Origin of the sequence: Enterococcus sp. DIV0183 (genome assembly GCF_050541505.1) — a bacterium.
GTDB lineage: Bacteria > Bacillota > Bacilli > Lactobacillales > Enterococcaceae > Enterococcus > Enterococcus faecalis.
On sequence record NZ_CP172932.1, the window covers coordinates 1,574,559 to 1,632,229 of the forward strand.

The window sequence follows — 57,671 nt, forward strand, 5'->3', positions numbered from 1 at the left end:
AATTTACTTAAGAAATTCCATTTCAATTCTTTTCTAAAAAAGGTAAGATGGACACAACAAATGTTTCAGTTTCCATGCCCATTTACTTTAAAGTTCAGCGTTATCTACTAAGTATGAAGAATGTCAAAGAAAGGTTAGGTACTCCCAATGAAAATCAACTATTTAGGTACGGGTGCAGCAGAACGGATTCCAGGAATTTTTTGTAATTGTAAATTATGTAAGTACGCTCGAGAGAAAAAAGGACGAGAAATTCGTACACAAACTCAATTAATTATTGATGATGTCCTGCTGATTGATTTTCCAGGGGATTCTTATTTACACCTGTTGCAGTACGACTTGTGTTTTGCAGACTTTGACTCTTTACTAATCTCTCATTGGCATTCCGATCATTTTTACGGCGAGGATTTGGCTTATCGAATGTCTGGTTATGCATTAGATATTCCCAATCGTTTAACTGTTTACGGAAATGAAGCAGTTAAGACGTTTTATCAGCGCGCCTTTGATTTAGAAGGTCGCCAAGACGATACCCGATTACAGTATCAGATTATTCAGCCCTACAAATGTTTTACTATTGCGAACTATACGATTTATCCCCTTCCTGCACAACATGGAAATTTCAGTGAAGATTGTTTTATTTTCGTTATTGACGATGGTAAAGATGCTTTTTTATCCACCCATGATACAGGTTACTTTACGTCAGAAATGTTTGAATATCTTGAAAAGAGCCACTTACTTCTTAGTATTGTTTCTTTAGATTGTACTAGTCAAACAAACGAAACTGGCAATAGTCATATGAATTGGGAAGAAAATTTAAAATTAATTGCAGAATTAAAAGAAAGAAAACTCGTCACAGATAAAACGATTTACGTTGCCAACCATTTTTCTCACAATGGCGGCTTGTCTTATGCGGAGATGGCGGCTTTATCTCAAAAGCATGAAATCATTACGAGTTATGATGGGTTAGAAATACTAACTTAATCGGATTATTTGCCTTCTTTTCAGCACTATTATATGCTTTTAACCGATAATTACAAGGTACTTTTATCGTAACTTACACTATCTTAAAAAACAAAAATACTCGAGATTTCCTGTGATTCTGGAAATTCCGAGTATTTTTATGATTCTTTACGCTGCTAGCACAGCGGATAAACGTTTATTTTCTTCTTCATTCACTCGATTGACAATAAAGTTATAATTCACTTCATTTAGTCTTTGACCATGATTTCCTGTTTGCTTAATACCGCCATTGGAATGAACACCAACTACTTCAAACTGAGCATTATAGATTGGTGAACCAGATTGACCACCTGTTGTATCGATATCATAAAATAGTAATGGATTTTCTAAGTCTGTAAAGTTAGATGTAAACAAATCATTTTCATGAGACCATTGCGTGTGGTTTTTCTCACCTGGATAGCCTGATATTGTTACATGGGTATCTGAAGATTCAAACTTTTTCAAAACAAATGGCGTTAAAATTTCTCCCAACTCTGGGCCATCCGGACGATCATTTTGTTTGCCGACAGTCACGACCGCAATATCCGCATTCGGGGAAAAAGCTACATCAATCACTTTGAATTTGCCAAATGGTGTCGCACTGCCATCTCGACCTGGATAAAACCAAGCATCATCTTTGGCATTCGGATTTAATACTTTGGCATTCTTAAAACTTTCAGCCACATGATTATTGGTGACAATTGTATTAGTTCCAACAACAAAGCCTGTTCCTAAAGAAATATAGCTTGGTTTACTGGCAGGGGAAATGATTCTTCCGATTGACGCAAAAGGCGCTTCGGTTGTATCTGCCACTTCTTGTCTTCTGTCCTCAGGGTCCAGTAACGATCTTTTTTGTCGTGAATGACTTTCGGCAGGAACGATATACTCTTCTGCATTTGCAGACAAGCTAAAACCGGCGATCAAAGTTACTAAAATCAGAAACAAAAAACCAGCACTAATTTTTCGTATGGAGAACTTTTTCATAAGATTATGCCACTCCTTATCCATTTTTATTTAATTGGGGAATTTTTTTCATTCATTGACCAGAACAGATTCACTTGGTTGGTTTACCTGAATGTCCTCTTTAGCTCCGATTCCAGCAGAGTTAAAGGCTGCTGACACCACTGAAGCTGCTTCATCGCCATATTGAACTTTTGCAGCAGCAAGCATCGCATCACGAGCATCACTGAATTGTGCTTTAGGTGTTAAGTAATTTACTAACGAGCTGTAGAAAATAGTCTGTGCTTTTTCAATGCCTAAGTTCTGGATAATGGTGTAACCAATCCGATTAATAATTCCACTATTATAATGAACACCGCCTTGATCATAATAAGGCGTTCCTTTATACCGTGCTCGATCGTCGTATTGAGCCATGGTTTCTGGTTGTCCGTGTTTACTTGGCGTTTGTAAATTTCGAATACCTGTTTTTCGGTCAACACTCTGAGTATCCGCACCAATTTCTGGATTAGATGCACCCGAAATAATATAACCCATCAAATCAGAATAAGATTCATTCAACGCACCTGATTGTCCTAAATATTCTAAACCGGCAGTATGTTCCGTTACACCATGTGTCATTTCATGACCAACTACATCTAAAGAGGAAGCATACGTTTTTCCTGTTGGTGTACTTGTTTCACCATAACGCATTGCTTTTCCATCCCAAAAAGCATTGTCATAAGCATCTGGATGTTGTTCATCAACAACTGACAAGATGGGCATCCCTCGATCATCAATACTGTGTCGTTGGAAATGATCTTCATAATATGTTTTCACAAATTTTCCATGCGTATAGGCGTCAACAGCATTCTGATTTAATGCTGCTAGTGATGGCGCTTGAATAATAGAATAATTATTTTTGCCATCAACTACTGCATGGTAAACCCCTGTGTTATCCGTTCCGTGTAAAGCAATTCCCGTATTGCTTTTTTCAACTGGTACATTAAACGCTACTTGAAAAGAGTTTTTTAACGTTACTTCGCTACCGACATGTTCCGTTAAATCTTGTTTTTCCATAATTGTTCCATCTGTAGCGTTCACTTTATAAACCAATGATACGGGGTCACCAGTTGGTGAAGAAGTTACTCTGACTTTATAAAATAATTGCCCTTCATTATTTACACGTTTGTCAATAGCTAAAAAGACAAGATCTTTATTTTCTGGATTATCAGAAGCAATAATTTTTTTAACTCCTTCTTCACCGATTGCATCAACCGATTGAATTTTCACTACTTGATCAACTGGATTTCCTGTAACACTTGTTACTGCACCATTTTTATCTAAATGAATAATCACATTATCCGAATCAACAGTAACGCCTTCCGTTTGCTTTTCTAACTTAAGATGCTTCATCCCCCACGCATCTTCTTTTCGATCTACAACCGTATATTGTTCAGCAGCTGCCTCAGAAATTGCCTCCTTTTCCAACTTCGATAAAACTGTTGAAACTTCACTTTCTGAATAAACTTGTTCTTCTGCTGCTACAAAAAGTGAAGAAAATAGACATGAACTTCCAACAAAGATGCCTGTACCTAAAATGTATAAAATTTTATTTCCCTTCATCAAACGATTAACTCCTTCCCCAGTTTCCTTTTATTTCTTTTCCCAACAAAAGTATTGCTTTATCCTCCCTAATCTTTCCCGTTAAACGACCGCCCCTTTCCCTGCGTAAATATTTGTTGCTATTTTCATTATAGACAACTACCTAACCGGCACTATCTAAATTCCTTAATCAGCCGACATTTTTCCCTGTATTGCCCCTCATAACTCAATACCATAGCAAAAAAGTTGTTAACAAATTCATTCGTTAACAACTTTTTTACTGTTATGATTTTTTTCAATAATTAAATGTTGAGTGACCGCTCCTTCATTGAAGGACGTTTGCAAATCAAATTGATCTGAAAAATCAACAATTTCTTTTACATATAACAATCCCCAACCGTGCTCTTCTGGGTTACTTTTAGAACTAAATTTGGTTTTCTTCATAACCTTAAAATCAAATTCGGCTTGGACACTATTTGTTATCACAAACTCTTGTGTTTCATTTTTATTGAAAATTGAGATAGCGAACATTTTCAATTCTGATTTTGCACTGTTTTCAATCGCGTTATCTAATAGAATAGCCAACAAACGAATCACAACCACTAAGTCGATTGATGTATCAAGAATAAATACTTCTGGCACATCAACAATCACTTTTAGTTTTGCTTGCTTTGCGGTATTAATTTTCATACTTATGAGTGCCTTAAGTTCCATATTTTTCAAACGATTTAACTTCATAAGTTCAAATTCTTCATTATCAATAATTTTTTTGGTTGGTGCAATCGTTTCTTCATAAATTCTTTTGATTTCCAGAATATCTTCGTATGAAATAGCAATTTGTAAACTATACAATAAATTTTTATAATCATGACGAAACATCGCTAGCTCTTCGTTAATGGATTCTATTTTTTCAGTATAAATCGTTAAATTATTCAATAATTGAGTGTTGATACGTTGTTCTTCCAAATAAGCTTCAATGACTAAGCCAATCAGAATTAAAAATAAACCTACACTTATTAATAACTCCAATTTAGAACTATTTACCGTGACAAATCCTCGCATAAAGTCAGGTGAAATCTCTGGCGAAATCAAAAACACAAAAAGTAACAACAGAATCAACAATAAAAGTAAACAACCAAAAAAAATTCGGCTATTTTCTAACACACGATTTAATCTTAAAAAAACACTATTGGGAATTTTTAAAGCAATCCAGATATTTATAAGCAACAGAATAACATTTGAGGCAATCCATAATAATTTATTTTGATAAATCTGTTGAAAAAAAACACTTAAAATCGTTTGCTCCGTGTAATTGATAAACGAAACCATAAGCAATGTAAAAACAGACAAAAATATCGCTTTAAAAATTGAGAACCTCTTTTTGTGAATGAGTAAAAATCCTGTAAAAATAACGACTGTCAGCGCATAAATCAACCAAGAGTAGCCCAACATTAATGCCGCAAACGAACAAAGATTAATGACAATAAGCAATGAAAGTAACGGTATTTTACATTCAATCTTGATCAATGTTACTCGTAAAAAGACAAAAACGATAAAGCTAGATACAAGCAAAACGTTAGTAGCTAATAACAACAAAATCATTTTTCAATATTCTTTTTAGGTTTTTCAGTTTGTCCCATCCATTGTCCAAATATATTGGGCGAATTTTGATTTAATCTTGGCTTAGTTCCCACACCATCACTAACTTTTGCAACTCTTTTTTCAATAACATTTTTAATTATTTTTTTACCAAATTTCATAAAAACACTTCCTTCAATTAAATTTTTTGTTACAGGGAGTATCATCAGACCTTGGATGACGAGACCGTAGAGTATTACTGAAGCAATCTTTTCTTTGACAAACAGACTACATAAAATAAGTAAACACACCCTTATAAGGCTTTGCTTTTTGAGCACGTTTAAATCAGATGGCTGAACAGGTTCTATTGCTGTTCCTTGTGGCGCATACCAATAAAATAATACAACTAAGAGGCAAATCAATAGAATTTTATAAATAAACGGTAAGCTCACAGAAGAATTTTTCAATACAAATGGTATGGCGACATAGATAACAATGCTTTCTAGACGACAGAGCCATTTAGTTTTTGCATGCCAGCCACCTGCGACAGGCCGTAAAAAAATCAGTACGACGTATACAATAAAGGTTTCGCTTAACGTCCCAAATAAAACTGATAAAATCAGAATCATCAGAAAATTAAATAAGCCAGAAAAATAAACGGTTAGATAATACTTTGTCCATTGTGTTTTTCCTGATTGATCTTCCTGATCCATATCCATAATATTTTTTAGAATCCAATCGATTAGCATATCGCCCTCCTCTTCAAGTATTGCACTAAATTATAACGAATATAGCGACTAATAGATAGATAATTCCTTAATTAGTCATTATCCCTCCCTAAGTAAGAAATAGTGCCTTGACCTGAGTATAATATCTTCTTGAGACTGGTACTTCCGTTCCGTCTCTCATAGTTAAAAGATGCGTTTTATAATTTAATTTTGACGCATATTTTTTATTGATGATGATTGATTGATGGACTCTAATCAAATCTGGATGCAGTTGTTCAATTTTTGATAACGTTCCATAAAATTCTCTTTTAAAATTTTTACCAACCATTGACACACGATGATCGTATTCCGTTTGAAAGAAATAAATATCATTAATATCCATTTTTATAGAAGACGCTTTTAAGTTAATGATAATATATTCACTTTTTGTCTTTATATTTTCTTTTTGTTGAATATATGCGTCGACACATGTTTCAACTTCTTTTCGGAAATCTAGAAAATCCACGTTCTTTTGAATAAATTGAAGAGCTGAAACCATATATTTGTAGGAAGTTAAAACTAATTCTGTGTGAGTAGAAATAAATACAATCAGACTTTCACTGTCTGTTTTTCTAATTTCTTTAGCAACCTCAAATCCTGCCTGGATATGATTGTTCATTTGAATATCTAGGAAAAAGATATTTAGTTGGGCGTCCTGGTGTGCCACTTGTAATAATTCATCTGAACGTGAAAATAAATGGATTGTTTCATTATAAATATTTCTTGAATGTAGGATATTTGTTACCAATGCTTCTAACGCTTTTGCTTGAATAATTTGGTCTTCTAATATATAAATAGCCATTTGTTCACTCATCCCTTTCTCAAGAAGATATAAAATTACACAACAAAAGACAAATGATTATAATGTTCAATCAATTTATACACCAATAAAAGAGATAAAAAATTGATTGTCTGTTAGTATATTCACATAAATTTAGTATAGCGATTTCAGTAGTTTCCTGCAAACAAAAACATAAAATAACAAAGCATCAAGAAAGAGTACTTTGGACTATTCATCTTTTTCTAACGAATCATGAGGACTATTGTCTCTTCGTTGATGAAAAACAAAGAATCAACCGCCAAACTGTTCTTGTCATTTTATACATGACAAAATCAATTCATTGGTCGATTCTGGTTATTTTAATTTGTTAGTTCACACATGGATTATTGTGCTAATTTTTTACTTAAACATCCACACTTCTTCCTGTTGAATGAGTCGATTAAGCGCCAATGTAGGTCACGCCACTACTATAAGCAATTGCATTAGGTAAGACACGATACGAAATCGTTTGATCATTGATGACATTGCTTTCAGAAATAATGATTCCATCAGAAGTGACCGCTTCAACAAAAGCAACATGTCCATATTGATTATCTGCGCCAGCAACTCCTGGTTGGAAACTAATCGCACGACCAGCTTTAGGCAATGAACTAACTTGATAGCCTAATGCACGTCCTTTTCTTCCCCAGTCACTGCCATTTCCCATAAATTCATCCACAGAAGTGCCCAACTGTTTGAAACGATTATAGACATACCACGTACATTGGCCCACGGGATAGCTACCACTTCGATTATAATTGATCCCATCATAGACTGGAAAATGCATTTGTTGCTGTTCCGCTTCCGACAGCTCATTTTTAGATTGGATAATCAAACTGTCCACTGTTTTTGGTAAATCAAATTGCGTTAAGTTATAAACCGCAATTAACGAATTTAATTTATTATCGTATTGCTTGTCTGTTGCATATTTACCTGTTAAAAAACGCGTTGCTTGAAGGTAGTTTTTGGCTTCCGAACGCCACGCTGGTTTATAAAAATCTTGATTTCCGTCAATCCCTTGTCGGAGTAATTGAACATAATCTTGCAGTGAGTCATTATAGCCACCGTAATCGCGAAACCCAGCGGAAATTGTATAAAGTTGGCCCCTCTGATCAGCCTCTTTTGTTGAAAAGCTGACACTATTTCCTTGGAACGAACCTTTCACGCCAAAGAGATTATAATAAGGTTCTTTGGCTAGTTGACTTTCGCCAGAGCCACTTTCTAAAATAGCCTGAGCTATCATCACTGATGCAAAAACATCGTATTTTTCGCCAAGTTCTCTGGCAGTCTCACCAATTTTTTTAATAAACGCTGTGGTTTGTTCTGACTTCTGCATTTCAAATGACGCACCATATGTTGCTAAAACTTCTTTGCCATACTCCGTTAATGTGAACTCCTTAAAAGGATTAGTCACTACCAAGCGTTTTTCCTCTTTTGAGTCTGGTTGTTGTTTGGCAGTATAGATATTCTCTAACTGAGCGATTACTTCTGGTTCCTCCTTAGAATCCGCTTCCGCTGCGGCAATTAAATATTTTCCTTGGCCAAGATAAACACCATTTTGAAGCGTTTTTCCTTCAGCTGTTTGCCAAAAAATCAGATCACCAGGTTCTGCCTCCTCTATAGAACGAACTTTACCAAATGTCATTTGTTCTTGCGGTGTACTGCCAATGTCTATTTTAAATAATTGTTGGTAAATTTTTTGGGCAAGGAAACTACTGGTCAATGCTTGCTCCGTCAAATTAAATTCTTTTTTTGTTTTCCCAATGTGTCTTAATGCTTCAGCCACCACGACTGCCCGTTTCTTTTCGCCAAAAGACGACAACAGTGGAAGTTCGTAGCCTTTTAAATTTGAAGAAGCGATTTCATCTACTTTGAGGGACGGATTTAACGATACAGCCTGATTTTCTTCAACAACGTTATTGGTGGCTTCAGGAACTTGAATAGGTTCTTCAGGTTCTTGCTTGGTCACAGGAACTTGTGGTGGTTGCGATTGTTCAACAGGCTGCGTGATTTCTGATGATACCGTTGGCTCTGTAGGTTCTTTTTTTGTTTCAGAACTAGTATTTGTGGTTGTCGTTTCTGTCGTTGACTGACTCGTTGATTCGGTAGTCGTATCGGTAAAACTACTTGATTCAGATGACGAACTACTAGTGGACGTTGTCGATGTAGCAACAGTTGTTTCGGTTACTTTTTCTTCCGAAGTAATTGTCGTTTCCGAGGACAAAGCTGTTTGTAGCGAGCTACTTGGTAATTCTGCAGCCAACGTAACAACTGGAGCGACTTCCAAACTCAGAAGAACGAGAATACTTGTTAAAACAAGTAGTTGATTCTTGATTTTCTTTCTTTTCATTCGTAAAAATCCTCTCCTATTACTTACTTGCGCATTTGCACACTGTTTTTGTACAAATGCGCCTTGTAAGTTAATGATACGCTAATTTTGGTCTTTTTTATTTTTGAAGAATAATTTTCCTAAACCAATACTTACTATCAATAGAAAACCACTGATTGACCAGATTGGCGAAACAACTTCATTTGCTTTTGGCAAAGTACCAGAAGTGGTGGTTTTTGTTGTCGTTCCACCTGTTGCTGTGCCCTTTCCTGGGCTGGTTACACCACCAGTCCCGCTAACCGTGCCATGATTTACATTGTTGCCTGTAGAGTTGCTACTGATTGGCTCTTCTGCCATTGCTTCAATGGCTTGTGCTAAAATACTTAAACATTTGTCCACAGCTTCTTGCGTCGCACTTGGGTCCTCAACAAGTGCTTTTGCTTGTTTAATTGCTTCAGCTAAAGCTTCTTGCGATGCTTTTGTAAATTGTTTTCCTGCTTTAGGTTTCAATGTTTCTGCTTTTTGAAGCAGTTCTTTCAACTTTGTTTTATCCGTTTGAAGGACTTGTTCCTCTAAACTATCCAAAGCAGTTTTTACATTTTTTTCAGCAGTATCAATTTGTTCTTGCCGAGCATTTTTATCAGCTAAAATCCCTTCCGCTTGGTCAATTGCTTCAGTTAAGCGCGCTTTAGACTCGCTGGTAAATTCTTTTCCGGCAGATGGTTTGATTGCTTTTGCTTTGGCTATCATTTCCTCTAAGGCTTTTTTATCTGTAACTAACACTTCTTCTTGTAACCCATCGATGGCACTAGTTAATTCAGCAACCGCTTCCTCAATCATTTTTTGATTAGCTGCTGGGTTTTTCAATGTGTTTTTAGCTGCTAAAAGCGCTTTTTGTAAATCTTGTAACGAGGAGGCAGTAAATTGGTGCCCTTCACTTGGAGTGACTTGCTGCGCTCGTTTGACAACTTCTTGTAATTGGTCTTTATTTACAAGTGGTACTTCTTTTAATTGAGCCATTGCAGTTTCCAATGCGTTTAGAGCCTCAGAGACTTCTTCTTTTGTCGCCGTTTCTTTCGCTACGATTGCTTCAGCCGCTTGAATTGCTTCTTGCAATTGTTTTTCTGTTTCTTTTGTAAATTGGTATCCTTCTTCCGGCTTTCTTCCTCGGGCTTGAGCGATTTGCTCTTTTAAGGTTTCCTTATCAACGGCGACGGGTTGTTCTTTTAATTGTGCAATTGCTTCACGCAATGTTTTAGTCGCTTGGTCTATTTCTTCTTGAGTAACTTTTTCTTGAGCAAATACTTTTTGAGCTGCTGCTAATGACTCTTCGAGAACTTTTTTAGTTTCTTCGGTGAATTCTTGCCCATCACTTGGTTTCTTCGCTAGCCCCTCTTGAATTGCTTTTTCTAAATCAGCTTTATTCGCTACATCAGGCATTTTTTCCAACTGACTTGCAGCCTTTTCTAGGTTTTCCGCGGCAGCAGAAACGTCTGTCTGTGTGGCTTGTTCATTGGCTAGAACAGCTACTGCCTCATCTAAGATTGGTTTAAAGATTGCCCAAGTTTCAGGCGTATATTCTTTTTCGACACGTGCTTGATTTAGCGTAATTAGCGCTTGTAATAACTCTTTATCTACTAGCTCTGTGGGCTTCACTGTTACAGAAAAATCTGAAAGTGTGGCTTGTTGGAATCCTTGGCCTACTAATAAGCCTTGACTCATATCAAATTGTAATGGCTGCTCAACAGTTGTCGCACGTTTTACGCGAGTTGTTTCTTTTAATTTAACTTTAAAGGTAACTAAGTCCATTGAACCATTTAACAATTGTTTATTTCCTTGATTACTAAGAACTAAATATAGATTCTCCACATCATTTGAATGTTTCCGATATTTAGAATAATTTTCCATTTGTTTTGTATTATTCGTGGTTGCAGGCTGACCGACAAGTTCAAATTTGCTAGAATCAAAGGACATTTTTGTGCTTAACGCATTAATGTTTTTTAAGTCTTGACCTTTAAGTGTAAAGGTTAATGTATCGCCAGGAAGATAGGTATCCTTGCCATTTTCATTAACCACAGCAAGGGATAAACCGCCCGCAATTTCTTCGACATCAGGTATCTCAATTCCGCCATCTAATTGTCGTAAAACATAACTGATATCATAAGCATCAATTACCCCATTTTTATTTAAATCGCCTTTTTCAACATAGCCATTAAAGTCACTGTCCACAGATTCTAAGCCTGTATAGTTTCGATAACTCATTGCATCATTTTCATCAATCGTTCCATCGTTAGTAATGTCTCCATGTAAGATTCCTTCTGTTCCTGGTTGTTTGTAAAAGAGCATCTCACGACCAGAGCCAAAATTACCCACCGATTTTAATACCTTCATTTCAACAAAACGATACGCTTGGTCCTTCGTTTCAATGGTTTTTGTCAAAGCATCTTGCTTCCAGTTAATAGGTTCTGAAAACTCTGTCCAATTAGCTCCATCTTTCGACGTCCGATACTGGAGCTGCAAAATATTTCCGTTGCCGGCATTGTCTCTTGGCAAGTATTCAATTTTATCCATTTGATACTCCGCACCAAGATCAAATTTTAAAGACAAGAAATTTCCATCACTTGGATTAGCGATGCCGGTTGACCAGTTCGTATGCCAACCTGTACTCAAATCTTTATCTGTTAATTTCTTCAATTCTGCGCCTGGTTGTTCTGGTAAATTACTTGTTGCTTTGACTTGATTAATTGTTTCTTTATAGGGATCATCTTGTGTTTTTCCTTTAATCGGTTCACTCCATTCAGAGACCCCGTTTTTTCCAACAGCTCGAACTCGAAAAGTATGTTCGCTTAGGAAGGAAAATCCATCAAATGTTGCTGTATTCGTTTGAATATTTCCGAAAACAGTCCCGTCACGCTCTACTTCATAACTTGTTGCCTCAGTTACTTGATCCCATTGAAGAGTCAAAGAAGATGGCGTTGTTTTTTCTTCATTGATTGCGACATTTGCCGGAATAGTTAACTGGTCATCGACCGTTGTATTTCCTCCGTCAACCGTTCCTTTATTAATGAAACCTTTGACAGTTATTTGAACATCTTTGGCGGTCACAGATTGTTTCGCTAGTTTTACTGATAACGCTGATTGGTTCAGTTTTTCTCCTGAAGCTTCAGAAAGATACTGATTCACTTGGAATTCTTTATCAAAATAATATAGATTTGTGCCAGCTAAAAATTCTTCTTTATTAGCTGCTTGTTTCAAGGTTACTTCTGTTCCCCCCACCATTGCTGTTACGCTTTCGGGCGCTTCTGAAGCTAACAAATCAAGCGTGGTGCTTCGTTCATCAACAAAGCCTTTGTAACTTCCTTTTGTCGGTTCGATAGTAACGGTCAGATCCCCTTTTTCGTTTGATTTAGGGCCTTGACTATTTATTTTAGTCGTAGCTGATTGCCCAGCTTCATAACTAGTTGAAATTCCGTCATCTTCATACATATTAAAAGAAGTGGCGCCATTTGGATAAATCAAGAAAGATCGTTGATCTCGTTGGATTTCCTTTGGATTGTTGTTTGGATTCGTCATTGGGATAATACTGCCATCTTTGACGAAAACGGGCACCTTCCACAGCGGTGTTTTTACTCCATTTAAGACACGGCCACCTTGATATTTTTCGCCTGTAAATAAGTCAACCCAGACTTGTTTTTCATCTGGTAAGTAGATTCCATCACGGATTGAATTTCCTGCCTCATCTTGATTGCCATTATAAATTGGGGCAACGAGTAAATTGGGTCCCCACATATATTGGTATTGAGAATCTTTTGTATATGCTGTTCCTTCATTAGGAAATTCTAAAGCCATGGCCCGTACCATTGGTAGTCCATCAACTGATTCCTTGGCAATACTGTAGTTATAAGGCATCATCATTGATTTTAATTTTAGATACGCTCGGTTCAAATCTGTGGCTTCTTGATCAAAAGCAAATGGCGTTTTTGGATTGGAGCCCCAGCCGTCCATATTTAGCTGCACTGGTGTAAAAGTTTTCCATTGGAAATCACGTATGTTGACCTCTTTATTTTTTCCACCAAAAATTCCATCCATATCTGAACCGACATTTGGTTGTCCAGACAACGAAGTCCCGATATATGTTGGGATATGGAAGCGAATATATTCCCATTGACCACCCGTTTGATCGCCTGTCCAGATACCAGCGTGCCGTTGGGTTCCGGCCCAACCATCTAATGAAACAATCATCGGACGAACTGCGCCGTCTGTTTCTTTTACAAAAACATTCGCGGCATCTTCTACACCATTTAAGCCAAAGGAATACCCATACCCGACCCACGCCACGTCAGTTTTGAGAGCTTTAACACCAGCGACACTAACTTCTTTCGCAATATCCCGTTCTCCTTTTTTAGGATTTTTAGGATCCGCTGGATGGAGATTAGATTGGGTCCACAGCCCCACTTCAACACCATTGGCTTGAGCATACTCTGTAAATTCTTTTAAGTTTTGTACATCGCCGTCCAATGAATCTGTTTGGCCATAGCCAGCACCGTAGCCGTCATTTGGCAAGAACCACCCTAACGGCATATCGTTTTTCTTATATCGATCAATAACTGCGCGTGCAGAAAATTGATAATTCTCTTTTTCTCCATTTAAAGATTCTAACGTGCCATTTAAGTTTCCTAAATCGCCTGGTTGGTATTCTTTGTAAAAATTACCATCTTCAAACTTAACTGCTCCCGCGGTTCCTTCTGCTACTTTCACCCAATAGTCCCGATTATACGCGTTTAAATGTGCTTCATAGAACCCGTATTCCGGCATCAAAGCTGGTTTCCCGGTTAATTCATAGTAATCTTTTAAAATACCTGCTGAGGAATCATTAAAGAAATAAAAAGCATCAAAATCTGTTCCTTCGTGCGTTGTTGTGGTTGTTTGTGGATCATGACTTCCAAAATCATAGTTGCCAGGTTTCCATGTATTTCGAACAACGCCATACCCTGCAGTTGACCAATAAAATGGGTTAGGCGATGCTACTCCGCCATCTACCCAATTGTTCGTATTGACAATCTGGATAGCTGTTCCTTTATGCGTAAATCGACCATTTTGAGTTCCTCCGCCAAAATAATTTTCTTGACTACTTTGTTTTAACGTTTGTGTAGCTTTATCATTTTTAAAGGATAGCGGAGCGGTTTCTTCTAAAATAACTTGATTCTTTTTCTTGTCTAGAACCTCCATTAAAGCGCTTTCTTTTTCGAATATAATTTTTAAACCATTATTTTCTAGAATAAATTGGTTTCCTGAATCTGTGACGTTCGTTTGCTCAAAGGCTTGTGTACCATAGTCGGCCATTGTTTTAGCCGTAATTTTCGCAACATGCTTTGGATCATTTGGCGTTGGATATTCTTCAAATTTACCAGTTGGATCTAGATGATAGCGAAAAAGATGGTCGTTTAAAATACTAATTTGTGCTTTTTTTCCAGAAGCATACGTAATGACAAAGTTTTTCTCCGCTTTTTCAATCGACACAATTGCTCCGACTGACGTTGCTGAATCAGCTACGTCTTCTTTTGCTGTTTGCTCTTGCGCATCAACCACTTGAGAATCCATCGTAACAAACGAATGGAACGCCAATACAGACGAACTCACTAATAAAAATGTCAACCAGTGCTTTTTACCGTAAATTTTTTTACCCTGATACTCTTTGTTCATTTTTTCCTCCTTAAAATTGCTCCCCATAGAATAGTTCCGACACAATTACTCGCAAAATCCAAAACCCAACAAAGTTTTATCCAGATGAAAAGTCATAAAAAGTCATAACGATTTTCTTAGTTTACTGAGACTGTTAGAAAGTCAGTTTCAGTAACCCCTTCATAAACACATCCTTTCAATAAATTATTAAATGAAAACAATCTATTTTCATCTTATATAAAAATTTTAGTACAGAATCACAATTTCCCGATGAATGCGTTTTCATTTGTTGACTACCAATTTTTCACTTTTTTAATAACATAATTATCGTATGATGGTTTTTTTGTGTTTGTCAACGGTTAATTATAGCAGCCACCATTAACAAGTATTAACCCTTGATAAACCTGTTAATTCACTTATAATGATGATTTTATTGCGAAAATATCTACATCAGAAAAAGAAAGACTTTTTCAAAAATCTAATACCTGTTACTCAAATTTAGTCTATTTAAAAATAATCAACACCCTCCTGCTCGGCAAGAGGGTGTTGATTACTCGTTTTTTAGTGATTGATTTGACTTGCTGGTGTGAAAAGCAAACTAATGATGATGCCAACTATCAGTACCGCTAGCAATATAAAAATTAACTTTCCAAACCGATGATAGGGATTGATCGAAAGCCCAATTCCATAAACTTTCGGAACCCACAAAGGAGGCGTTGGATTATCTTTTTGATCTTTATAGGCTATCTTTAAAATCTGCCACGCAAAATACAACAATGGTAAAACCATAATTACCCCAACTATACCTAGCCATTTTGCTAATAAGTCACTAGTATGCAAAAGACTGATTGTCAGAATTGGTACAAACAAAAGAATAAAGCTAATTGTGGCTCCCACTTGTGCTTGTTTAAGCAGTCGTCTCTCACGGAGAGTAAGATTCGCAAACATTCTATCCATCCTTTCATGGTTTTCAGATTAAATCAACGAATCACTAAAAAACTAAATTAACTGCGAAAATCAATGACCATTCGCCCGCGAATTTTTCCTTGTTCCATTTCTTCAAAAATAGCATTAATTTCTTCTGGTTGGCGTGTTTGACAAACAGGAACAACTTTTCCTTCTGCACCGAATTGGAAAGCTTCTCTTAAATCTTGACGGGTTCCAACTAACGATCCGACTACGTGAATGCCATCAAGAACAAGACGTGGAATAGATAAATCCATTGTCTCAACAGGCAATCCAACGGCGACAACCGTTCCTCCCGCACGGACTGCATCGACTGCGCCATTAAATGCTGATTTAGCTACCGCAGTGACTACTGCTGCATGGACACCGCCAATTTCTTTTTGAAGTTGTGCAGCAAAATCAGGATCTTTAACTGAATTAATTAAAAGATCAGCACCCATTTCTTTCGCAAAAGCTAACTGATTATCATTCACATCAACAGCTACTACTTTTGCATTAAAGACATGCTTGGCATATTGTAAAGCTAGATTACCTAGCCCACCTAATCCTGAAATCATTAGCCATTGACCTGGACGAATCCCAGATTCTTTTATCGCTTTGTAGGTTGTTACCCCTGCACAAGTAATAGAGGAAGCTGGCTCTGATGCTAAATTTTCTGGCACTTTCACTGCATAACCGTCTGTGACGATGCATTCTTCGGCCATGGCACCATCAACTGTATATCCAGCATTTTTTACTGAACGACAAAGCGTTTCTCGACCAGAAGTACAATATTCGCAATGCCCGCAGCCTTCATAAAACCATGCAACAGATGCACGATCACCAATCTTTAAACTAGTAACGTCTTTTCCAACCTCCGTCACAATCCCAATTCCTTCGTGACCTAAGGTACAACCGCTAACATCGCCAAAATCTGCATTCTTAACGTGTAAATCCGTATGACAGACACCACAGACTTCCATTTTCAACCGCGCTTCATTATCTTTCAATGGACGCGATTCTTTTTCAACAATTTTTGTTGTTTTTCCTTTTGCTGCGACAATTGCTTTATACATGGTTCTTTCCTCCTTGTTTCTTTTGTGAATCATTGAACAATAATAGTATAATACTACTTTCCAAAATAAGGAACACCAATGACTTGCGTAAATTAACGCTAATTTGACAATTTATCCTTGCTAGACAGCTATTCTTCCCTTATGTCATAGATAATTCATACTGGCATGATTTTTTCTGCATAATTGTCAACTATTTTAAAGGCAGGTTTTACAACCTCATTTTTCCCTTCTTTTTTCCCAAGATATAGCAGACGGTACCTAAAATAACTAGAATTAAAAAGGCCATGAGGTACTTAAGCCAGTGAAGGTTTTTGACTTTATGATCAACAGAACGCTTATTATACTGATCAGCTTGCTTTTTGTTTATCGTGAAATCTTTTGAGAACGTCCAGCTCCCCTCATGGTTTTTCAACTTAATGGTATAGGTATAGTCTCCAGGTTTAAACGAATCTTTCAGTAAAATAGGTAGGTCAAACCTTGTGTTTGGTGCAAAACTAAGATTATTTTTCTTTTCGTGAATGATCGTTTTGTTTGTTCCTTTTTCTTTAACAAAAAAATCTCCTTCGACTTTTGACAATAACTTCCGCTGTGGATTTTTAATTTCCATCGAAACAGTATTGTGGCGGTTAATTTGCCCAATTTTAACAGAACCACTTTCCAATTTTGCAGGTATGGTCTCTGCTGTTTCATTCACCCGAATAGCAATCGTATGCATATAAACATTTTGAATCCCACCCTTGCTTTGGTCCCCAGCTATCTCTACTGGTCGAATCGTCACTCCACCTAATAAAATTCCTGAGAATAACTTTTCTGGCATCGTTATTTGAAAATCAATCGTTTGTGATTGTTTACCGGGGACACTAATGTCTTTCCTATTGGGACTAATCAAATCACTAAGTACCAAACTCATCGATGGATCTTTTTCAAAGCTACTTTTTGTATAGTCAACTATCCCATTACTATTTGTTGTTGCTGTATTTACATGAACTTTAAATTTTTGAGGGTTCGGCGTAGTATTGGTTATCGTTAATTTGAATGTATCTTTTTGTTTCGGAGTTAATGTCATATCAAAAAAATTACTGGTTTTGTTATTTTGAGTTGCTCCGAAAACGGGTGTGACTGTATACGCATTCGCATTGTCAATTGTTGCTGAACTATTGGTATTAGACGGCTCTGCCCAGGCACGCATCGCTCCACCTAAACAGAGAATAGTCAATATAAAAAGTATCTTTAAAATTCTTTTCAATTTATCTGCCTCGTTTTCTTACATCGTTTTATGTTAAATTCTTAGGCGGGTGCTCCATCGATGGCATTCCAGACGATGGTCCCAGAGTAGGTATTTGCAGCAATACTTTTAGGTATATTTAACGTTGCATTTAAATCGGCTGTCGTGACAGTGTCTGATAAACGGATATCACTTTTATCTAGCGAAATAATGGTTGAAGCATCTGTGGTTAAATCAACGCCCGTAAAGGTACCTTTTTCAGAAGATCCGTCAGGTTTTTTAGTGTCTAAATGAAGTGTCATTCCGTCTAAGCCAGTGACACCTTTTCCTTTATCTTCTAAATTCGCTGTCAGATACCAACCTGTATTCGTTGTCCCACGATTATCATTAATGATAAGTTGCGACTTGCTTTGATCTGGTTGCGTATGATCTTGGCCGTCTTTTGTCACCGTCCCGAAGTTAATTTGTGCTAATGGTGTAATGGTTAATCCGCCACCCAAAACCGACACATTCGCTGTGGTATTTGTATTATCAGCCGCATTCACAGTTTGTTGTCCAATTAAAAAGATTCCCGTTCCTAAAGTGACAGTTAAACCAATTATTTTTTTATTCATTATTTTTCCTCTTTTCTTTATAAAGTCCGGCGATTAATGTACTTCCGAGTACCACGATTCCTAAAATCGTCTCTTGAGACGTAATCTCGTTTGTTTTTGGTAAAAAATTAGGTTGTCCTCGTGAAGTTGGCATATCGTTAGTCTGCGGTATAAGCTCATTGGGATGTGGAACAATATCCTCACTCTCTTTCACTATTACCATGACTTTTGTGCCAGCTTGTGCGTCAATTGTCTTGTCTTCAGCTTGTGCTTGAATTGGCAAACCGAGAATAAAGGCAACAAACAATAAATCATAGATAAACCATTTCACAGTTATTCCCTCTTCCCTTACGGTGTTGCTTCTAAGTTCCAAATTAACTGAGCTTCATATTTATCAGCAGGTGTGACTTTTGAAATAGTTAATGTGGGCAATAATTGTAATTTCGTCAAAACTTTTTTATTTTTGATAGATTGGTTACTTACATCAGCTACTAATTGTTGCTCATCGTTAACCATGATATTTTGCTCAGTTGTTACATAATCGACTGACTTTGGATTTAGCGTGAGATCAAGCCCTGCGTCTTTCCACGCTTGTGTTTTCTGATCATTTAAATTATAGGCTACTTCAAGCTGCCAGCCAGTTGTCCGATTAGGATCCCCCGTATCTTCAATGTTCATCTCACAACTTTTTAATGTCTGTGTTTGATCTTGGCCATTAAATTTTACGTTCTCAAAAGGCATTAGTTGTTCAGATAAGTGATAAAAGTCTAGACGATTAGAGTAATAGTAGGTCCAATCAACAGTAACACTTTTACTAAAACCTACTATTTTAGAGATATCATAAGTAATTCTATAGATGCCCGCTACTTCATCGTTTACCTGCTTAGGCGTATAGCGAATCGTTATCTTACTATAAGGAATGGACTGTCCATCATTATCTGTTGCACTATCAAAAAGACGTTTTGGATCGAAGGGCGTCCCCACAGAAAAGCTGTCGTTATGTGCACCAATATGAGCTGAAGAGGGAATGACTTCTAGTGCAGTCTGCGCCTCTAATCCTAGGTAGTTATAATCAATTTCATATTTACCAACCACTTTTGTATCCACCGCATCTACTGGGACCTTTTGCTCTCCGTCCAGTTTATATATGGTGACACTTACGTCTCGAAAATCACCTTTTTTACCATCTGGTGTTTGTAAGCTAGTCACTTCACTTTCTGGTTGCCATTGAGTATATTGATAAATCGTATCTTGAGATTTAACTTTAATTTGCGCTTGATCAATGTGCACAGCTAAACTTTTCTCATTTGAGTAGCTTTTAGATGTATCATCAACATCAAGAATTCTAAATGTTAATGTGTAATCTCCTGAAGTTGGTAAAGCATCTGCTAAACAGTTAAAACTAACGCAATCATCTGTGACTGGTAAATTTTTTAAATCTTGCTCCCCAATTTTATGAAAATCAGTTTGGGCAGCACCTGAAATTTTTTCTTCAATCTGAACTTTTCTAGTTGTCGGAGCCTTAACGGCTAGTTCTACTGGTATCTTTTGTTGCGGGTGAAATGTTGTTTGACCTTTAACAAAAGCTGCCCTTTCTAAACTTGGCACTTGGTATGGATCTATTGTGACGCGCATATATGTTTTATCTGTGGGCTCTGAAGAATCCGTTCCTGGCGGATTGACTAACGGCAGCCCACAACCATCTTTGCCACTAAATAAATAGGTTGTTAACCCGTTTTGTTGTTGTGAAGAGACATTCACATTGGCCTTAGGATCAACTGTGTGAGTATGAAAATTAACTACGCGCGCAAACCGTTGAGCAACATACCCATCTGTCCAATTAAGCGGATTGTCTTGTCTTTGGTTCATCGTAAACTTTGGTGATAAAAACTCCCCTGGTAACATCGTTGTGCTTTCAGGTATTTCAGGATATTTAGAGGCATCTTGGGTATTGTAATTGGATAATGGATTGTCTTTATCACCGCTGTCCCATGGCGAGATATAAGAAGACCAAGTAGCCACTTTCCCGGTGATTCCAGTAATAATTTGATGATTCAAATTATTTGGATCTTGCTTTGCTGCTGCCGCTAAACTTGTCGCACGTAACCACATGTCTGCACTAGCCGTTACCATATTATGATTAACTGTATTCGTTGTATCTGAAAATCTACCCAATTCATACGTCCGGCCAAAAAAATCTGCCGATAACAAAAATTGATCACTCTCATTACCATCCGACAAAACATTTGATACAGGTAAGCGATGTTTCGTTAAACTTTTATTGAGGGAATAATCCTTCGAATCGCCATCTTTCATCAAAGTTGCCACATCTAAATCAAAATGAAGCTCAAATGTTATTTTAGTTTTATCAGGTTCATTACTCCAAATGTCATAAATTTTTCCAAGAGACAAATCAATAGAATCTCCACGTTCACAAAACATCACCTGATGCTCAGTATCAACCCCACTATAGTCTTGTTCGGGATCACCCCACCCTGGTGAACCATCTTCTGAAAAACCGTTAAACGTCCGCATTCCTTTTGTATTGATGATTGATATTCGTGTATTTTTTTGTCCACTAATTGAATAAAAATTTTCTGGATTATCCGCATAAGCCTTGTCATAAGCCGCTTTAAAATTATCTGCACTTATATTTTCTGGTAAATGAAACATCAGACCATATTGCATCCCATCGGTATCGAAAGCAAGAGCAGTAATTTTTTGTGTATGAGAAGTGTCCACTGTTCCGTATAATTTTACGTGTAATTTTCCTCCAAATGATCCATCAGGACCACTACCACCGTCATGGCTTATCTCCATTCCATAAGGTAAATCAGTTCTCAAATCAATGGCTATCCCTCCCGCTTGATAGAGCGAAGCTGCCTCGCATTCTTGAAAATGCACGCTCAAAAAACAAGAAATCGATACCAATAGTAGACAAGAGTAAAAGAAATAAGCAATGCTTTTTTTTCTTTTGTAGGTTGGCATTTTCATTTTTAATTGTTCGTTGATTTTTTTCATTGCTTACTCACCTTGACCTTTTTTGGAATTAGAAACTAAATAATAATTATTCTAACTACTGCTAGCTTATCAACATTGAAATTGCTTTGCCACACACAATTAATGTATAAGGCTGTACATTAATTGTGATGGCCGCTTCTTATTACGCTTGTGTTAACATATCAATACAAAAATTTAAAGAAAGTAGACTACAATGAACCTAAATTTTACTTTTGGAGGTCCATAACATGTTTCCATCCTACCTAACGAATGAGCTAGAAATTTTATTTTATATAGTGAAGCGAGCTCATACGTCATTAAATGAAATTTCTTCCAATTTAAAAATTTCAAAAAGAACGGTCAAGGAAAATCTGATAAAAATAAATCAAGAATTCGAGGATACTTATCAAATCCAACATTTTATTGTCTCTAACAATAATGGCATTGTTTGTGTAAATCCAGCGTACCAAAAAAGCGCGGTCGAATACGCCTACACGTTAAAACTCAATCTTTTAAAAAACAATGTACAATTTAATTATTGCGTACAATTGGTCACACATTCTTCCATTGATAAAAACGAATTAATTAAAGTTTTATATATTTCTGAACATTATCTGGTAAAAATCACGAAACAACTGAATAACTTTTTTAAAATTTTTGATATAGTAATCGTTAGTATTAAGGGTATTTATCAATTAACTGGCAATGAATTATCGATTCGAGTGTTTTCTTTCATTTTCCTACAAGATTCCTTTCAAGAATTGGCTTGGCCTTTTTCTAAAATAAGTCTTGAAGAAATAAAAAAAAGTCTACCCGATGAACTTCTTGAACGATCCTATAAAAATGTCCGAATGAAGAAAAGAGCGTTTTATATTTTATATGCGATATTTAAAACTAGAACAAGTGCACAAAACTTCTTAAAGATGCCGCACTCTAAAAACCTGCATTCTTTTTTTATTCTGATCAATCAATACAGTCATGTGACTTTATTTTTTCTTGAACACTCTTTCGCTGACATTCAATGCGAAACAAGAAAAACTGAAATTTTATACTTTAATTTTTTATCTCGCATTTTTATCCCTTATATCTTTTCGGAAAAGCAAACGAAACAAATAGAAAAATTATTTATAGAATCTAACCATCCTTATTGTGTCTTATCAAAAAAATTGTTTAAGCAAGTAGCCTACTTACTGACAAATCAGCATGATTATCAATACGTTTACTATCTTTCTATTTTTAATGCTTGGTACTTTTTAACGGAGGGCAATTATTATACTTTTTTAACACTTTATCTACCGCAGCCAGAAATTTGTACTCCGTCAGATGTGGCATACTTTAATCGAATAAAACGAACGGTGGCAAAATTAGTTCACCAAGAAACGCATTTAGAGTTACTCAGTCAACTGCTTTACACATTGTCTGTGTCCGAAAAAAAAGTACAAGTGAGAATCTATTTACAAATTATCAAAGATTTTTATGCAAGTTATTTTATTAAAACACGGTTATCCTCCTTATATAATACAAACGCAATCTCTATTACCGAAGACTTCACAAATGCGGATATCATCATCACAGATTCCTTCGAAAAAGCTACTTCTAATCAAGATATTTTCTACTTAGATTCCATTGAAAATGAAGAAAGTTGGCATGAGCTTACAGAATTTATTCAACAAAAATATATGGCTAAACTTAATGTTGGCTTATAATTGTGAGTTTTCTTAAAAAGAGCAAATTTGAAAAAAATTTTAGAGGTGTATACTAGCAGAGGAATAATTTTTTAGCTTCTAATAAATTTTTAAAGAAGGAATGTTTTGTGAAATTATCTATCAAAAAATTTTTTGAGGTCTTCTTAGAATCGTCTTGGGCGTATAGTCGTCCTATACTAACTTTTGATACAAGACAGAACTGGTTTGCTCTTGTTCTTAGTATCATTATTGCAAATGCTGTTGGTGCTGTTCTAACAATAGTCTTTCCTTTCGCTTTTGTTTTAGTAAATGTTGGTAGCTTTTTGGGCACTGTAATTTGTGTCTTAACACGACATAGCTCTCCACAAAGAAGTGCCATAGATGGTATTTTAATGATTTTTCTTGGTGCCAGTCTGGGGATACTTTTACAGTCGTCAAGTATATTCATTATTTTATTATTCGTCCTTGGTTTGTATTTTTCAGGGATTGTAAGAAACTTTAGTATTGGTCTGTATATTCGATGTCTCTTTGGGACCATTTCTTTACTAGCTGGTGCGCAATTAAAAGGCAATTTGTCTATTGGTCAAACTTTTGAAGGTCTGGGTGCAATAATTTTAGGTATGTCCATCCTTTGTTTGTTCTATTGTCTTTATTCTAAGCCGCAAAATAATGAAGCACGAAAATTAGTAGCCGATTTATATGAACAATTATATTTATTAGCACAAGGAAAACCCACACGCTATGTCCATTTCAGAATAAAAGTACGCGAATCTGTTGAAACAATGCCCTGGGTCAATCATCAAAAAACACCATGGATTTATCCCTTGGTTTCACAAGCAGATGCAATTGCAGGCTCGTTAGATTCAACCAATGCAGCTGAAAATCTTCCTGCTTTAAAAGCAATTCAACTCTTTTTAAAAGGAGAACAATTAACCCTGCCTCTTCAAGAATTTGCTTCAGCAAACACCGAAATAAAATCAGCAATCCTTTTGATACAAAACAAACAATCCTCTAAAAAAATCTCATTTAAATCTTTCTTACCCACAAAAGAAGGACTTGCAGAAGCCAAAGAGATCCTTCATTCTTACAAAGGCAGCTCTGCTAGATTCGCAATTCGTTTAGCTTTAACAGGTTTAGTTTGTCATTTTTGTTCGCTTATACTTAATTACATGTACCCTTTGCCTTTAGCTAATCACGAATTCTGGGTAGTTATTTCTGGTTGTTTGATGGTTATGCCAGGGTATCATGGTACACTCGGTAAAATCACTTCAAGAACTATTGGTTCTATTTTAGGTGGTTGTTTAGGCATCTTTTTGTCTCAATTAATTGCTAACTTAACAAACCTAAATCCTTTATGGCCAATGCTATTGTCTTGTTTGCTAGTTATATTGTATGAAACCGTCCGTAAATTAAGTCAAGCATTTCTAATGCTAAGTGTGACCACTTGGTTAACTTTCACATTAGGTGGTAGTTCTGCAGGCTATACAAGAGTTTTTGATGTAATTATTGGTGCGCTGATTGCTTTTGTCATGTTTTTTATTTTCCCAACATGGCATAGTCAAGTATTACGTAAAAATATCAATAGTTGGTCAAAAACGATCAGCTCTATTTTGCTAGCGTTAATCAATGAAGAGACCACGTTACCAAGTGATGCTTGGGTACTAGCTTATCGAGTACAACGTAGAGTAAACTATTCTATTCAAGAAATTGTTCTTGAATCTCCTATTTATAGTAACGATGCCTCTGCTGAAAGCTTAATGCAACAAAAACAACTAAATGATCAACTGTTGGAAATGCAAACTGCTATGGAAGAGCTTCTTTTAGAACTTATGAAAACACAACACTACTTAAAAAAATTAACGCCAGTTAGGCCGGACACACTAAACATTGAGTTATTTAACTATTCACAGCAAATACTTTCACTCACGAATCCCAAAAATAATCGACTAATCAACCAGTCCAAACAATCCATTTATTTTCCTCAAATTGAACAATCACTGGTAATCTTAAAAAATTCTACAGCTAATTTCTTTTTAGCAAATATCAAATGATTAAATAGACAAAAAGCCTAGGAAAAATCCAAAGGGAATTTTTCCTAGGCTTAAAAGTTAATAAACTACTGGCAGAGTAATCAATGAAAACAACCGACCTAATCGAGCAGAAAACTTGGTTTTTGTAACGGAATACCCCTGTCCTGACTCCGTTACACCGACTCAATTTTATAAATTTATCTGTCTAACATTCACAAAAAACTTTTTTTTCAGTTTCTGTGAGGATATCATTCATTCGACCAGATTTAAATCCTTCTAAGTCAAAAGTTACATAATTAAATCCTTGTTTTTTAAGATAATCTGCAATTTTTTCTCTGTTTTCTAATAACAGAGAAAGTTTGTCTTCTGGAATTTCAATCCGTGCTAAATCATGATGTGCTCTGACACGGACAATTGGAAAACCTATTTCCCGTAAATATTTTTCACTAGCAAATACTTGATCAATAGCTGAGCGTGTTAACTTAATGCCATAAGGAATTCTTGAAGCAATGCTACATGAGGCAACTTTACTCCAATTGGAAATACCTGCGTCTTTAGCAAGTTGACGTATTTCAATTTTATATAATTTAGCTTGTTGTAGCGGACTGATGACCCCTTCTTGATCTCTTGCTCTTAATCCAGGACGAAAGTCAGTATTATCATCCATAATCATCCCATCGGCCAGAACATCAAATCCCTCTTTCTGAATAGCCGAACGAATAGTTTTATATAATAATTTTTTACTGTAGAACCAGCTATTAGGGTTATTTGCAACAATTCTATCATCCGCTAATTCGCTCATTTCAAGGCCTAACACATTTGCTCCCAACCCATTAGCTAAATCAACCGCTTTATCAAACTCATCATCAGAAAATAATTCTGAATTTACAACAACCGCAAGTACATTTTCAGCACCTAAAGTGTCCAAAGCTTTTTTTAGCAAGTAAGAGCTATCAATTCCACCTGAATATGCAACAGCCAACTTATCCATTTTTTGTAATTCGCGAACTAAATTTTGTTCTTTCGTTTTCATGACAGACATTTAAACCATCTCCTATTGATTTTCTTTTACATAATTAATTATAGACATCTCCACATTAGAAAAAATCACGATTCATAGTATCAATTATTGTCAATATTTGTACACTTAATACCGTTTTAAATGTTGTAACAAGTTAGCATTGGCTTCTATCTCTTCCTTTGAGTACCTTGTGACAGCCGAATCAAACAATAAAATGGAATCAGCTTCCTCGCAAATACTCAAATAGTCATGGGTGGAAAGGATAATTGTTTTACCAAGTTGATGCAGATTTTTTATTATCTTTTTAAATAATTTTTCCGATTCTTTTGTCAACCCAGCAAACGGCTCATCTAATAAATACACGTCTGGATTCATTACTAACAGACTAGCAAAAGCCACTTTTTTCTTTTCTCCTCCCGATAATTGATAAGGCACTTGATTGCTTAAATGGGTAATTTTTAATAAATTCAAACAATCATTAATTCTTTTTGCTGTTTCATGCTCGGATAGTTGGAGCTGTCTAGGGCCAAATGCCAATTCGTCATAAACTGTTGCATTAAATAATTGTGTGTCCGTCTCTTGAAATAATATACCCAAATGAGCATAATACTTCTTTTTATGAATAGGGTCTTTTTTCCAGGCCGTTAATGATTGTTCCATAAAATAAATCGTTCCCTCGGAAGGTTTTAAAAAACCTGCAAGCAAATTTAAAAAAGTGGATTTGCCACTGCCGTTATCTCCCATCAAAACCAGATATTCTCCTCTGGCTATTTCCAAATTACAAGGCAAAAAAACAGGCTTCGTTTGATAGCGATAAACCAAATGATTTACTCGATACATATTAGTTCCTCCCTAAATAAAGCAACCCCCCGAAAAATAAAAGATAGGCAATACTAACCAAAAAATCTTTCGTTTTTAATGGTTGCTTTACTCGATAATATTGACCAGTATATCCTCTTGCTTCCATCACCATGTCCAACTTTTTCCCATACGTAAAAGATTTTAAAGAGATAAGACTGATTAAATTACTACCCGTACTCAACTGGATATTCCCACCAACTGCTCTAGCTTCTACAGCGGCAAGCAGTTGGATTAAGAGATTTCCAAAGAAAAAGATATATTTAATCGTAATATCTAATTGTAAAAGTATTATATTCGGAAAATGAAAGATTTTTAATGCTGCTATAAATTGATTCATGTTGGTTGTTTCCATATATTGACTAATCACTATGGCTAAAAAAAACAAATGAACAATAAATAATAAACTAAATTGACCTAAAAAAAAGATCGGTAAATAGATAATCAGCGGCATCAAAATGAGGATACTAGCTTTTTTGACAATGTTTCGTAGAATAGTTAGTTTTTCAACTAAAAGTAACATGCTTAGGTAGATGCCTAAGAGCCACAAAACAAGAACTTTTTGTGTTGTGCTGATTAAAACAATTAGTAAAAAAGTACTGATCAGTTGAATTGCTGGGTGTATATCACTGAGAATAGTCTTATTGCGTTTCCCACTCACCTGAAATTTATTTAATAAAAAAAGGATTCCTTTTCGATTTTTAAGCATAAAGGTTTCTTTTTTATTAGGTTCAAAGGACGTGGAAGATTCTTTCATCCATTCAGGCATCAACTTTGCCTTCTTCCATTAAATAAACGAAAAATGAGTAAAAAAACGATTATGGCTGTTACGCCACTTAAAATATACCCAAGTGCTAATGGCAGTCCTGGAATAAAGTAATCACTGAAAAGTGCATGAAATGAAAAACCATTCACCATACCTTTTGGTTGTACTGCAGGCAAATGATTCTGTTTTAAATTCTTAACTAATTCAGATAAATCCCATTCACCCCAAGCGGTGGCATGATCAATCAAACCTAATGGACATAAAATTACCATGACCAATAACAGTCTCTTTAATCGCAACAACGGAGTCCTTTTCTTCTTTTCTTCGATAAAAATTGCATCTTTTGACACACTTTTTACAAAATTATAGACACACACGGTGAAGAGACCTTCAACAATTCCTATTACTAACAGATGGACACTCATCATTGCTGGTATAGTTATAGAAAGACCATATGGGTTATAAAGTGGCGTACCATTCGCTTCATGGAATAGTAAGGGTTGGATACCTAATAATACAGAAGTAGAAAGTGCCGCAACATTTACACCAAGATACCCAGCTAAGAAAAGACCCATTGTTTCAAATTTTTTTATACGCGTAACTAGCTTATAAACTCCATATCCCACGAATGGCATCACAAACGCCATAGAAAAGGCGTTTGCACCAAAAGCTAATATACCACCATCACCAAATAAACAAGCCTGTAATAGTAAAGCCACCGAAACAGACAGCGTCGCGGCCCAAGGTCCCATCAATAATGCGATGAGAACAGCCCCAACAGCGTGCGCAGTTGTTCCACCAGGTACTGGCAAATTAAACATCATTATTAAAAATGACAAGGAGGAGGAAATCCCTAACATGGTCCCTGTATCTTTTTTTAATTTAATTTGAACGTCAACTTTTTTTACCGCGCGGTACCAGATAGGTACCATAATCGCGCCCATCACTGCGCAAGTTTGTGGGCTTAAATAATTTTCTGGAATATGCATGTTCGTCAGACTCCTATCTTATCGATCAATATAATCAGCTAAATAACTTTGATCGTAAATCACAATTTTTTGTTTTTTGATATCGATGACTTTTTCCTCTTTTAAATCATGGATAATTCGGTTTACGCTATTTCTCGTTGAAATCCCGCAAAACCCCGCAATATCCTCATTAGTTACTTGAAAATCAATTAATATTCCTTCCTCTGTCTGTACACCAAACAAATCAATTAATTGGTAAATAAAAGTACAAACAGCCCCTTTCTTACCATTCATTGTCATATTCTGTAAGGAACTAATACTCTCCGATAATTTTGCTCGGTAGTAATCCCGTACATAATCTTGAAGAACAGCATCTTCTTTAACATATTCCCAAAATACAGTCCTTGGTATCCGATAAAAGCTAGCCTCTTCCGACTCAATGCGGATATTAAAAGGAGCAGATGTATAATTTGATACTTCATCACGTAACAATGAAATAATGTCAGGAGACACAATATACGACAGATTAAATTCTCGTCCATCCTTTAAAATAATACTCGTCTTAACGACCCCTTTCTTTAATACATAGGTGTACGCTTCCTCCAATCCATGATAAGCGAGATAAGTATGGCGTTTTTTTTTGATAATCGGTGTCTTCTTTCTATCTAAGAAAGCTGTAAGATAATCTGACTCCATAATTGTCACTCCTTTGACTAAGTTTCTGTTTGATTCGTTAACTATTATAAACACTCTCACCAACCTTTTGTTAGCAAATGTTACCCACAATAAGGACTGTGTGATTTCTAAATTTCATTATACTTAGTCTCGTAAAATATTACTTAGGAGATGATTGCTATGGTAGAAATTAACCTACCTTATGACAAGAAAATGATTACTGCAAGAATTCCCGATAAAAATTTTATTGGGCTTCTCGAATCAAAAGCTGAACATTTTTCAAATCCATATACTGAGAAAGAAACAGTCGAAAAATCGCTGGACAATCCTATTGGAAGCCTTCCATTAGAAGAATTAGCTAAGGGTAAAAAAGACATTGTCCTCATTAGTTCCGATCACACACGTCCCGTTCCTTCACATATTATCACCCCAATTATTTTGCGTAGAATTCGTTCAGTGAACAAAACAGCTAGAATCCGGATTTTAGTTGCTACAGGCTTTCATCGCCCTTCTACACGAGAAGAACTGATTAGCAAATATGGTAAAGCGATTGTAGAGAATGAAGAAATCGTTATGCATATCTCTACTGATGATTCCTCAATGGTCAAAATCGGTCAACTACCTTCAGGGGGCGATTGTATCATTAATCGCATTGCAGCAGAAGCAGATTTACTGCTGGCCGAAGGGTTTATTGAATCACACTTTTTTGCAGGATTTTCTGGTGGACGTAAATCTGTTTTACCTGGAATTGCTTCTTATAAAACCATCATGGCTAACCATTCTGGAGAATTTATTGATTCCTCCAACTCACGGACAGGAAATTTAACGGATAATCCGATTCATAATGATATGGTCTACGCTGCCGCTAAAGCGAATCTAGCTTTTATTGTTAATGTCGTTTTAGATGGTGACAAAAAAATTATTGGTTCCTTCGCAGGTGATATGGTTGAAGCGCATAAAGTTGGTTGTAACTTTGTAAAAGAAATTGCCCGTGTCAAAAAAATACCTTGCGACATTGCGGTTTCAACGAATGGCGGATTTCCACTTGATCAAAACATTTATCAAGCAGTTAAAGGGATGACCGCTGCAGAAGCAACCAATAAAGACGGCGGTGTCATTATTATGGTCGCTGGGTGTCGTGATGGTCACGGTGGTGAAGGTTTTTATGAAAATATTGCCAATGTTAAAAATCCAAACGAATTTTTAGAAGCAGCCATCCATACACCACGATTAGAAACCGTGCCAGATCAATGGACTTCGCAAATTTTAGCGCGAATTTTAGTTCATCATCATATAATTTTTGTTTCAGATCTTGTTGATCCTGAGCTTATCACTTCGATGCATATGGAAATAGCAAAAACGTTTGATGAAGCGTTAGAGCGAGCATTTGAAAGAGAAGGTCTAAATGCAAAAGTGACTGTGATTCGAGATGGCTTGTCTGTCATTGTAGAATAATGATCCTTGAGAAATCAGGAATAAGGAGCGTTGTATTATGCAACCGAAAGAAATTTTAGGAGCTTTTAAAGAGGGAAAATTATCTTTAGAAGAAGCAACAAACAAATTAAATGGCTTTTGCGAATTAGACTTTGCAAAAATTGATACGCAGCGTAAAGAAAGAACTGGTTATCCAGAAGTCGTTTATGGGGAAGGGAAAACAATTGAGCAACTCATCAAAATTATCAATAGCTTAAGAAAAGAAAACAATACAATTTTAGTTACTCGCGTTTCACAACAAAAAGCCCAGCCTTTAGAGTCGAACTTTCCTCATGGAACCTACTATGAACTTGCACGTTGTTTCGTTATCAACCAAATGGAGACTACAACAAAAAACTATATTGCGATAGTTACTGCTGGAACGTCAGACATGTCCGTTGCTGAAGAAGCAGCAATCACTGCAGAAACTTTCGGGAATCAAATAAAACGTATCTATGATGTAGGCGTTTCTGGCATTCATCGTTTGTTCGCTCACCTAGATGAGATTCAACAGGCTTCGGTGGTTATTGTGATTGCAGGTATGGAAGGCGCACTAGTGTCCGTGCTAGGCGGACTAGTTAGCGTGCCAGTGATTGCCGTCCCTACTAGCATAGGCTACGGCAGCAATTTCCAAGGACTGACTGCTCTTTTAGGAATGCTAAATAGTTGTTCCTCTGGCGTTAGTGTAGTCAACATAGATAACGGGTTTGGTGCCGCTTATAATGCAAGTATGATTAATCAAATAAAGGAGTCTTCACTATGAAAAGCTTATTTTTAGAACCATTTTCTGGTCTTAGTGGTGATATGTTAAATGGATTGTTGCTTGACTTAGGCGGGGATTTAAACAAACTGTTAATCGAATTAAAAAAACTTCCCATCGATGGGTTCACCATTCAAGCCCAACGAATTGCTAAAAGTTGTATTTACGGAACAGATTTCGATGTTCTCCTACAACATGGAAAAAAGGATTACGGTATAAAACACAGTCTCTCTCCTCACCACGAAAATGAACATCATGAAACGAAAGAACATGCACATCATCATAGCCATTCTAGAAATTTAAAAGATATTTATACATTAATTGAAAAAAGCGACTTGTCCAATTTTGTAAAAAAACATAGTAAAAATGTTTTCTATGACATTGCAAAAGCTGAAGCTGCTGTTCATCAACAAACAATTGACACTATTCATTTTCATGAAGTCGGAGCAATTGATTCAATTGTTGACATCGTTGGCTTTTTTATCCTATGGGAACAGTTAGAGATTGAACAAGTCTATTCAACGCCAATTACAGATGGAAGTGGTACTATCACAATTGCCCATGGAGTCATGCCAATACCAGTTCCCGCGGTGATGGAATTACGTAAAGAAACAAATTTAATCATTCAACAAGACTTTGAGATAAAAACTGAACTTGTCACACCGACTGGCTTAGCTATTTTTAAAGAACTTAGTCCTCTATTTGTCGCACCAGAACAACGATTAATTGAAAAAATAGGTTACGGATTTGGCAAACGAGAAACCGGCAAATTCAATGCCCTCAGAGGATCAATCTTTACTGAAACACATAGTAAAAAAAAGAGGACAGAACACCATGACCAAGTCTTAAAAATTGAAACAAATATAGACAATCAAACACCTGAACAGTTAGGTTACGTAATGGATCTATTATTGGAGCATGGTGCTCTAGATGTTTTTTTCACGCCCATTCATATGAAAAAAAACCGAAGTGCCATTCTATTAACGGTTTTAACAACAACAGAGGAAAAAGAATATTTTACAGAACTACTCTTTAAACATACTTCTACAATTGGTATGCGTTTTCAAACAATGGAACGTAGTGTGATGGACCGTTCTTTCAAAATCTTGGAAACACCTTTTGGTAAGGTCCATATTAAAAAAAATCATTATCATGGCCTATTGAAAGAGTCTATTGAATACCAAGATTGTGAACGAATTGCTAAACAATATAATTTTACAATCGAGGAAGTCTATCGCCTCGTCCAAACATTAAATAACAAAACTATTGATTAAAGGAGCTTTATCTTATGTTTCATCATATCTTATCAGAATTTATGGGAACTGCATTAATGATCGTATTTGGGGTAGGTGTTCACTGCGACGATGTCCTAAAACGAACAAAATACGCTGGTTCTGGTCACATGTTTGCAATCACTACTTGGGCTTTTGGAATCTCTGTTGTTCTGTTCGTCTTTGGCGGAGTCTGTATTAATCCAGCAATGGCCCTCGCTCAAGCTATTTTAGGAATGATTCCATGGTCTTACTTCATTCCCTATGTCATCGCTGAAATGTTAGGCGGCATTTGTGGCGCCGTCATTGTTTATATTATGTATGCTGATCATTTCAAGCTATCCGCCGATAGTGTCGATCCAATCGCCATTCGTAATATTTTTTCTACAAATCCGAACCAACGAAATTTACCAAGAAACTATTTTGTTGAAACTTTTGCAACATTCATTTTTTTAACATCTATTTTAGCGATTGCACATTCCTACGAAACACAACTACCCATTGCTGTTGGTTTGCTTGTTTGGGCAATCGGCATGGGACTAGGTGGTACTACAGGATTCGCAATGAATCAAGCACGTGATTTAGGTCCTCGTATCGCCTATCAACTTTTACCAATCAAAAATAAAACCAATAATGATTGGCAATATGGGTTGATTGTTCCCGGAACTGCACCGTTTTTAGGAGCCATTTTTGCGACACTTTTCGTAAAATTTTTCCTAAAATTCTAATAAACCAACTAAATTTCTAAAACAAAAAAATATATAAAATAGAAGCTAGTCTCTAAATTTCTTCTATTTTATATATTTTTATTTTAATCACAAGATTCTTTCTGTGTCTTAGAGAACAATAATTTAATTTATTAGCTTTTTCGTCATCGATTTTCTACAAAAGCCAGTTTGCTCTAACAGCTAGAGTCCTTTTTGGTGATTGTTCAGTAAGTTAATCCTGGATTGAAAACACCTAATAAAACGCCAACGAGAGAAATAACAACTAAAATAAGCATCGTCCAAATAGCGGAAACATGTTTTTTTGACATTAACCACCAACAAAACAAGGTAACAAGTATCGTTAATAATCCTGGATAAATACTGTCAATTTTATCTTGCAGTTTAAGGAAAACTTTTCCGTCAGCACCTATTAATTTAAAAGAAGTAGTCACATTTACCCAAGATGCAAGGACCCCACCGACAACCATACTACCAATAACTCCGATAGCAACTCTAACAGCGGCTCCTTCTTTCCCAACTAAGAAACTTACTGCTTTATCACCAAAATGATAGCCTCTAAAATACAAAAAGCGTTGGCCAAAATAGGAAATTAACGTCCAAACAATAATATAAAATATGGCACCAATTGGCGAACCGCCCGTGGACATTCCTAAGGAAATTCCTAACAAGATAGGAATCAAGGTACCATCAACTAATGAATCGCCAATCCCTGCAATCGGTCCCATTAATCCTGCCCTCATATCATTAATGGTTTCTCCATCAATTTCATTCTTACTTGCTCTAGCCTCTTCCATACTAGCAGTCACACCAACAATGACCGTTCCAAGCATTGGATTTGTGTTAAAAAAAGCTGTATATGCTTGAATGGCTTTCACTTGGTCTTCATGTTTTGGATAAAGTTTTTTGATAATAGGAAGCATTGAAGAAAGATAGCCGAAGGTTTGCATATGCTGTTGTGAAAAACAAGTTAACGCTCCCCAAAACCATAAATGAAAAGAATGCTTTAACGTTTTTTGGTCTAATTTATTTGCTTTCAACTCTTCCATCTCATATGTCCTCCTCTTCATCATCATTCGTCAGACTTCCTGTTGAATCAACCAGTTTAGTATTGTTTTTAATCAAAGCAATTTTATAAAAAATTACAGCAAAAAGAAGCGCAATAATCGTTATTGAGACTAAATTGAGTTTTAATGAAGCAGCTAATGTGAACCCTACAAAAAAAGGTACAAAATCAATGTTCTTATTAACAATTTGACGTAACAAAATTGCAATTCCCACACACGGAAGCATGCCACCTACAGTAAAAAGCGTTTTCATTGCAAGACCATCCATAGGTAATGCATCTCTCATTGCTGTAACAGCCGTAGCCCCAAAATAGGTTAAAATCACGGTTGGCAAAAAGGAAAAAAGTAGATGAGAAATCCACGGCCAACCAAAATTAATGGCATATAAATGATCAAGCTTGCCTTTTTTTATATCTTTCCAACCAAACGATTGCCAAACTAAATTTAACGCGGCAACAGAATAAAATAATACCGTTCCGATCGTTCCAACTAATGTGCCGACCGATTTAGCCAGGTCGGCTGCAGAGCCGCCAAGTGGATCTAACCCTTTGGTCGAAATCGCCACCATCGCCAAAGGAATCCCGATATATGAAATTGCCCGCACATCAGCAGACACTGTGCCTCCAGGTGTGACCAAAGCAATGTAAACTAATTGCATTGCTACGCCACAAGCGATTCCTAATTTTAAATCTCCTAAAATAATGCCACAAACTAATCCGCCGACTAAAGGACGCCCAATCGTATAATTTCCCACCGCTTGTCCAGCCATACAAGAATTTGAACACAGACAAGCAAATAGGCCTAAAATAGCCGCTTGTATCCAGTTGATTGTCATAATACTACTCTCCTCTTTTCAAAACTTCTAGAATCAGTAACCAAATTTAGCTTTAAAATGCGCCCAAGAACCAATTCGTTGATCAGGTAACAAGGCAAAATCCACTTTGTAACCAGCCTTTTCAATTTCTTCAAAAGCCGCTGCTTCTTCTGCTGTAAAGGATTGGTTATCCCCTAATTTAATTGTCCCTTCGCGGTCATTTCCCGGTCCAACATTAATCATTTTTACTTCACTTGGAACAAAATGCCAATCCACCAAAATTTTTTTCATATCCAAAGGGCTCTTTGTAATCAAAAAGTATTTTGACTTAGACGCTAATACTTTATCCTTTACATCAAAAAAATGCGCCATTGTCCAAATAAAGGTTTTTTTATCTTGTGCAGCTGCTTTATATGCTTCCTTTAAAATGGGGTTACTTGCTGCTTTGTCATTCACAGCTATAATGCCATCACATGGCATTTCTTTAGTCCAACGTAAAGTAATTAAGCCATGAATCATTCGATCATCGATTCGAACAAAAGAAATTGACATGTTCATCTTCTCCTTTAGATATCCTCTTCAGTTATATCGTTTTCAGTTACATCGTCTTCAGTTACATCGTCTTCAGTTACAGTTAACTCTCTAATGCCATGACAAGCATCTGCTACTATCATTTTTTTCAAATCAGATAATTCACTAGTTTCTTTCAATAGAAGCGCATTTAAAGCCATTGGAAAATTCACTCCTCCAACAATCAGAGAATTTTCTAGCATTTTTTGCTTATCTAATACTTTACAAATAGTAGCAAGTGGACTCCCACCTACAATATCAGCCAAAACGATTAGCCTCGTTTCCTGCGGTAATTTTTCAACTTCACAAAGAAACCGCTTACCAAAATTATCGGTAGATTCACCAGGTTGTAAGCCAAACACTCTGACTTTCTCTATCTCCTCGCTAGCAAACATCCCTAATGAATTTTTTAACCCTCTAGCAAAATCGCCATGACTGACCAGAACTAAATAAGTCATTTCCTCTCACCTTTCTTAACATTTCCACTTCAAATTTTTTTAAATCACCTCTTTTTAAGAGTCCATAATACAACTTTTATACAATGAAAATACTTGCTTCGTTCGCCTCACACTCCTTTGATAGCATTAATGTTTAACAACAGTACCTTTCTAAAATTAAAGTCATTCACTAAAAAAATTCTAATGAATTTGGCTGTTGTAGCTTGATGACAAGGAACAATGACTTTCTTTATCCATAAAAACATTTAGTTGATTACGCTTAAAAAAATAAATAATATAGCAATTCCCAAAAAAGTTGCTTTTGAATAGTCCCTTTTCTAAATTTATTGATTCATTTTTTCAACTATTAGGTTAGCAAAGTCCCAACACACATTCCACCCACAATAGGTGTACATAGTTGTACATTATTCGGAGTTAATCAACTCATTTAAGCTATGGTAAAATAACTATATATCACTCCAATTTTCTAATTATATAGGTCATTCCAGGTCATGCTCTTTTGGATACAACAAAATGAACTTATATCGAATCTATGGTTTTATGCTCTTGATAAATTAAAAAGTAAAGTAGGGATATTTATATGTCAGCAAAAGAAAAAACGATGAAATATGGATTGGTAGGCCTCTTTTTGGGGATATTGTTATTAGCTCATCTAGATTTATTAGCTGAAAATCTTAGTTATCTTCTCTTAGGATTATTACTTTTACTTGTTGCATATCTAATCTTGGTAAAAAAATTTTATTTTTTCTCAAACTTGATTCCTAAAAATACTACTGATATAAATTTAGGTAAAAAATATGGTACGGCTTCTGGCATCGGCAGTTTAGTTATCGGGATTATTTTAATAATTCTGGGACTATTTTTATAGAAAAATAATTACTAAAATAAAACAAGCAGCGAAACCATAAAAAGTACACGAGTTCTTTTCTCGTGTACTTTTTATGGTTACCTGTATAGCCTTCAATTTGTTCCTTTGTTACTTCTTTTTCTTAATAATGCTCTTTACAGTGCCACATTAAAACAGCAATAAAAATTAATGAAGGGGAATTTAACTCAAATACCAATGATTATTATTTAAGACCGCTTTCTCAAATAACCCTCATTGATTACGTACTAATCGTGATAGACTCCTCGTTGCCATTTATCTAAAAATTCATCGAAAAAGTGCGCATCTTGTTGTTCTGGATGTTGTTTTTCAACTTGATTAATTTTTTCAATTAGTTGTTCGTTGTCTTCTGTTGGATGATAGTGTGCTTCAATAAAGGCAGCAGCGATATCACAGATCAAGAATTCTCCTGTTATTTTCCCACCGAAACCAATAACATTTGCGTTCAATTCCTCTTTCGCATACAACGCTGTAGTCATATCGCGAACTAAAGCAGAACGGATACCCGGCACTTTGTTAACCGCATTGTTAATTCCAACGCCTGTTCCGCAAATACATATACCCAAATCAGCCTGATTGCTCATTACGGCTTCTCCCACTTTTTTTCCGAAAATAGGATAGTGAGTTCGAGTAAAATCATACGTGCCTACATCTAAAATTTCATATCCCTTTGCTTTCAAAAAATCAGAAACTGCTATTTTGGTATCCGTCACAATATGATCACAACCAATGGCAATTCTCATAAAAACGCTTCCTTTCTATTATTTGTTAAGCCATTTTATTTAACATATCTACACGTATTTGATGACGCCCGCCTGCATAATGACCTGTTAAGAATTCTTTTATTATGTTTTTGGCTAGTTCCGTTCCAACAATTTTTGCGCCCACCGTGATCATCCGAGCATTGTTGTGTTCTCGCGCCATATATGCAGAACGCTCATCTGACAATTCAGCGACAATCATTCCTTTAATTTTAGCAGCAGTCATAAAACTACCTGCCCCATAACCATCAAAAACGATTCCTAAACTTTCAGTATCCTTTAAAACTTCATGAGCAACAGCAAGCGTTGCTTCTATAAAGTCTTCCGAAGCACTTTCACTTTTATCGATTACCTCAACTTTTTCTTGCAATAAGTATTGTTTCATTTCTGCTTTTAATTTTATTCCATCTAAATCTGAACCAAGTATGACACGCATTTTGTTTTCCTCCTTACCTCGTGTATCTACTATTAAAATTCTGTCCCTTTCTTTAAACTCAAATCCCCTTCTCGAAAACATAATAAAACAATATCGAACTTTATTCAACATTTATTTTCTTTTTTTGTTTATTATTGTTTAATATTGTGTTGACATCTTTTTGAAAGCGTTTTATATTATACTTGTAAATAAATAATAATATATTAAAGAAACGAGGGGTTCTATGGTTATTAAAACATCGATTTTTTCATTAGATACTACCTATATTTCAAACAAAAAAACACAAGAAGAAGTTTTTGAAGAAGTTTATTTAGACTTGTTAAAAAAGAAATTAGTTACACCTGATTTTCTAACTAATTTATTGGAACGAGAACACAACTATCCGACTGGTTTAAGTTTAACACCGATTGATCCTGCACTACCGAATATCGCCATTCCGCATACCGAAAGTACCTTTGTACGCACGACAAGAATTATCCCGATTAAATTGAAACAATCCTTATCATTTCATAACATGATTATCCCAGATGAAACGCTCTCTGTTTCCTTTCTTTTCATGATTTTAAATGAAAACGGTATTGAACAAACGGGTCTTTTAGCGACTATCATGGATTTTATTAACACGACAGACCGTTCATCACTATTGGCTTTTTTTCAATGTGAAGATAAAGAAGAAGTTTATCGTTTTTTACAAAAAAATTTTAAAGGAGAGATTTAACATGATTAAAATTTTAGCTGCATGTGGGGCTGGGGTAAACTCTAGCCATCAAATCAAATCTGCATTAGAAACAGAATTATCTAAAAGAGGCTACCAAGTTTCTTGCGATGCCGTAATGATTAAAGATATCAATCAAGAGATGCTATCCCACTATGATATTTTCGCCCAAATCGCCAAAACAGATTTGGGTTTCCCAATCACGATTCCTGTAGTTGATGCAGGCGCAATTCTTTATCGAATTCCAGCAATGGCTGAACCTGTTTATCAACAAATGGAAAGTATCATTCACTCTTTAAACAAATGATTTCCTTTTCAGACTAATTACTTACGCTTCACTGTCAACAATAACAAAACTAAGATAAAAATTTTGTTATCTTAGCTTATGAAGGAGAAAATAAATGAATACGATTATTGACCTAGCAAATACAATTTTTAAACCTTTAATTGATTTAGGTGCTGCTCCTTTAATGACTATTGTTTTAACACTGATTGCCCTTTGTTTTAAGGTAAAACCCACTCGCGCATTAGAAGGTGGTCTTAAACTAGGAATTGCTTTAACTGGTATCAGTGCTATTATAGGAATTTTAACTACTGCTTTCTCAGATGCAATGGCCTCTTTCGTAGAACGTACAGGAATTTCTTTAAATATTACTGATGTTGGTTGGGCACCTTTAGCAACCATCACTTGGGGATCTCCTTACACCCTTTACTTTCTTTTAATTATGGTGATTGTCAATGTCATTATGTTAATTCTAAATAAAACAAACACATTAGATGTGGATATTTTCGACATTTGGCATCTATCGATTGTTGGTTTATTTGCTATTTTTTGTGGCGCAAACTTAATAATTGCAACAATCTTAGTTATTTTCATAGGTGTTTTAAAAATTATCAATTCTGACTTAATGAAACCAACGTTTAACGATTTACTTAACGCCCCAGATACAAATCCTATGACTACCACGCATATGAACTATATGATGAATCCAATCATTATGGTTTTTGATAAAATTTTTGATAAGCTTTTTCCTTGGTTAGACAAATACGATTTTGACGCTGCCAAATTGAATAGTAAAATTGGCTTTTGGGGATCAAAATTTGCCATTGGGATTTACTTAGGGATTTTTGTGGGTCTTTTAGCTGGCCAAACACCCACGCAAATTTTTTCTCTATCCTTTACGGCTGCAGTCTGTTTGGAACTATTCTCTTTAATTGGAACTTGGTTTATCGCTGCAGTTGAGCCTTTATCCCAAGGGATCACTGATTTTGCTTCGAATAAATTAAAAGGACGTACACTTAATATTGGTTTAGATTGGCCTTTCTTAGCTGGTCGTGCTGAAATCTGGGCAGCAGCTAACGTATTGGCTCCAATTATGCTATTAGAAGCCATTGTCCTACCTGGCAATAAACTTTTACCACTTGGCGGAATTATTGCAATGGGTGTAACCCCTGCTCTACTAGTAGTAACAAGAGGTAAACTCATCCGAATGATTATCATTGGAGCAATCGAATTACCTTTGTTCTTATGGTCTGGTACCCTAATTGCACCGTTCGTTACCGAAACCGCAAAAAAAGTTGGCGCTTTCCCAGCGGGTCTAAATAATAATACTTTAATTTCACATACTACCATGGAAGGGCCAATGGAAAAATTCTTAGGATACTTAGTCGGCAATGCATCACAAGGTCAACTCGAATTTATTTTATACGCATGTCTGGCGCTAGTCGCCTATCTACTGATTTTCATTTGGTATGCAAAACAAATGAAGAAGCGAAATATTATTTATGCTCAAAAAGCTCAATAAGGGGAACTAAAAAGAAGAGGTGCATCTGCACCTCTTCTTTTTAGTAGATCACCCTGACAACTTTTTCCAATACTTTAGATGTGTCAAATTTATCTTTATTTGTAACTACCGCTGTCACTTCTTCTAATTGATAAAAAGAATAAAAATCCTGTTTCTCTACTTTAGAAGTATCCATTAATAAATATTTTTCTATTGAGTTATCTAATGCAATTGCTTGTGTTTGTCCTTCTTCAATAGTCGCTGTCATAATTTTATTATCTTTTAACGCATTACAACTAAAAAATGCTTTATGAAAATGCATTTCTTCTAATGCTTTATTAGCTATTTCACCAAAAAAAGATTTAGTTAAAAGTCGCATTTCTCCACCAACCAAATAAATGGTCAACGCATTCTTTTTTTTACTTAACGTTTCAAACACAGGCAAACAGTTTGTTACTACTCTTAAATGTTTAAATTCCATTGCCTCGGCCAAAAGTTCAATAGTTGTTCCTGGTCCTAGGAAGATAGTTTCTTCTTCGTGAATTAAACTTAATGCTTTTTGGACAATTTCTTTTTTTTCAACACTATTAATAATTTGTTTATCAGCATGAGACAATTCATGTGGACGATATGTATTTAAACTGCTAGCTCCTCCATGTACTCGTTTTAAACGCCCCGCTGCTTCTAATTCTGTCAAATCTCTACGAACAGTCATATCCGAAACATTTAATCGTTCCATAATTTCAGTAACTTTGATTGCCCCTTTTTGATCTACTAGAGAGACTATCGCATTTAATCTTTCTTCTTTTAGCATTTTCATCGCTCCATTGTTAGTATATCTTTTATTCTACGATAAAATACTTACTATGAATACTAAAACATTTCTCCATTTATTTTAACATGAACGACGATTCGTAAAAAAATGACAATTTAGCCTATCTTTATATAAACAGATATCACTTCAACGATTGATTCAGATCTATTTGAGCCTAGTCAAATAGAGATCTAGCATAAAAACTTCCCAGAAAAACATCCCCTACTCTGAGCACCTCTATCCAAAAAATAGCACATAGGCAAAGGCAGGTTACTTATAAAAAGGTAAGCAACCCGCCTTTGCCTATGTTTAAGTAAACGATATATTTCCCCTATTACTGATTCAAAGTCCTTAAAACTTTATAATCACTATTTTGCACGAGTAAAACGCTACTTGGGTTATCGGGATAAGCAGCATTGCCATCAAATGATACAACAACAGTATTCGTACCAACTTTCGTGAATTGTGTATATGAGCCCCCAGCACCGCCCACGTTGGCAAAATGTAATGTCATAGTGTCGCCTTTTGTTTCTACCTCGCGCCAATTTGCCCGCTGATAGTTATGCCAGTCAATTTGAGTTGAAATTTCGTTTGCCGTGTTTTTATACATTCCTTCGTAAAAATCAATCGTTTCCTCTTTTGAAGACCACGGATTGACTGAAATATTTGGGATTTGTTCTTTAGTAATTGACGGGGCACCTACAATTTTTTCAAAGCCAGCCCTCAACTCTGCATTATCTGTTGCTACAAAATACAGATAGCCATAAGGATCTCCTTGATTTTGCATCGTCACTAAAACTAAGGGATGATTGTTAACGATGGTGAATAAATACAAATGCTTTTGCATTTCTGGTTGCGTTTCTGCATCAGAGTAAACAGCAACTAACGCATATCCATCCTTCACTTGTCCATTTTCAGACCATTCTAAATAAATGGGATGCTGATCAATCGCTGGTTGCATAGTAGCATTTCCTACTAGACCATCAGGCGCTTGGACGCCATTAAAATTGATTGAATTTCCTGGTGTATATTCTTTATACGTTTGGTTCATCCGTTGCCCCCAATCAGCCATAAATTGTTGTAACTGTGCTTTTTTTGCACAGACCACAACTGATTTCCAGTTTTAGTAGAAGCAGAAGAATTACTTCGAGTTGTACTAGATTTTGACTCCGTGCTCATTTGACTCGCTTGGCTACTGTTAACGGTAGCAGGTGCTTTCATTTCTGATGTTGCTGTCGGCTTGCTTGCAGTGCTGTCACCATTTTTGTTGGAAGAACATCCTGATAAAATACTCAATAAAAGACCTATCAAGATTATTTTTTTCATTGGGAATCCCTTCTTTCTGACAAGAATACTGTACTACTTTTCCCCTTTTCTCACCAGCAAAACTCGACTAAAAACGGCTATATTTATTTGTTATTTAATTGTCAATTTAAGTTGATTGTAAGCATCCCATAACCAAGGATGCACAACTTTAATATCGTGTTTCAAAATATAATCGATATAGAAATATGCGGCATTTTCTAAAGAACAATTTAAAGCTTGTAATAAACCATCTAAGTATGGTGGCTTCCCTTCTTGATCCCACTTTATTTTATCAGCGACAAACAAAACTAAATCTATGTCCGAATAGTTTTTCTTCAGTGTTGTATGGCATTCAATAGCTGATAAAATTTCATTGTCTTCAATACCAAAATCCATTTTCGCAATAGACTTAGAAATTTTTTGATGAATTATCATTGGAAAGGCCATTTCTGCTTCGTTTAATTCAATCCCATATTTTTGTGCGACACTAATTCTCTGATTATTTGGATAAATCGCAGAGATATCGTGTAAATATCCTGCAATACTTACTTTTTCTGGACTAGTTAAATATTTTTCACCAAGTTGATAGGCATACTCTCCAACTTCCATACAATGATAATACGTCTTCTCACAGTTTTTACTCACTAAATATTGTTTAATTTCATTTTTCAACACCTGTTGATGATCCATTTCCACAGCCCTTTCTCATTCCGATTACTCTTCTAGATAAATAAAGTATACTCCTTTCATCCTCTAGCAACCTTTTATTTTTTATTAAATAAACAGCTAACTAAATTGAAACTTTTTGGTCCTCAAATTCGTCTATAACTAATAGGACGTTCAATTTTGTATAACGTGGAGGTGTATTTTTTAACTTTTTCATTAACCAAAGAGGAGTGAAAGTATGCGACATAAGAAAAGAAAATTCAAAATAAACGGGTATGTATTATTTAGTGCGTTAATCCTCATTGTTCTTGTTTTCATTCAAACGTTCCTATTAACTCAACCCAAGATAACAAGTAAAAATGATGATACTACGCAGACATCGACTAAAAATTCAACTGCAAAAAAAGATTCCCCGACCAAGTTAGAAAAGGAATCAACACACATGACTATTTCATCAAAAAAATATGCTTACTCAGCAGACAAAATCAGAAAATATATAACTGGAGAAGAACCTTACAAAGGTGAAAAATTAGTATTCTTAACCTTTGATGATGGCGTTAATAATCAAATAACCCCACAAGTCCTAGATGCATTAAAAAAGTATAACGTCCACGCAACTTTTTTTCTTGTAGGAAATACCCTAACTTCCGAAAATCAAAAGATAGTGAAACGCGAAGTTGCAGAAGGACATTCAATAGGCTTTCATAGTTCAACTCATGATTATGCAACGTTATATCCAAACGGGATTGTCAACACTGAAGAAATACAAGCGGAAATAGCAACCATGGAGAACTCTCTTAAAAAAATATTGGGCGAAACATTTCAAACAACTCTCTGGCGATACCCAGGAGGTCATATGTCATGGGGAGGTACAGAAAAATCTGATGAATTATTCAAACAACTTGGCATCCATTGGATTGACTGGAATGCGATGGTTGGGGATGCGGAACCGTTAGACAGACAGCCTACTACAGTCGCAGAAATGCTCGCTTTCCATCAACATTCACTTGAGGTTTATCCAGATTATAATATTAGAGTAGTCTTAATGCATGATTCAGTAGATAAGGAATTAACAAAACAAGCATTGCCACAATTAATAGAGTTTTATCAAGCAAATGGTTATCAATTTGGTGTCTTATATTAGAGCAACTTGGAGCACTAAAGGAAGTATTTCTGGTCTTAGTCAATGTTGATTTTCTACTTAATTACACAAAAAAACACCCTCTTGCTGAGCAAGAGGGTGTTCGTTTGTCGAATAGTAAAGATTAACGACGGATTTCTTTGATACGAGCTGCTTTTCCGTGTAATGCGCGTAAGTAGTAAAGTTTTGCACGACGTACTTTACCGTAGCGAACCACTTCAATTTGAGCAACACGTGGTGTGTGTAATGGGAATGTACGTTCCACACCAACACCATTTGAAACTTTACGTACTGTGTAAGTTTCGCTGATTCCAGCACCACGGCGTTTAATTACAACACCTTCGAATAACTGGATACGTTCACGAGTACCTTCGACTACTTTCGCATGAACGCGAACAGTGTCACCAGGGCGGAACGCAGGAATATCCGTACGTAATTGTTCTTGTGTTAATTCTTGAATTAATGGATTCATTTTATCCTTCTCCTTATTCCCAAATATTCTTATGGTCACTTCTGCCACAGCGGAATATTGTAATAGTTAGAGCGCATTGCACTCACCAAACTAGTTTACCACAGACAAAATAAGCTGTAAAGAGAATTTTCTTGAAAGTTCCCTTATTTTTGCTCTTCTTGTTTAATTTCCTCTAATAACTTCAACATTTCAGGCGTCATTTCTACTGATTCCAACATGTCAGGTCGACGCAAAAAGGTCCGTCGTAATGATTCTTTTAGTTGCCATTCTGCAATTAATTTATGGTTACCATTCGTTAGCACGGCAGGGACTTCCATATCGTTGAAAATAGCAGGTCTGGTATATTGTGGATGCTCTAATAGGCCAGTGGAATGTGAATCCGTTTGTGCAGAAAGATTATTACCTAAGACATCAGGTAATAAACGGACTGTCGCATCAATCATGACCATTGCGCCTAATTCGCCCCCTGTTAAAACGTAATCCCCCAATGAAACTTCATCTGTAACCATCGTGCGAATTCGCTCATCATAGCCTTCATAATGTCCACAAATAAAAACTAAATGTTCTTCTTGTGAAAATTCCTCGGCCATTTTTTGATTAAACGGTTTTCCTGCTGGATCTAATAAGATGACCCGTTTTGGTTGCTGGTTTGTCTCTTCTTCAATTGCCTTTAGGTTATCATAGATCGGTTGTACTTTTAAAAGCATCCCCGCGCCACCGCCATACGGATAATCATCGACCGTTTGGTGTTTGTTATCTGAAAAATCGCGAAAATTAGAGACATTCAATTCTAATAACTGCTTTTCCCGAGCTTTCCCAATAATTGATTCCCCCATTGGTCCTTCAAACATTCTAGGAAAAAGAGTTAATACATCAATTCTCATCGTCAATCAATCCTTCTGGAATGTCCACATCAATCCGTTGATTTTCGACATCGACTTTTGTAACAACGCCTTCAATATACGGTAAAAGTAAATCTTTTTTCTTTGGTCGTTGGACGACCCACACATCATTCGCACCAGGAGATAAAATTTCTTTAATTTTTCCCAGTTCACTACCGGTTTCATCATAAACAGTGGCACCAATGATTTGGTGATAATAAAATTCGTCCTCTGCCAATTCAGCGAGATTGTCTTTTGCAACTTTTAAAATACCGTCACGATATTTTTCAACATCATTGATATTTGGATGTCCTTCAAAGCTTAAAATGTCAAGATTCTTATGCTTGCGGTGGGACTTCACGACCAATTCAATTGGTGCTTTTTTCTCTTGAAATAGCAGTAACGTTGCCCCTTTTTGATAACGTTCTTCTGGAAAATCCGTTTTCGAAATGACCCGAACTTCTCCTTTGATTCCTTGTGTGTTCACAATTTTTCCTACATTTAAATAATCTGTCACGTGAAAGCCTCTCTTCCTTGTATTTCATCTTTCCTATTCTACCATTTCTTACGCGCAAATTCTATGAAAAAACAAAGGCCAACTTTTCCAGTCAGCCTTTGTTTTTATTAATTCGTTAAACCAGTTAATGTGCCATAAATTAAAAATAAATTCAATAACGTCAAGGCAATAGCAATAATCCAAGCTAAAAATTTCACCCACGCTGGATTCGCAAATTGGCCCATTAATTTTTTATCACTTGTATACATCGTTAAAGGAATAATCGACACTGGCAAAGCAATACTTAGGAAAACTTGCGTATAAAGCAACAAGTCTTCAACAGCCGTTTCGCTACCGCCATAAATAATGACACAGATAATGACTGGCACAATTGCTAACAAACGAGTTAACACTCGTCGTGCCCACAACGGCATTTTTAAATGGATAAAGCCTTCCATTACAATTTGTCCTGACAGCGTACCTGTAATCGTTGAATTTTGACCCGAAGCCAGTAAAGCAATTGCAAAAAGAATACTTAACACTGGGCTAGCAATATTACCAACAATATCTGGATTTTTCAGAGCATCAAATAAATCAACAAATTTACCTAATTCACTGTTGGTTCCATAAAATAATGCTCCTCCTAAAATTAACAACAAACAATTTACGACAAAAGCGACAGTTAATTGAATATTTGAATCCCAAGTAGTGAAACGAATTGCTTTGGCTTTCTCAGCATCATCGTTACGATCAAATTTCCGAGCTTGCGCAATGGAAGAATGCAAATATAAGTTATGAGGCATGACTGTCGCTCCAACGATTCCCAAGGCTAAAAATAACATGGATTTATCTGTCGCTATTTTTGTGTCTGGAATAAAACCTCGTAACACTTCACCAATATTTGGATCTGCTAATGCCACTTCATAAGCAAAAACAAAAAAGATAACTGCAATTAAACAAGAAACAATTGCTTCGATTTTGCGAAAGCCTAACTTTGTCAGTAGCAACAGTAATAAAACATCAAACGTTGTTATTAACACACCAATTAATAATGGAAAACCAAATAATAATTGCAAAGCAACTGCACCACCAATTACCTCAGCGATATCTGTAGCCATTATGGCTAACTCCGTCACCACCCACAAGGCAACGCCCGTTCGTTTACTTGTATGCTCTCTAGTCGCTTGGGCTAAATCCATTCCTGTCACGATTCCTAAGCGCGCAGCCATACTTTGTAGTAACATGGCAACTAAACTAGAAAGTAAAATCACACTAAGTAACGTGTACTTATATTCCGCTCCGCCAGCAATTGACGTAATCCAATTTCCTGGATCCATATAACCAACAGCCACTAAAGCGCCAGGTCCGCTATAGGCTAGCAAAGTTCGCCAAAAGCTAGCGTTTTTAGGTACCTCGACGGTATTATTTATCTCTTCTAAACTAGGTCCATTTGCATAATTAAGCATTTTTTCCGTTTTCTTTTCTTTCATCCAACATCCCTCAATCTATCTTGTTCACACATTTCACTTTTAGGTACACCTAAAACTAGTTAACATAATTATAGTCTTCTTATTCTTCGTTGTAAACTGTTACATTTTAATTTTTTAAGCACTTTCGCTATAAATCGTTTGGTTTTTACCAAAAAATCCCTTACACTTATTTTATCATAGATCGGAGGTTATGAGGATGAAGTTAGATATGGTCGGTATTATCGTCAACGATATGACACAAGCACTCTCTTTTTACCAAACGCTAGGTTTTAACGTGCTGGGAGAAGCTTCGCCTGATTACACAGAATTACAAAACAATGGCGTCAGGATTTCTTTAAATTCACTACAAATGATTACTGGTGTCTATGGGTTTGCGCCTAGCCAGCAAGGCGATAAAATCGAACTTGCTTTTCTTTGTGAAACGGCCGCAGAAGTTGATAACACCGTAAAAAAAATGAGCCAAGCTGGTTACATTGTTTTTAAAGAACCTTGGAATGCACCTTGGGGCCAACGATACGCAATCATTAAAGACGTGGATGCAAATTTAATTTCACTCTTTGCCCCTCTATAATATTACTAAAAGATGCTCCACTTTCGTTTCTTTAACTCTCTTTCGAAAGATCATTGCAGAATGGGTCTTAAGTAGGATGTCTTTTCTGTCTCTTTTTTTGTATAATAAACTTATCAAATGATGCGTATCTTACAACTTTGTTCGTTTGCAGAAAGAACAAACGATGTTTTTTATTGATGAAAAGTTATATACTAAAAGTACGATGAGTATAACTAAAGGAGATGAGAAATGTGAGTGTTACCCTATCTAGAAAAATTGTTAATATTATTTCCATTTTGGGCATTGTTGCAACCATAATTGCAACCATCTATTTTATCCGATTAGGTGTCTTCAAGGACATCAATGCACTAAGAGGACTAGTAGGGCAATCTGTCATTCTCGGTCCGATTATTTTCATGTTAATTCAGATTATTCAAGTGGTTATTCCGATTATTCCTGGTGGTGTTAGCTGTGCTGCAGGGGTCTTGATTTTCGGGCCAACAATGGGCTTCGTCTATAATTACGTTGGTATTGCACTTGGCTCTATTATCATTTTCTTATTAGGTCGTAATTATGGGAAACCATTCATTATGAGCCTTGTCAGTGATAAAACATATAACAAGTATATCGGTTGGTTAGACAATGAAAAACGTTTTGAACGATTGTTTGCTTTAGCAATTTTCTTCCCGATTGCACCGGATGATGCGCTTTGTTTAATGGCCGGTTTAACAAAAATGTCTGTGAAAAAATTTACTCTGATTATTTTATTAGCAAAACCTGCTTCTATCTATTTATATAGTCTTGCGTTAATTTATGGCGGTACATTTTTAACTAGCTTAATGGGAATGTAAAATAAATAAAAAAGCGAACGGACTAAATCAAAACTCTGCCTGTGTCAGTTTGATTTAGTCCTTTTATTATGGAATTTTGGTAGAAACTGGGGGACTTTTGATGTTTAGTTATTTTAAAAATAGTATTGTGAATACGCTAGATTTTCTTAAAGGGACAACGGCGTATTTTCGCGATGTGCTCTTGATGCACGGATTTATGTTATTCGTTCTATTGCCTTTATTGACAAGTTTGTCCAAATTGGTACTCAAAGAAGGTGGGATTGATTATATTTCCTACGATAACTTAGGGGCAATTGCTACGCAACATCCCTATGTACTTTTGACTTTTCTACTAATTGGGCTGTTAATTTTACTGGCGCTCTTTTTTGAATTTACCTTTTTATTGCTTAGTGTTTATTTTATTAAGAAAAAGCAACCAATTACTCTAACGCAATTATTGCACGGCACCTTGCTTCAGATCAAAAAAGTTCGAGGAATTACCTTTCTGTTTTTCCTAGCATATTTCTTTTTGATTTTACCATTAAGTGGGTTAACCTTCCGCTCTTATTTATTAACAAGAGTTAAGATTCCAGCCTTTATCTTAGATTTTATTTTTGCAAATCGCGTCATTATTATTATTGGTTTCGTACTGTTAGAGCTGATTATCTTATATTTAGCGATTCGACTTGCTTTTGCCCTTCCAGAGTTGATTTTACGTGATGTTGGTTTTCGTGAGTCTTTAAAACGTAGTTGGCAAATTACAAAGCGGCGCTTTTTCCAGATTTTAGGACAATTTATTATCATTGGAGGAACTGTTTTAGGGATTTTTACGGCTGGCTATTTCTTGATATTTTTAGGTCAAACCGCCGTCGAAACGTTTAAACCTGAGTGGTCTTTACCTAGCGCTGTCATCGCTATGACGCTCCTTCAGGTTATGATGCTCTTAAACTTGGTGTTGTCTAGTGTTGCTATTTTTTACATTATTGTTGATGATATGGAGGATGAAGGGATTTTGCCTGACACGCCAGAATGGTTCACCCCGAAATCAGAGGTTCGGGTAGAATGGACCACCTTCAGAGTCGTTCTTTTTTGTTTGATTGCAATCATCTTCGGAATTGGTGTAGGCACCTATAATACGAATTACCTAAGTCATACACCTGACCGAAAACCGGTTACCATCTCCCATCGTGGTGTTAATGGTAACAATGGCGTTCAAAACACCTTGGATTCTTTAATCGAGACCAATAAGGCAAAACCTGATTATGTTGAAATGGATATTCAAGAAACCAAAGACCATCAATTTATTGTCATGCACGATTTTAATTTACGGGCGTTAACGGGCGTTAATAAACGACCGAATCAATTAACACTTAAAGAATTAACGAATATGAATGTCACAGAAAATGGTCAAACTGCTAAAATGGTTTCTTTCGATGATTATTTAGCCAAAGCCAATCAATTAAAACAACGTTTATTAATTGAAATCAAAACCACGCCTCAAGATAGCCCTGATTTAGTACAGCGCTTTGTCAAACAATACCGTGAAAATATTTTAGAAAACGGCCATATCCTTCATACCTTAACCTATGATACGGCGATGGCCTTAAAGAAAGAAGAACCACGCTTTTATGTAGGCTACGTTATTCCTTTCAACATTGTGGGACCGCCTAAAATGCCAGTTGACTTTTTTACTATGGAATACAGTACAATGAATCGTAACTTTGTAAATGCCGCTCATCATGATGGGAAAAAGGTTTATGCTTGGACAGCAAATGATGAAGATGTTATGACACGAATGATTTTTTATGGCGTCGATGGCATCATTACCGATCAGCTCAGTCTACTGAACGAAACAATGAAAACCGATTTAGAAAACCCAACATACTCCGATAAACTGTTGAATTTCGCTATTGGAATGGGTTAAAAAAAGAGCCAATCTGCTGAGCAGATTGGCTCTTTTACGTTCATGTTAGTTGTTTTTACCAAAAATTCTTAAGAAAGCTAAGAATAAGTTGATGAAGTCAAGGTATAATTGTAATGCGAAGAAAACGGCCATCCCAGTACCTGCTTGATCACCTGTTTGCGCATAGACTTGGCGTATACGTTGGTTATCATAAGCAGTAATCCCTGAGAAAATTAGGACCATTAAAATGGAAATAAAGAATTCTACAGCATTACTGTGTAAAAGGAACATATTTAGCAACATCGCAATGATGATTCCGATTAAGGCACTATAAGCGGCATGACCAACTGCTGATAGGTCTTTCTTCGTAAAGACACCTACTAATGACATCGCGCCAAAGGTAGCTGCTGCACTTAAAAATGCGCCGGCCACTGTTCCACCAGTATACATTAATAACGTCACGGATAAAGTGACACCATTTAATAATGCATACGCAACAAATCCTGCAATCGCAATGGTTGGATTCTTCTGTGCTTTTGCGCCTAGATATAAAACTAAGCCAATTTCAACAAGCCAAATCATCCAAAAAGCTAAGCTTGATTGGAATAAAGTAGCTAGAACGGGTAAAAAGACAGTTGTCATTGCATAAGCCATGATTGCGCTAATACCAATTCCTAACGCTAAAAATCCGTAAATTTTGGCATAAAATTTATTCAAACCTGTGCCAGTTTGGATATACTCTTGATTATTCATAAGTTAAAGTCCCTTCTTTCTCTGTTAGTTCATCAATCGTCACTTGGGGTGGTTGAACCATCACCACTGCATCTAACACGCGATTTTCTTGCTCATTAACAGCCTCAACTGAAATGGTAATCACATCTTTCATTTTGTCGACTTTGATTACTTCTAATTGGAAAGTCAATGTTTCGTAATGAAAAACGGGTTCCACAAAGTTCACAGAGAAATTCACAACATGTGAACCTGGTCCTGGTAAATGTTTTGAAATCGCACTAGTGATAATTCCCATCAGCATAATTGATGGTACGATTGGTTTTTCATATTCTGTTTTTTGGGCATAATCATGTTGGATATATAAAGGATTCGCATCATTGGTCAAGCCCAAGTAAAGTAATAAGTCCTTGTCTTCAATTGACTCTGTCAAGGACAACGAATCTCCCTCTTCGATATCTTCGATGGTTTTGCCTAATTTTCTCGGTTTTCCGATATTCAAATTAGTACACCTCCGTTATTGATAAGATAATTGTACCAAAATGTACTTAAAAGGCAAGTTAAAAAGTAGTCTTTAAAGGATGTTTAAACAAAACCAACTTATCTGCCATGCTAGATTTTAAAAACAAACAACGGAACAGGAGCAGCTTCTTATTTTTTGAAGCCAGATACCCCTGTCCCGATTTTGTTTATGTTCTCTTATAAAACGTTTCTAGTTGTGTTACTTAGTAATGTTTCGTAGGCTTGTTCAAATTTCTGAACGTCGCCAGCGCCCATAAAGACAACCACTGCATTTTCAAAATCTAGTAAAGGTGACACATTATCTTCGGTAATTACTTGTCCACCTTTTTGAATTTTTTCACCTAAATCTTCAATGCGTACCTCGCCTTGTGTTTCACGCGCAGAGCCAAAAATATTACACAAGAATACTTCATCTGCTAAATCCAGTGCTTCAGCAAATTCATCCATTAAGGCAATTGTTCGTGTAAATGTATGTGGCTGGAAGACAGCAATAATTTCTTTATCAGGATATTTTTGACGAGCGCCATCAATCGTTGCTTTAATTTCAGCTGGATGGTGCGCATAATCATCAACAATAATCATGTCACTGACTTTTTTCTCGCTAAAACGACGTTTTACACCTTTAAAACTTAGCATTTCTTCTGCGACTTTTTGCATATCAAGTTTTTCAAAATAAGCCACAGCAATCACACCTAGCGCATTCATGATATTGTGATGGCCAAATGCTGGTAAGACAAAATGACCTACAAAATCATCCTTGTGATAAACATCAAAAGATGAGCCTTCCGTTGTTCGTTGAATATTTCGGGCTTGGATATCATCCTCTTCGCTGACGCCATAATAATAAACTGGCACTTCTGATTCTAACTGACGAAGATACTTATCATCACCATAAGCAAAAATTCCTTTTTTGACTTGATGAGCCATTGTTTGGAACGCTGAAAAAACGTCCTCAATGCTCTTGTAGTAATCTGGATGATCAAAATCGATATTCGTCATAATCGCATAATCTGGTGAATAAGCCAAGAAATGACGGCGATATTCACACGCTTCAAATGCAAAGAAATCAGCATCTGGTTCGCCGTGGCCAGTGCCATCCCCTATTAAATAACTAGTTGGATTGATACCACTTAATACATGTGCTAGCAAACCAGTCGTACTTGTTTTCCCATGTGACCCTGTTACAGCAATGCTTGTGTACGGTTCGATAAAACGAGCAATGAAATCGTGGTAACGAATTACTTCTGCGCCTAATTCGATGGCGCGGGCGATTTCCTCATGGGTATCTGGAAAAGCATTTCCAGCAATAACAATCATGTCTTTATCAATATTATCTGCATTAAATGGTAAAATAGGGACACCTGATTTTTCAAGATCCCGTTGTGTAAAGAAATACTCTTCTACGTCTGATCCTTGAACGTTGTAGCCTTTTTGGTGTAAGACCAACGCTAATGAGCTCATGCCAGAACCTTTAATTCCGACAAAATGGTATAATTTGTTCTCTTGATTTCCCATTATAATCCTCTTCTCTGTCACTATATAAAACATACCTTTTTTAAAAAAATTTCAATCATACGAGATTCATTATCGTATAAAACAAAAAAATAATCAACTATTAAAACAGAATAAAAAACTTACATGTTTCAAATCCACATGCAAGTTTCATCTCTTAACTAAAATATTTACTGTTTTCTAATACAGAACTTGAATCTTCTAGCATCCCACTTAATGGTTTATCCAAGATGCCCTTTTTCTTCTCTTCTGTCACAGGTGCTTCCGGCTCCACTTGAGCATTCGCTTTAGCTAATTTTTTCCCATAAGCAGTTTGACTTTTAGCATTTTTCTTTGCGGCATTCAAACGGGAACGCGAACGTAAATCCAACGCATCTTCGCCAAAACGTTCTAAGTCTGGTTTGATTTGTTGATATTGTCGTCTAGTTAAAGGAATCTCAGGTTCTGAGGTTGGAATATTAAACTTCCGCACCGTTGGATCTTCTTCCGTATCTTTCACTTGAAAAGCCGTTGGTTCATCATCAAGAATGACATATGAACGCCGATCTTTTTTCATTGCTTTTAGCAACTCTTCTTCAGTAAAACTAGGTTCCTGTTCCTCAGGAATCACAGAAGCCGGGATATATTTAGGAACAAAATAAGAAGGTGTCGTTTTCTGCACTAATGGTGATGCGGCAGGTCTACTTGGTTTCGCTACGACTTCTTTTTTTTTATACGTTTGTGTCCAGCCATTTCCTTTTGGCGTCCCAAAAAGGCTATTATTTTTTTTCGTTGCTTGTTTATTTTTCGTTGCTTTACTAGCATGTTTTGTGTAGTCTGGCAAATTAGAACGATGACGTGCTAATTGCTCTTGTTGTGCTGCCGTTAATTGTTGTGTTTGTTTATTTGTAGTTGATTGATTCGTTGTTGGTTGTTGGACGGATGGTGTGCTTTGTCTAGTATCTTCGGCAGATGTTGTAGTTCTTCTGCTACCAGACATTGCTTTACCAATCAGATCATCTTGAAATAAGTTACGTTCATTATCTGTTGGTAATTTTACGCCCTGTTCATCATCATACGCTGGAAAACGGAAATGTTTTCTCTTCACTTGAGCATTATCCATTGCGGTCATTCCTTTTATTTTTCTTTCTCATTAGTTTAACACATTCTCAATGAATACTAAAGAACTTGCCTGAATTTTTAAGAGAACAAAAAAAGAAACCTCCGTTTAAAAAGGTTTCTTTTTTGTTTATTTATCTAGTTGTAATTTGGCAAAGTCCGCTTTGACTTGAATGAATGACTGAAACAATTGTAAAAACTGAAAGAGTCGCGCCCGATTTTCAAATTCACTTCTTGTTTGCGGTAATGGTTTTGTGCGATAGGTTTCATAAACGGTCTTAATTCGATTCATAATTTCTTGTCCATCATTATTCTCTGCAAATGTTTCTGCCGTATATTCCAACAATTGTTGAATATAGCGAACTTGTTGCGCATCAACAGTAATATCTTCTAATAATTCCAACATGTTTTTTAGAATATTACTTTGCATTTTTCTCATCGCAAAGTACTCTAAATAGTACGTATTGGTAGACAGCAATTGATTCTCGGCATGATTTTTGGCCCACGTCTCGCCTGTACGAATAAAGGTTTTTAAATCTGCACAATGCATGACCAAATTTCGCTCTCCTGCAGCGTTGTTTAAATGTAGCGCCATTTCCCTTAAAATTTTACGAAACATTGTTTCAATGACTTCTTGGTCTTCTCTTAAACGTTTTTCTGTATCAGGCATATAAGAATTAGCTAATAACGCTAGTCCCACACCAATACTCATTAATAAAAACTCATTTCCAATAATCGCCCAAGAAAGATTTTTTTCGACTAAATAATGAGTTACCAAAACGGAACTCACAACAATCCCATCAGATAATTGAAAATACACAGCTGCTGGAATAAATAATAACAAAAAAATACCAAAAGCAATCGCTGTAAAACCTAAAAAAGTAAAACAAATATACGCTAAAATAGTTGCTAAAGCTAAGGATAACAAACGATAAATTCCTGTCATGACAGATGTTTTTTTCGTGCTAGTAACACTTAAAACTGAAATAATCCCTGCCGAAGGGGCATAAAGTAATCCCAGTTTTTCCGCAATAATCATTGCTAATGCAGCGCTAATGGCTGTCTTGACTGTTCGTAAACCAATTTTCATGCATACTCCCCTTAAAAAATAATAATTCTTCACTTTTCTCTAGTAATTTTACCTCTATTTCGGTTATCATTAAAGAGAAAAGTTATTTAGGAGCGAATATTTATGATAGTGGGTCGATTTCGTTTAGGCATGCGAACGTTAAAAACAGCAATTGCTGTCATGCTGTGTATTCTTTTATTTCAATTTTTCCATCGTGGCTCACCTATGATTGCCTGTTTAGCAGCTGTTTTTTCGCTAAGACAAGATTTAAATACCAGTTTGTCTTTTGGAAAATCGCGCATTATTGGAAACACATTGGGTGGCTTTTTAGCTTTGCTTTATGTATTAGCACAAGATTATTTTCCTAATCAACACTTAGTAGAATTACTGCTACTACCACTTTTAGTCATTATCGTCATCGTTGTTTCTGATGGGATTAATAACAATGCTGGGATCATTTCTGCAACTGCGACACTTTTAATGATTTCTTTAAGTATTCCGCAAAGCGATTCCTTTCAATATTCAATGGAACGTGTGTTGGATACATTCATTGGGACCTTTATAGCGATTGGTTTAAACGTCTTTTTACAACCTAAGCCAGCAGAAGAAGCCCATGAAATTTCTGAAGATTTAGCTGAATTAGAAAAGAAAGAAAAAGAACTAGAAGCTTTACGCCAACAAGTTCAAGCGCGGATTGACGCAGAAGAAAACACTGACGACAAGGCAAATAAATAAAGAAACAGCCGATTGAAGAGAATAACAATCGGCTGTTTCTTTATAGTTCCCAATTCGTTTTTGCTTGAAAGTTGGCGGCTGCGCCAATCAAGTTGGCATCATTTTGATAATGGCAGGTCACGATTTCTGGAACAAAATCTTTTAATTCAAAGGTTTGTAAATGCGTTAGCATCCGGCGATTAA

General features: G+C 36.1%; 52 protein-coding genes and 1 pseudogene (1 of these 53 only partly in view). 16 read left to right on the forward strand and 37 right to left on the reverse strand.

Annotation, left to right across the window (positions count from 1 at the left end):
• Nucleotides 1-147: 147 nt before the first annotated feature.
• A complete protein-coding gene (locus IGK72_RS07780) occupies nt 148-978 on the forward strand; it encodes an MBL fold metallo-hydrolase (RefSeq protein WP_002380389.1) in 831 nt (276 codons plus the stop codon).
• Nucleotides 979-1,125: 147 nt separating this feature from the next.
• On the opposite strand, the gene sprE is transcribed toward IGK72_RS07780, so the two are convergent.
• The 13 genes from sprE to IGK72_RS07845 all read right to left on the reverse strand — a co-directional run bounded on the left by sprE (nt 1,126) and on the right by IGK72_RS07845 (nt 21,573).
• Nucleotides 1,126-1,980 (reverse strand): serine proteinase SprE, encoded by an 855-nt coding sequence (gene sprE / locus IGK72_RS07785; RefSeq protein WP_010820883.1) that lies wholly within the window; start codon nt 1,978-1,980, stop codon nt 1,126-1,128.
• A 48-nt stretch (nt 1,981-2,028) separates the two neighbouring features.
• Entirely contained in the window at nt 2,029-3,561 is a 1,533-nt protein-coding gene (gelE, locus tag IGK72_RS07790; RefSeq protein ID WP_002374632.1) for a M4 family metallopeptidase coccolysin, read from the reverse strand.
• Between the two features lie 234 nt (nt 3,562-3,795).
• A complete protein-coding gene (fsrC, locus tag IGK72_RS07795) occupies nt 3,796-5,139 on the reverse strand; it encodes a sensor histidine kinase FsrC (RefSeq protein ID WP_165548498.1) in 1,344 nt (447 codons plus the stop codon).
• Nucleotides 5,136-5,864 carry an accessory gene regulator AgrB gene (locus IGK72_RS07800; RefSeq protein ID WP_002377181.1) on the reverse strand — a complete coding sequence of 243 codons (729 nt, stop codon included), beginning with the start codon at nt 5,862-5,864 and terminating at the stop codon, nt 5,136-5,138. Before IGK72_RS07800 ends, fsrC begins: the two co-directional genes overlap by 4 nt.
• 88 nt (nt 5,865-5,952) lie before the next feature.
• A complete protein-coding gene (gene fsrA, locus IGK72_RS07805; protein WP_002414298.1) occupies nt 5,953-6,684 on the reverse strand; it encodes a response regulator FsrA in 732 nt (243 codons plus the stop codon).
• Nucleotides 6,685-7,102: 418 nt separating this feature from the next.
• Nucleotides 7,103-9,052, reverse strand: coding sequence for an amidase domain-containing protein (locus IGK72_RS07810; RefSeq protein WP_023895625.1), 1,950 nt, complete (start codon nt 9,050-9,052; stop codon nt 7,103-7,105).
• A gap of 81 nt (nt 9,053-9,133) precedes the next feature.
• Nucleotides 9,134-14,761 (reverse strand): TIM-barrel domain-containing protein, encoded by a 5,628-nt coding sequence (locus IGK72_RS07815; RefSeq protein ID WP_165548500.1) that lies wholly within the window; start codon nt 14,759-14,761, stop codon nt 9,134-9,136.
• 513 nt (nt 14,762-15,274) lie between these two features.
• On the reverse strand, nt 15,275-15,670 hold the full coding sequence (locus IGK72_RS07820; RefSeq protein ID WP_002410573.1) for a hypothetical protein: 396 nt from the start codon (nt 15,668-15,670) through the stop codon (nt 15,275-15,277).
• 47 nt (nt 15,671-15,717) lie between these two features.
• Entirely contained in the window at nt 15,718-16,734 is a 1,017-nt protein-coding gene (gene adhP / locus IGK72_RS07825) for an alcohol dehydrogenase AdhP (protein WP_023895622.1), read from the reverse strand.
• Between the two features lie 208 nt (nt 16,735-16,942).
• Nucleotides 16,943-17,923, reverse strand: a complete 981-nt coding sequence (locus IGK72_RS07830) for a DUF916 and DUF3324 domain-containing protein (protein WP_165548690.1) — start codon at nt 17,921-17,923, stop codon at nt 16,943-16,945.
• A 98-nt stretch (nt 17,924-18,021) separates the two neighbouring features.
• Nucleotides 18,022-18,573 (reverse strand): hypothetical protein, encoded by a 552-nt coding sequence (locus IGK72_RS07835; RefSeq protein ID WP_002357217.1) that lies wholly within the window; start codon nt 18,571-18,573, stop codon nt 18,022-18,024.
• On the reverse strand, nt 18,566-18,925 hold the full coding sequence (locus IGK72_RS07840) for a hypothetical protein (RefSeq protein WP_031324489.1): 360 nt from the start codon (nt 18,923-18,925) through the stop codon (nt 18,566-18,568). The genes IGK72_RS07835 and IGK72_RS07840 overlap by 8 nt, the downstream gene beginning before the upstream one ends.
• Nucleotides 18,901-21,573, reverse strand: coding sequence for a bacterial Ig-like domain-containing protein (locus IGK72_RS07845; protein ID WP_023895617.1), 2,673 nt, complete (start codon nt 21,571-21,573; stop codon nt 18,901-18,903). The genes IGK72_RS07840 and IGK72_RS07845 overlap by 25 nt, the downstream gene beginning before the upstream one ends.
• A 227-nt stretch (nt 21,574-21,800) precedes the next feature.
• Between IGK72_RS07845 and IGK72_RS07850 the strand changes: the two genes are divergently transcribed.
• Both IGK72_RS07850 and IGK72_RS07855 read left to right on the forward strand, forming a co-directional pair.
• Entirely contained in the window at nt 21,801-23,258 is a 1,458-nt protein-coding gene (locus IGK72_RS07850; RefSeq protein WP_165548502.1) for a helix-turn-helix domain-containing protein, read from the forward strand.
• 107 nt (nt 23,259-23,365) lie between these two features.
• The gene (locus tag IGK72_RS07855; protein ID WP_430619599.1) at nt 23,366-25,288 is read left to right on the forward strand and encodes an FUSC family protein; all 1,923 of its coding nucleotides are present in this window, start codon (nt 23,366-23,368) and stop codon (nt 25,286-25,288) included.
• A gap of 184 nt (nt 25,289-25,472) precedes the next feature.
• On the opposite strand, the gene larE is transcribed toward IGK72_RS07855, so the two are convergent.
• From larE to IGK72_RS07880, 5 genes are all read right to left on the reverse strand, one after another.
• Nucleotides 25,473-26,309: an ATP-dependent sacrificial sulfur transferase LarE gene (gene larE / locus IGK72_RS07860; RefSeq protein ID WP_002374609.1), complete on the reverse strand. Its 837-nt coding sequence runs from the start codon at nt 26,307-26,309 to the stop codon at nt 25,473-25,475.
• A gap of 105 nt (nt 26,310-26,414) precedes the next feature.
• Nucleotides 26,415-27,128, reverse strand: coding sequence for an ABC transporter ATP-binding protein (locus IGK72_RS07865; protein WP_023895613.1), 714 nt, complete (start codon nt 27,126-27,128; stop codon nt 26,415-26,417).
• Between the two features lies 1 nt (nt 27,129).
• On the reverse strand, nt 27,130-27,915 hold the full coding sequence (locus tag IGK72_RS07870) for an energy-coupling factor transporter transmembrane component T family protein (protein WP_165548506.1): 786 nt from the start codon (nt 27,913-27,915) through the stop codon (nt 27,130-27,132).
• Nucleotides 27,915-28,901 (reverse strand): cobalt transporter CbiM, encoded by a 987-nt coding sequence (gene cbiM, locus IGK72_RS07875; protein ID WP_002357206.1) that lies wholly within the window; start codon nt 28,899-28,901, stop codon nt 27,915-27,917. Before cbiM ends, IGK72_RS07870 begins: the two co-directional genes overlap by 1 nt.
• An 18-nt stretch (nt 28,902-28,919) precedes the next feature.
• Complete coding sequence (locus IGK72_RS07880) at nt 28,920-29,576, reverse strand: Crp/Fnr family transcriptional regulator (protein WP_010710262.1); 657 nt, start codon at nt 29,574-29,576, stop codon at nt 28,920-28,922.
• A gap of 159 nt (nt 29,577-29,735) precedes the next feature.
• On the opposite strand from IGK72_RS07880, the gene larA reads away from it, so the two are divergent.
• From larA to larD, 4 genes are read left to right on the forward strand one after another with little or no spacing between them, the layout of a single operon-like run.
• Complete coding sequence (larA, locus tag IGK72_RS07885) at nt 29,736-31,010, forward strand: nickel-dependent lactate racemase (protein ID WP_002361999.1); 1,275 nt, start codon at nt 29,736-29,738, stop codon at nt 31,008-31,010.
• A gap of 37 nt (nt 31,011-31,047) precedes the next feature.
• On the forward strand, nt 31,048-31,791 hold the full coding sequence (gene larB, locus IGK72_RS07890) for a nickel pincer cofactor biosynthesis protein LarB (RefSeq protein WP_002379543.1): 744 nt from the start codon (nt 31,048-31,050) through the stop codon (nt 31,789-31,791).
• Nucleotides 31,788-33,062, forward strand: a complete 1,275-nt coding sequence (gene larC, locus IGK72_RS07895) for a nickel pincer cofactor biosynthesis protein LarC (RefSeq protein ID WP_002362001.1) — start codon at nt 31,788-31,790, stop codon at nt 33,060-33,062. The genes larB and larC overlap by 4 nt, the downstream gene beginning before the upstream one ends.
• A 14-nt stretch (nt 33,063-33,076) precedes the next feature.
• Nucleotides 33,077-33,787 (forward strand): D/L-lactic acid transporter LarD, encoded by a 711-nt coding sequence (gene larD / locus IGK72_RS07900; protein WP_002357197.1) that lies wholly within the window; start codon nt 33,077-33,079, stop codon nt 33,785-33,787.
• A 203-nt stretch (nt 33,788-33,990) separates the two neighbouring features.
• On the opposite strand, the gene IGK72_RS07905 is transcribed toward larD, so the two are convergent.
• From IGK72_RS07905 to IGK72_RS07920, 4 genes are read right to left on the reverse strand one after another with little or no spacing between them, the layout of a single operon-like run.
• Nucleotides 33,991-34,860, reverse strand: coding sequence for a PTS system mannose/fructose/sorbose family transporter subunit IID (locus IGK72_RS07905; protein ID WP_025190088.1), 870 nt, complete (start codon nt 34,858-34,860; stop codon nt 33,991-33,993).
• Nucleotides 34,835-35,686: a PTS mannose/fructose/sorbose/N-acetylgalactosamine transporter subunit IIC gene (locus IGK72_RS07910; protein ID WP_002357194.1), complete on the reverse strand. Its 852-nt coding sequence runs from the start codon at nt 35,684-35,686 to the stop codon at nt 34,835-34,837. The genes IGK72_RS07905 and IGK72_RS07910 overlap by 26 nt, the downstream gene beginning before the upstream one ends.
• A 33-nt stretch (nt 35,687-35,719) precedes the next feature.
• Nucleotides 35,720-36,217: a PTS system mannose/fructose/N-acetylgalactosamine-transporter subunit IIB gene (locus IGK72_RS07915; RefSeq protein ID WP_002357192.1), complete on the reverse strand. Its 498-nt coding sequence runs from the start codon at nt 36,215-36,217 to the stop codon at nt 35,720-35,722.
• A gap of 14 nt (nt 36,218-36,231) precedes the next feature.
• Nucleotides 36,232-36,693 carry a PTS sugar transporter subunit IIA gene (locus IGK72_RS07920; RefSeq protein ID WP_222821623.1) on the reverse strand — a complete coding sequence of 154 codons (462 nt, stop codon included), beginning with the start codon at nt 36,691-36,693 and terminating at the stop codon, nt 36,232-36,234.
• A 580-nt stretch (nt 36,694-37,273) separates the two neighbouring features.
• Here IGK72_RS07920 and IGK72_RS07925 point away from each other — a divergent pair.
• Nucleotides 37,274-37,561, forward strand: coding sequence for a hypothetical protein (locus tag IGK72_RS07925; protein ID WP_002369241.1), 288 nt, complete (start codon nt 37,274-37,276; stop codon nt 37,559-37,561).
• A gap of 245 nt (nt 37,562-37,806) precedes the next feature.
• On the opposite strand, the gene lacB is transcribed toward IGK72_RS07925, so the two are convergent.
• Nucleotides 37,807-38,322, reverse strand: coding sequence for a galactose-6-phosphate isomerase subunit LacB (gene lacB / locus IGK72_RS07930; protein ID WP_002357189.1), 516 nt, complete (start codon nt 38,320-38,322; stop codon nt 37,807-37,809).
• 25 nt (nt 38,323-38,347) lie between these two features.
• Nucleotides 38,348-38,776 carry a galactose-6-phosphate isomerase subunit LacA gene (lacA, locus tag IGK72_RS07935; RefSeq protein ID WP_002357188.1) on the reverse strand — a complete coding sequence of 143 codons (429 nt, stop codon included), beginning with the start codon at nt 38,774-38,776 and terminating at the stop codon, nt 38,348-38,350.
• Nucleotides 38,777-38,999: 223 nt separating this feature from the next.
• Between lacA and IGK72_RS07940 the strand changes: the two genes are divergently transcribed.
• From IGK72_RS07940 to IGK72_RS07950, 3 genes are all read left to right on the forward strand, one after another.
• A complete protein-coding gene (locus tag IGK72_RS07940; RefSeq protein ID WP_002357187.1) occupies nt 39,000-39,494 on the forward strand; it encodes a PTS sugar transporter subunit IIA in 495 nt (164 codons plus the stop codon).
• A gap of 1 nt (nt 39,495) precedes the next feature.
• Nucleotides 39,496-39,798, forward strand: coding sequence for a PTS fructose transporter subunit IIB (locus IGK72_RS07945; RefSeq protein WP_002357185.1), 303 nt, complete (start codon nt 39,496-39,498; stop codon nt 39,796-39,798).
• A 94-nt stretch (nt 39,799-39,892) separates the two neighbouring features.
• Nucleotides 39,893-41,296 carry a PTS galactitol transporter subunit IIC gene (locus tag IGK72_RS07950; RefSeq protein ID WP_002357183.1) on the forward strand — a complete coding sequence of 468 codons (1,404 nt, stop codon included), beginning with the start codon at nt 39,893-39,895 and terminating at the stop codon, nt 41,294-41,296.
• Nucleotides 41,297-41,336: 40 nt separating this feature from the next.
• Here IGK72_RS07950 and IGK72_RS07955 read toward each other — a convergent pair whose 3' ends face one another.
• The 3 genes and pseudogenes from IGK72_RS07955 to yqeK form a co-directional block, all read right to left on the reverse strand.
• Entirely contained in the window at nt 41,337-42,089 is a 753-nt protein-coding gene (locus tag IGK72_RS07955) for a DeoR/GlpR family DNA-binding transcription regulator (RefSeq protein WP_002369238.1), read from the reverse strand.
• A gap of 334 nt (nt 42,090-42,423) precedes the next feature.
• Nucleotides 42,424-43,415 (reverse strand): annotated as a pseudogene (locus IGK72_RS07960) (DUF4767 domain-containing protein).
• A 90-nt stretch (nt 43,416-43,505) separates the two neighbouring features.
• Nucleotides 43,506-44,084 carry a bis(5'-nucleosyl)-tetraphosphatase (symmetrical) YqeK gene (gene yqeK / locus IGK72_RS07965; RefSeq protein ID WP_031324486.1) on the reverse strand — a complete coding sequence of 193 codons (579 nt, stop codon included), beginning with the start codon at nt 44,082-44,084 and terminating at the stop codon, nt 43,506-43,508.
• Between the two features lie 214 nt (nt 44,085-44,298).
• Between yqeK and IGK72_RS07970 the strand changes: the two genes are divergently transcribed.
• Entirely contained in the window at nt 44,299-45,204 is a 906-nt protein-coding gene (locus IGK72_RS07970) for a polysaccharide deacetylase family protein (RefSeq protein WP_002378417.1), read from the forward strand.
• A 121-nt stretch (nt 45,205-45,325) separates the two neighbouring features.
• On the opposite strand, the gene rplS is transcribed toward IGK72_RS07970, so the two are convergent.
• The 4 genes from rplS to IGK72_RS07990 all read right to left on the reverse strand — a co-directional run bounded on the left by rplS (nt 45,326) and on the right by IGK72_RS07990 (nt 48,540).
• Complete coding sequence (gene rplS, locus IGK72_RS07975) at nt 45,326-45,673, reverse strand: 50S ribosomal protein L19 (protein WP_002357176.1); 348 nt, start codon at nt 45,671-45,673, stop codon at nt 45,326-45,328.
• A 143-nt stretch (nt 45,674-45,816) separates the two neighbouring features.
• Nucleotides 45,817-46,557, reverse strand: a complete 741-nt coding sequence (gene trmD / locus IGK72_RS07980) for a tRNA (guanosine(37)-N1)-methyltransferase TrmD (protein ID WP_002381776.1) — start codon at nt 46,555-46,557, stop codon at nt 45,817-45,819.
• Entirely contained in the window at nt 46,547-47,071 is a 525-nt protein-coding gene (gene rimM / locus IGK72_RS07985) for a ribosome maturation factor RimM (RefSeq protein WP_023895601.1), read from the reverse strand. Before rimM ends, trmD begins: the two co-directional genes overlap by 11 nt.
• A gap of 107 nt (nt 47,072-47,178) precedes the next feature.
• Entirely contained in the window at nt 47,179-48,540 is a 1,362-nt protein-coding gene (locus IGK72_RS07990) for an Nramp family divalent metal transporter (RefSeq protein WP_002357171.1), read from the reverse strand.
• Nucleotides 48,541-48,736: 196 nt separating this feature from the next.
• Here IGK72_RS07990 and IGK72_RS07995 point away from each other — a divergent pair, with 196 nt between their 5' ends.
• The 3 genes from IGK72_RS07995 to IGK72_RS08005 all read left to right on the forward strand — a co-directional run bounded on the left by IGK72_RS07995 (nt 48,737) and on the right by IGK72_RS08005 (nt 51,844).
• Nucleotides 48,737-49,111 (forward strand): VOC family protein, encoded by a 375-nt coding sequence (locus tag IGK72_RS07995; protein WP_002381774.1) that lies wholly within the window; start codon nt 48,737-48,739, stop codon nt 49,109-49,111.
• Nucleotides 49,112-49,332: 221 nt separating this feature from the next.
• Nucleotides 49,333-49,941, forward strand: coding sequence for a TVP38/TMEM64 family protein (locus tag IGK72_RS08000; RefSeq protein WP_031324485.1), 609 nt, complete (start codon nt 49,333-49,335; stop codon nt 49,939-49,941).
• 100 nt (nt 49,942-50,041) lie between these two features.
• Nucleotides 50,042-51,844, forward strand: coding sequence for a glycerophosphoryl diester phosphodiesterase membrane domain-containing protein (locus tag IGK72_RS08005; RefSeq protein ID WP_002364138.1), 1,803 nt, complete (start codon nt 50,042-50,044; stop codon nt 51,842-51,844).
• A 45-nt stretch (nt 51,845-51,889) separates the two neighbouring features.
• Here the strand turns inward: IGK72_RS08005 and IGK72_RS08010 are convergent, their stop codons facing one another.
• The 5 genes from IGK72_RS08010 to IGK72_RS08030 form a co-directional block, all read right to left on the reverse strand.
• Entirely contained in the window at nt 51,890-52,576 is a 687-nt protein-coding gene (locus tag IGK72_RS08010; RefSeq protein ID WP_002357165.1) for a Bax inhibitor-1/YccA family protein, read from the reverse strand.
• Complete coding sequence (locus IGK72_RS08015) at nt 52,569-53,054, reverse strand: MaoC/PaaZ C-terminal domain-containing protein (RefSeq protein ID WP_002357164.1); 486 nt, start codon at nt 53,052-53,054, stop codon at nt 52,569-52,571. Before IGK72_RS08015 ends, IGK72_RS08010 begins: the two co-directional genes overlap by 8 nt.
• A gap of 197 nt (nt 53,055-53,251) precedes the next feature.
• Nucleotides 53,252-54,589: a UDP-N-acetylmuramate--L-alanine ligase gene (gene murC / locus IGK72_RS08020; protein ID WP_002357163.1), complete on the reverse strand. Its 1,338-nt coding sequence runs from the start codon at nt 54,587-54,589 to the stop codon at nt 53,252-53,254.
• Nucleotides 54,590-54,743: 154 nt separating this feature from the next.
• Nucleotides 54,744-55,697, reverse strand: a complete 954-nt coding sequence (locus tag IGK72_RS08025; protein WP_002410560.1) for a hypothetical protein — start codon at nt 55,695-55,697, stop codon at nt 54,744-54,746.
• Nucleotides 55,698-55,814: 117 nt separating this feature from the next.
• Nucleotides 55,815-56,774, reverse strand: a complete 960-nt coding sequence (locus IGK72_RS08030) for an aromatic acid exporter family protein (protein ID WP_002360063.1) — start codon at nt 56,772-56,774, stop codon at nt 55,815-55,817.
• A 102-nt stretch (nt 56,775-56,876) separates the two neighbouring features.
• On the opposite strand from IGK72_RS08030, the gene IGK72_RS08035 reads away from it, so the two are divergent.
• The gene (locus IGK72_RS08035) at nt 56,877-57,488 is read left to right on the forward strand and encodes an FUSC family protein (RefSeq protein ID WP_165548513.1); all 612 of its coding nucleotides are present in this window, start codon (nt 56,877-56,879) and stop codon (nt 57,486-57,488) included.
• A gap of 40 nt (nt 57,489-57,528) precedes the next feature.
• On the opposite strand, the gene IGK72_RS08040 is transcribed toward IGK72_RS08035, so the two are convergent.
• On the reverse strand, nt 57,529-57,671 hold the end of the coding sequence (locus tag IGK72_RS08040) for an ROK family protein (RefSeq protein ID WP_002360061.1). Its footprint extends 739 nt past the window's final position; 143 of the gene's 882 nt are visible here — the last part of the coding sequence; its start codon lies off the right edge, out of view; its stop codon occupies nt 57,529-57,531.

Excerpts from the sequence above, each read along its gene's own strand:
- IGK72_RS07780 (WP_002380389.1), top strand. The coding sequence starts at position 148 with ATGAAAATCAACTATTTAGGTACGGGTGCAGCAGAACGGATTCCAGGA.
- sprE (WP_010820883.1), bottom strand. The coding sequence starts at position 1,980 with ATGAAAAAGTTCTCCATACGAAAAATTAGTGCTGGTTTTTTGTTTCTG.
- fsrC (WP_165548498.1), bottom strand. The coding sequence starts at position 5,139 with ATGATTTTGTTGTTATTAGCTACTAACGTTTTGCTTGTATCTAGCTTT.
- IGK72_RS07800 (WP_002377181.1), bottom strand. The coding sequence starts at position 5,864 with ATGCTAATCGATTGGATTCTAAAAAATATTATGGATATGGATCAGGAA.
- fsrA (WP_002414298.1), bottom strand. The coding sequence starts at position 6,684 with ATGGCTATTTATATATTAGAAGACCAAATTATTCAAGCAAAAGCGTTA.
- IGK72_RS07810 (WP_023895625.1), bottom strand. The coding sequence starts at position 9,052 with ATGAAAAGAAAGAAAATCAAGAATCAACTACTTGTTTTAACAAGTATT.
- IGK72_RS07815 (WP_165548500.1), bottom strand. The coding sequence starts at position 14,761 with ATGGGGAGCAATTTTAAGGAGGAAAAAATGAACAAAGAGTATCAGGGT.
- IGK72_RS07820 (WP_002410573.1), bottom strand. The coding sequence starts at position 15,670 with ATGGATAGAATGTTTGCGAATCTTACTCTCCGTGAGAGACGACTGCTT.
- adhP (WP_023895622.1), bottom strand. The coding sequence starts at position 16,734 with ATGTATAAAGCAATTGTCGCAGCAAAAGGAAAAACAACAAAAATTGTT.
- IGK72_RS07830 (WP_165548690.1), bottom strand. The coding sequence starts at position 17,923 with ATGCGTGCCTGGGCAGAGCCGTCTAATACCAATAGTTCAGCAACAATT.
- IGK72_RS07835 (WP_002357217.1), bottom strand. The coding sequence starts at position 18,573 with ATGAATAAAAAAATAATTGGTTTAACTGTCACTTTAGGAACGGGAATC.
- IGK72_RS07845 (WP_023895617.1), bottom strand. The coding sequence starts at position 21,573 with ATGAAAAAAATCAACGAACAATTAAAAATGAAAATGCCAACCTACAAA.
- IGK72_RS07850 (WP_165548502.1), top strand. The coding sequence starts at position 21,801 with ATGTTTCCATCCTACCTAACGAATGAGCTAGAAATTTTATTTTATATA.
- larE (WP_002374609.1), bottom strand. The coding sequence starts at position 26,309 with ATGTCTGTCATGAAAACGAAAGAACAAAATTTAGTTCGCGAATTACAA.
- IGK72_RS07865 (WP_023895613.1), bottom strand. The coding sequence starts at position 27,128 with ATGTATCGAGTAAATCATTTGGTTTATCGCTATCAAACGAAGCCTGTT.
- IGK72_RS07870 (WP_165548506.1), bottom strand. The coding sequence starts at position 27,915 with ATGCCTGAATGGATGAAAGAATCTTCCACGTCCTTTGAACCTAATAAA.
- cbiM (WP_002357206.1), bottom strand. The coding sequence starts at position 28,901 with ATGCATATTCCAGAAAATTATTTAAGCCCACAAACTTGCGCAGTGATG.
- IGK72_RS07880 (WP_010710262.1), bottom strand. The coding sequence starts at position 29,576 with ATGGAGTCAGATTATCTTACAGCTTTCTTAGATAGAAAGAAGACACCG.
- larA (WP_002361999.1), top strand. The coding sequence starts at position 29,736 with ATGGTAGAAATTAACCTACCTTATGACAAGAAAATGATTACTGCAAGA.
- larB (WP_002379543.1), top strand. The coding sequence starts at position 31,048 with ATGCAACCGAAAGAAATTTTAGGAGCTTTTAAAGAGGGAAAATTATCT.
- larC (WP_002362001.1), top strand. The coding sequence starts at position 31,788 with ATGAAAAGCTTATTTTTAGAACCATTTTCTGGTCTTAGTGGTGATATG.
- larD (WP_002357197.1), top strand. The coding sequence starts at position 33,077 with ATGTTTCATCATATCTTATCAGAATTTATGGGAACTGCATTAATGATC.
- IGK72_RS07905 (WP_025190088.1), bottom strand. The coding sequence starts at position 34,860 with ATGATGATGAAGAGGAGGACATATGAGATGGAAGAGTTGAAAGCAAAT.
- IGK72_RS07910 (WP_002357194.1), bottom strand. The coding sequence starts at position 35,686 with ATGACAATCAACTGGATACAAGCGGCTATTTTAGGCCTATTTGCTTGT.
- IGK72_RS07915 (WP_002357192.1), bottom strand. The coding sequence starts at position 36,217 with ATGTCAATTTCTTTTGTTCGAATCGATGATCGAATGATTCATGGCTTA.
- IGK72_RS07920 (WP_222821623.1), bottom strand. The coding sequence starts at position 36,693 with ATGACTTATTTAGTTCTGGTCAGTCATGGCGATTTTGCTAGAGGGTTA.
- IGK72_RS07925 (WP_002369241.1), top strand. The coding sequence starts at position 37,274 with ATGTCAGCAAAAGAAAAAACGATGAAATATGGATTGGTAGGCCTCTTT.
- lacB (WP_002357189.1), bottom strand. The coding sequence starts at position 38,322 with ATGAGAATTGCCATTGGTTGTGATCATATTGTGACGGATACCAAAATA.
- lacA (WP_002357188.1), bottom strand. The coding sequence starts at position 38,776 with ATGCGTGTCATACTTGGTTCAGATTTAGATGGAATAAAATTAAAAGCA.
- IGK72_RS07940 (WP_002357187.1), top strand. The coding sequence starts at position 39,000 with ATGGTTATTAAAACATCGATTTTTTCATTAGATACTACCTATATTTCA.
- IGK72_RS07945 (WP_002357185.1), top strand. The coding sequence starts at position 39,496 with ATGATTAAAATTTTAGCTGCATGTGGGGCTGGGGTAAACTCTAGCCAT.
- IGK72_RS07950 (WP_002357183.1), top strand. The coding sequence starts at position 39,893 with ATGAATACGATTATTGACCTAGCAAATACAATTTTTAAACCTTTAATT.
- IGK72_RS07955 (WP_002369238.1), bottom strand. The coding sequence starts at position 42,089 with ATGCTAAAAGAAGAAAGATTAAATGCGATAGTCTCTCTAGTAGATCAA.
- yqeK (WP_031324486.1), bottom strand. The coding sequence starts at position 44,084 with ATGGATCATCAACAGGTGTTGAAAAATGAAATTAAACAATATTTAGTG.
- IGK72_RS07970 (WP_002378417.1), top strand. The coding sequence starts at position 44,299 with ATGCGACATAAGAAAAGAAAATTCAAAATAAACGGGTATGTATTATTT.
- rplS (WP_002357176.1), bottom strand. The coding sequence starts at position 45,673 with ATGAATCCATTAATTCAAGAATTAACACAAGAACAATTACGTACGGAT.
- trmD (WP_002381776.1), bottom strand. The coding sequence starts at position 46,557 with ATGAGAATTGATGTATTAACTCTTTTTCCTAGAATGTTTGAAGGACCA.
- IGK72_RS07990 (WP_002357171.1), bottom strand. The coding sequence starts at position 48,540 with ATGAAAGAAAAGAAAACGGAAAAAATGCTTAATTATGCAAATGGACCT.
- IGK72_RS07995 (WP_002381774.1), top strand. The coding sequence starts at position 48,737 with ATGAAGTTAGATATGGTCGGTATTATCGTCAACGATATGACACAAGCA.
- IGK72_RS08000 (WP_031324485.1), top strand. The coding sequence starts at position 49,333 with ATGAGAAATGTGAGTGTTACCCTATCTAGAAAAATTGTTAATATTATT.
- IGK72_RS08005 (WP_002364138.1), top strand. The coding sequence starts at position 50,042 with ATGTTTAGTTATTTTAAAAATAGTATTGTGAATACGCTAGATTTTCTT.
- IGK72_RS08010 (WP_002357165.1), bottom strand. The coding sequence starts at position 52,576 with ATGAATAATCAAGAGTATATCCAAACTGGCACAGGTTTGAATAAATTT.
- murC (WP_002357163.1), bottom strand. The coding sequence starts at position 54,589 with ATGGGAAATCAAGAGAACAAATTATACCATTTTGTCGGAATTAAAGGT.
- IGK72_RS08025 (WP_002410560.1), bottom strand. The coding sequence starts at position 55,697 with ATGACCGCAATGGATAATGCTCAAGTGAAGAGAAAACATTTCCGTTTT.
- IGK72_RS08030 (WP_002360063.1), bottom strand. The coding sequence starts at position 56,774 with ATGAAAATTGGTTTACGAACAGTCAAGACAGCCATTAGCGCTGCATTA.
- IGK72_RS08035 (WP_165548513.1), top strand. The coding sequence starts at position 56,877 with ATGATAGTGGGTCGATTTCGTTTAGGCATGCGAACGTTAAAAACAGCA.